Genomic DNA, 57,671 nt, shown 5'->3' on the forward strand with positions numbered 1-57,671 from the left:
GGAAGTGGCAGACCCGCGGGTCCTTGAAACCCCACAGCCGGTGCTCCGCGTTGCGGCGCTCGGCGATCTCGCGCAGCCGCCGCCAGCGGACCTCTCCGACCACCGGGAGCAACGGCCCGGCGACCTGCCAGGTGAGATCGTTGTCGCCGAGGATCTGCTGGTGCAGATCGACGACCTCCCGGTCCTCGAAGTGGCCGTAAGGGTTCGAAGGGTTGGCTTCGAGCATCTCGTAGCCCAGGAAGAGACCCGCCCGGTGCAGAAGCTGCGCCGTCAGCGAAGTCCCGCTGCGATGGAAGCCCGCGATGATCAGTTGTTTACTCAACGGCCCTTTTCTTTTCGATTTCCATCATTACGTACCCTAACAAAATCATGACGTTTTGATAATGTTCTTCCACTATGAATCAGCAAAACCTCGTTCTCGTCGGAGCACCGCGAAGCGGGACCACGCTGTGTTGCTGGCTTCTGAACCGGTTGCCCGGCGTACTCGCCCTGCACGAGCCGATACGTCCGGCACGTTTTCTATCTGAGGACGAGGGACCCGCCCTCGCGGCCCGTCGTCTGGAACACCTCTTCAAAAGATCACGCCGGACGGTCGACGAACGCGGCGTCGTCTTCACCAAGCAAAGCGCCGGGGCGATTCCGTCCGATCCCTACGAGCGAAGTATCCGGGAGGGAGGCGTCAGGCGACAGCTCTCCGGGGAAGAGTGGTCCGAGATCCCGGTGGACCGTGAAAGGCTCGGTGAAGGATATCATCTGGTCGTGAAGGATATAGGCACCCTGCCGGCGCTCCTGCCGCTGATCAGAAAAAGCTTTCCCTGTTACACCATCGTGCGCAACCCCCTGGCGACGCTCGCCTCCTGGAACAGCGTAAACCACCCGGTGCGTGAAGGGCACTCTTTCGGCGCCGAGCGCCATGACCCCCTCCTCGCTCAGAGGCTCTCCGGCATAGAAGATCGCCACGAGAGACAGGTGGTCCTTCTCGGGTGGTTCTTCAAACGGTTCGTCTCGTGTCTGCCGAAGGAGCACATCCTCCGCTACGAGGATCTGATTACTTCCGGGGGCGCGAGCTCTCCGGCCTGGTGCCGCAGGCAGAGACATTGCGAGAGGATCTCCAGATCAGAGGTTGCAATCACTACACACTGGCCCGCAAGGATGCACTCGAGCTGGGACGAATGCTGCTCGACCTCGAAGATGCTCCGTTCTGGTGTTTTTACAGCACGCGGGAGGTCAGGGATCTTCTCACCCGTCTGCAGGAAGACCCCTGGACCCGAGGGTACCGTGACGCCCGGTCGGGCAGGCCGGCACGCAGCCTCGTGGACGTGAAGTTCGAGGAAGAGGCAGCCGTCAGAGAGGAGACAGAGTACACCTCGGGCTACGCGTCAGCGCTCACGAACGACTACAATCACCCCTTTTCCATCTACGCGGCGGGCTTAGCAGGATCTCACCCAACAAAAAGCTGACCAAAGGCAGGAAGGAGCAGGCTCCACAACCATCGCTCACGCTTATTCATCAAACGACCATACTCCGCGGGCACACCTTCGGACGTGCCAGCCGGGTTCGCGTCAAGATCTCAGCGCGAGTTTACCCGACGTGCCGATCACCCGCCCGGATCCATCCAGAGCCTGCAAGGAGATGTAATGCTCTCCGGTATCGACGGCAATCTTGGTCTCGAAACCGCTACGCCGGACGAAACCAATGGGTCTCAACCCGGACGGCCCAGGGCCGGCCAGCACCCGCCATCCGGCCAGTTCGGTCGCCCCATTCCAGCTCGCGTAGACCACCTTTTCGCCTCCAGATGAAGGCCTGACCACTACAGAAGGAGCTTCCTTCGGCCGCCCCTTCCAGGGAAACCGGAAGGCCCTGTAGGAGTCGTCCCCGGGAGGCAGCGTGGCATCCAGGAACATCTTTCCTTTTCGGGTGTATTCGGAGAACATCCGCTCGCTTCCCCACCCGATGAACACGTTGCCATCAGGGAGTACCTGCAGGTTTCCCTGGTTGGCAGCGAGCAGCCTCTTTCCGGGATGAGTGTATTCGCGTACCAGCTCTGCTCTCATCTTCTGTTCGTCCAATCCCAGAACGATCCCGCGTGACATGGCGTGCACCTTCGGATTCGCTCCGTTGTCGAAGATGGTGAGCGTTCCATCCGGCTGACGCCTGGCATCATGCTGGTAGGCGGTCCTGGTGCCGGCTCCCATCTCGAAGTCGCTCTTCTTTCCCCCCAGGCGCCACATGATCTCTCCGCTGTTACGGTCCACCTTGTAGACGGTCCAAGTGTTGCGGGCAGAGATCAGAAGATTACCGTCCTGGTCTACGTCTATGGAGTTGATATGAAAGTAGTCGTAGGGGACAGAGAAACTCCGGGAGGGTCGCAGGTAAGATTCCTCGAGGCCGACATGATCGAGGCTGTGCCACTCGAAGATTACCTCGCCGCTCTGGATGTCCACCTCCTGGGCGATCCCATCCAGTACCGTCCCCCGAGCCGAACCGCCGACCGCAGAGAGATCCGCATGAACCGGGCCATATATGGTAAACAATGCGGTATCCTGCGGCGTTATGAGAAATTCGTGTAAATCCCCCTCGTAGCCGTTACCCGCCCTGACCCTCTTTACCTGCTGGTAGTTATCGTCGAGGATTACGTACTCGCCCGCACCATTATGAAAGACCAACCGCCCCTCCCACCAGGTAAGGACGGGTCTGCCACGATACTCCTGGACCTTGAAGTCCGTGGCATACTCCTTCTCGCCTTTCAGAGGACAAAACCATATTAGCTCCCCACGATCGTCGACGATCATGGGACCGTACTGCCCGGGTCCCTTCTTCGGGGCGATGAATATGTAACCCTCCGAATCATCGTCTGCATCGAGCGACACTTCGATGGAAGGAGGAGCAAAATCCGGACGCGATAGGAACCTGCGCACGGCGGAACCTTCTCGCACATCGTGTCCCGCGGACCGTACACTACCGGCAACAGAGGTGCGCCCGCGTCTCGTCCTGCCGCCATGCAGCCGTGCATCATCGGTCCCACACCCGGAGAGCCACAGAAACGACATCCCCGCGATTCCCGCACCAACCGCCCCGATAAACCTGCGTCTACTGTACCTCTTCGCGTTCAAGATCTCCCCCTCCCCGGGCCCATCAGATGAGCCCTATAGCCAATCCTGATCTCCCGGGCTCAGGGCCCGGATTGCTGGTATCCCGGGGTAGTGTTTCGTCCCCGGTAGATCCGCTCGAGCACCTCGCGCGCCCTGGCGTCGAGCCCCGGCTGCGCCTTTTCGGGGACGAGCACGATCCCTTGAGGAAACTTCGAAGTTATCCTCCGTTCGTACCCCGGTCCACGGTCCCGCTCGCATCGTACGAGCCCCAGGATCGTCCTCGCCCCCATCCAGGTCGGAACGGGCCTCGGAGGGTCACCGGTGCGCTCCAGCAACGCAAAACCAGCGTTTCCCTGATCCCTTCCTTCCTGGTGTAGCCTCACGAAGAGCCGGCTCTCCACCAGCCCGTCAGAAGACACCATAAGCCCGGTAAGTCTGGGATCGCCGGCAACCATCAGATAGCGGGCGTTTTCCCTCCTCAACTGAGACATTATGTGTGGTATGGAATAAGAGAGCACCGTGCAGTTCGATTCATCACTGCTCATCATCACCCAGAGGGCCCGCGGCGGGGTCTGGTAGATGGTGCCGGTATCCACGTCCTCGGAGTATCCCTTGGCAGCCGTGGGGTTGGTGATCGGAGGGGATTGATCGAGCCCCAGAGTCGTCCAGCGGTGGCGCCCGCCGTCCTTGAAAACGAGGTACGACGCATGAAACGGCATGGTGACCACCATGCTCCCCGGAGGCACCTCCCTCTCCATCCAGCGCACCATGTTCGTGGCCTCCACGACGGTCCTGCCGCCTCCGGAGGGCCTGACGGGGTGATCGTAGAGCAGGTTGTGGACTTCTTCCGTGGCGACCACCAGCGGGTATACACCCAGGATCAACGCCGAGACGGCGGCGATCCAATCAGGGAAACGCCTCACCTTCACATCTCGTGCCACGATGGCGAAGACGTCCGTCACGAGTACGGCGAGCGCGCAGAGCAAGAGGGTCTGCGGGATGAGAAACTGCCTCTGGTTCCATCCTTCCAGGGTCACGAACAGGACTATGGGAGCCTGGAACAACAGAGAGATGGAGAACACGCGCCACATCTGGCCCCCCTTCACGGCCCTCCAGACGGCGTAGCCAGCCGCCACCGGCATGAGAGGCCACAGCGCGATGTAGGGCGCGAGGTGACTCGCGAAATAATCTCTCAGGGCGGCGAGCGATGCTTCCGGAAACACCGAGCCCCCGGTCTTCGACAGCAGCAAGAAGACGACCACGGGCCACACAGCGAGAATGCTCCAGCCGGTCCAGGATCGCCTGCGACCGCCGGCGAGAAACCGGTCGAAGGCACCGGAAAAAACGGATACCCCGACGAGCACGACGACCGCCGCCGCCGCGCCCAGGGCCATCGGGCGCTGCAGATCGGGAGAGAGCCGCCCCACCAGGTATATCTGGCCGCTGGCGGCGCAAACCCAGGCCCACCACGGCAGGCAGGTCAGAACCACCCCGAGGTAGTGCAGGAAGGCCCTTCGCAACCCCCAGCCGAAGAAAAGCACCGCCAGCAGCGCCAGAGGAAGGTTTACGAGCGCGGTCTCTTTGACGAGTATGGCGGCGCCGAGCGCCACCCCGGACAGGAAAGCCGACAGACGGGTGTTCCGCCGGAGGGCGTACATCAACGCCAGCAAAGAAAGGAGGTAGGCGGTCAGGAGCACCGCGTCTATGTTGAGGGCCTGCGTGTTCATCGCGGTGTACCCGAGGAGCGTGACGGCCGCGGCGGCGACGAGCGCGGCGATGGGGGACGCGAGCCGCCTGACCAGCAGATAGGCGAGGAGGGGGTTGAGCAGCGCCAGGAGACGCACGGTGAGCGCCAGGGTTCCGGTATCCCGTCCCAGGAACGTCATCAGCCCGCCCAGCAGGCCCGGGAACAGGGGGCCTCTCTTGATGAAGGGTGCCCCGTTGATGAGGGTGTAGCCCCGGCCGGAGACCAGATGCCACCCGGCGAGGAGATATTGTTCCGCATCCTGGGTCAGAACCCACTCGTACCTGAACCATACGAGGGGAGGGGTCGAGAGGAACAAGACGATGGGCAGGAGCGCGAGATCGGTCCACCCGAACCGGCGTGTGACCTTTCCTGATAGAGCTTTTGCCGAAAGCTTCCCGTCCGTACGCCTCATCCCCCCGGCCCGGATCAGAGCGGCGATCTCCTCGGATTATCGGGAAGTATAGAAAAGAGCCGTGCGAGGCATCAATGCCTCTCAGAACCGCTCGTAGCCGGGTCCGAGGTGAGAACTACCTATCGTGGACCACCGGCATATTTTGTGGCACAATGTGGCCACACTCTGGTCAGATCTTCCCCATGCGAGGAGTTTAGTGAGAGAAGTAGGAGTGAGAGAGTTCAGGGATCACGCCTCCAGCTACCTGTCCAGTGGCGAGCCTCTGGCCGTACGGAGGCACGGCCGCGTAATTGGTTTCTACTTCCCGGTGAAGCAGAAGAACGATACGGAGGAGCTGCGCGCTGCTCTGCGCGACCTGAGCGAAAGTCTGGCAGAACTGCGGCGCGAGAGCGGCCTCTCGGAAGAAGAACTCGTTCGGGAGCTGGTGCCCCGCGAGCATGAAAGCCCGGGCAGTTAGGGCAGCTTGCGCCTGGTCATAGACGCCAGCACGCTCGTCGCGGAGCTGCTTCGAGAACGAGGACTGGAACTACTCGCCAACTCCAATCTCGATCTGTACGTACCCACCCGGATGTGGGAGGAGACCCGGCATGAGGTATCCAGGCGGCTCGAAGTCCGGGTATCCCGGGGGCTTCCCGCTCCGGTTGCCGCGCGCTTTTGGGACGCTGCCCTGCGTGTTAAGGAACACAGCGTCACGGAGGTACCAGAAGAGGTCTACGAAGGTTCGAAGGGCGAAGCGCTGTCCAGGTTACCACGGGATGAGAAAGACTGGCAGGTGGTCGCGCTCGCTCTTTCACTCGAAGCAGCCATCCTCACCGAGGATAGAGATTTCTTCGGCTGCGGGGTTGCAACGTGGACGGCAGACACCATGATCACCTGGCTGCAACGCCATGGTTTATCTTAGCCCGAGGATTCCTGCTTTTCTCACGCAGGACCGGGACCATGAACCCGGCAAGTAGTCGGCTTACCCGGCTCATCAGCTACTGTTTCGCTCGTAGCCGAGCCGGGCGAGGGTCTCGCCGGCCGTCTCCTCGAAGATCTCACGATCCTTCGTAGTGAAGAGCCTCCGCCAGTCGCCCGCCACGCCCTTGCGGAAGAACGAGGAGGCATCCTCCTCGCCGCGCCCGCGACCGCCGGAGAGACGCTCGAAGCTCTGCGAGCGGACGCACCCGGCGACTGTCTCTTCGTCGGAGACGGCACCGAGGAAGGAGAAGATGTTTCGCATGTGCCGTTCGGGGTCTGCGACGAGGTCCTCGTAGCGCACCTCCATGTAGCGGTCCCCGAGCAGGGCTGGACCATCCTGCGCCGCGCCGCCCGTGTAGGAGGACCAGTCGGAGGCGAGGGTTCGGAGCTGGTCCCCGGTGAAGATGCTCCTGCCGGAGCGGACGAAGCCCTCCGGGTCGGCGCGGTAGGCGGCGCGCTTTTCGGCGATCTCCGTCCCCTCCTTCACGTTGCCGAAGTTCCAGAGGTGGAAGGCGGCTGAGACGGCGACGTCGCGTCCGTCCCTGATTATGTGGATCACCCGCGCCTCGGGGTAGATGCGCGAGATCTCACGCACCATCCGGTCGTTGAGGAGCGGGGACTTGTCGCCGACGAGGCGCTTGCCGCTCTTCAAGAGCTCCCGCGTCATGAAGTAGCCCGCGGCCATGCGGGTCATGGCTTCGATGTGTTCCCGCGGATCTCCGTCGCGGCTCCAGACGGAACGTTCGACCCAGAGCCTCAGGTACTCCGCGTCGAGCAGAGCCTCGTAGAGCGAGCTCGCCGGGCGGTCGACGTCGTTCTTCTTCAAGGCTTTGCGCTTCCATCCCGCGCCGAAGATGCGCCCCTCGCCCCGGCAGAGGACCTCGGGGTGGGCGTCGAGCATCCGCATCAGCCAGGTCGTCCCCGAGCGCATGAACCCGACGACGAAGAAGACGGGCGAGGCAGCCTCCGGCGGCCGCAGCCCGCATCTCCGCAGCTCCTCCTCGAGCGCAGCGATGCGGGCGTCGCGGGTCGAGATCTCCCGGCGAGCCCGCGCCCCCGGAACGAGACCGCGCACGAAGCCGGCCGGGTCCCTCAGCGCCCGTCTGGCCAGCCTTTCCAACCTCTCGTACGTGTCCGGAGCCATCCTCCGCGGCGAGCGATACGGCATGCGGGTATTCTAAGCCAGGACGGCCGGGTTTCCCCGCCTCACGAGCGGCGGGCTTCAATCATCTCCTTGGGCTCTCTCCAGCTTATAGTCTGCACGGCGCTCTCGAAGCGCACCTCGAGCCCCCGGCGCGTCAGGCGGACTTCGCTTCTCCCGCGGTCGAGCCAGCGGTTGCTCAGCGGCCCCTCCGCGAGAACGGCCCGGTGGGCCCTGCGCCACCCGAAGCGCCGCAGATTGTACTCCAGGTCCCGGTAGCGATCCATCGAGCAGACAAGCGATGGCCCCGGGTCTCCGGGGCCACCGGGATAGAGGTCTTACTTTCCGCTGCTTCCGGCGGTATCAGGAGCACTCTGGTCACCCTGCTGGAGCTGCTGCCCGGGTCCCTGCTGCAGGTTGTCCCTGTCGGGCCCCTTCACCTCACCGGATCCGGCCTTCTCCCCGGCATGCTCTATCCCATCCGGAGCGCTCTGGTCACCCTGCTGCACGTTGTCGGGGTCGGTCTTGGTGTTCTCCTGGTGAGCCTGCTGCTGGGCCGCGGAGACCTGGCCGCTGGAAGCGGCGCTGGTGTTGTGGGTGGCCTGGGCGAGGGCGGTGCCCCCACCGAGCGCCAGTACCGCCGGTACGGCCATCGCCGCAAGGAGCTTCTTTCTGTCCACTGTTCGTTACCCTCCTTGTATTCCTGGTGGTTCTCAGGGTTTCGTGCCGTGTACCGCTTCTGAACATCCTCTTTACATCTTCCTCTCCTTTCTCTGCTGTCGTGTACGCTCAAGTATTCGCCCGGGGGATGAGAGGGTGCTGAGCAGAGGGTGAGAGCTGGATGAATAGTCCGTAAGAATCTTTCGAGACTAACGTCTCAGAGAAGATCGGCCCGCGTTCCGCCACCTGAAGGGAGGTTTTTGGGGAGCAGGAGGGTGAAGGTGGAGCCTTCGCCGACCCGGCTCTCCACCTCTATGGTGCCGCCGTGGGTCTCGGCGATCTGCCGGGCTATGGAGAGGCCGAGCCCGGCCCCTCCGGCGCCGCGCGAGGGGTCCACCCGGTGGAAGCGCTCGAAGATCATGGGCAGCTCGTCCTCGGGGATGCCGATGCCGGTATCCGTGACGGAGAGGAAGGGGGATCCACCCAGGCAGCCCACCTCCACGGAGATCCGGCCGCCTTTCGGGGTGTACTTGACCGCGTTGTCGAGCAGGATGGAGGCGGCCTGCAGGATAAGCTCCCGGTCGCAGTTCGCCTCGACCGGTCCCTGCGGGGGACGAAACTCGACCTCCACCTTGCCCTGCGCCGAGGCGCGGGCGGCGTCGGCGGCTTCGGAGGCGATGGAGGCGAGGTCGTGCCGCCCGAGGTTGAGTGGAGCACCCTCGTCGCCGCGGGTGAGGGCGAGCAGCGACTCGACGAGCGAGCGCATCCTGCCGGACTCCTCGCGGATCGCGCGCACCGCCTCCCGCGCGGTCTCGGGGTCCTTGAGCGCCCACTCGTCGAGCATCCGGGCGTAGCCGCTTATGGAGGTGAGGGGAGTCCTGAGCTCGTGGCTCGCGTCGGCGGCGAAGCGCCGCTGGCGGGCGAGGGCCTCTTCCCGGCGGGCGAACGCGGCCTCCAGCCGGGCGAGCAGGGCGTTTATCGTGGTGGTGAGACGCCCTATCTCGTCCTTGGGGTTCGCCACCGGCAGCCTCTTGGCGAGATCCCCCTCCCCCATCTCGCGGGCGGCGACCACGACCCTGTCGACCGGCTTGAGCGCGGCGCGGGCCAGGATGTACGCGCCGGCGATCGAGAGCAGGAAGGCCGCCCCGATCCCGGCGGCGAGCACCGCGGAGAAGTCCTCCAGCGTCTCCTGCGCACCCTGGTAGGGCTTGCCCGCCTCGACGATGCGCAGAGCACCGCTGCCCTTCAGCCGCACCGGGACGGCGTAGACGTAGTCCGGGGCCTGGTTGGAGAGGTTCGCGGTGCCCGAGGCCGGGTTCCCGCTCCTCGCCGCCCGGCGCCAGACGCCATCCTGCGCGCCTCCCTGGACACCGACCCGGAGCGTCTCGCCGACCACCCTGCCCTGTCCGTCGCGCACCACGACGAAGACCCCCTCCAGGGTGAGCCTCTCGCGGTTGCTCTCCTCCAGGGTGCCTCCCGAGCGGATGGTCTCCGCCACCGAGACCGCCGCCTGCCGGACCGTATTCTCGGTGTTGGAGAGCAGCGTGTCGCGCACCAGGACGTACAAGCCGAAGCCGAGCACGAGCAGGATCACACCGATCGCCAGCGCGTTGAAGAGCGTCAGACGCCACCGGATCGGCAAGGCCTACTCCTCCCGCAGCGCGTACCCCACGCCCCTTATGGTGTGGATCAGCTTCTTCTCCCCCTCCACGTCTACCTTCCGCCTCAGATATCCCACGTACACGTCGACCACATTCGTCGAGAGCGCGAAGTCCTGCTCCCACACCCGCGAGAGCAGCAGATCCCGCGAGAGTACCCGCCTCGGGTTCTGCGCCATGAACTCGAGCAGCTCGTACTCCCGCGCCGTGAGGTCTATCTTCCTCTCCCCCCGCCTCACCTCCCGCGTGGAGCGGTTTATCTCGAGGTCTCCTACCCGCAAGACCTCCTCACCTTCCACCCGCCTCAACAAAGCCCGCATCCTCGCCAGCAGCTCCTCCACCTCGAAGGGTTTCGTCAGGTAGTCGTCCGCCCCGTAATCGAGGCTGTGCACCTTGTCCTGGGTGCTGTCGCGGGCGGTGAGCATGATGACGGGCAGCTTCTCCCCGCGCTCCCTGATGCGCTTCAAGACACCCACCCCGTCGAGGCCGGGCAGCATGATGTCCAGCACTACGATCTCGGGCCGGAAGCCCTCCAGCGCCTCGAGCGCCGAGGGCCCGTCGTAGACACACCTCACCGAGAACCCCCGGTGCTCGAGCTCCAGCTCCAGGAAGCGGGAGATGGAGCGGTCGTCCTCGACTATGAGTATCCTGGTGCCGGGTTTCATCGCATGACCTCCTCGCCTCGCCGAGTGCGATTCTATATTCTCGCGACGCCGGCTGAGGAGAAGATGAGAGGTCGCCGCGGGCGGTTCTTGCGGGCGATGCAACGAGGTGTGAACATGCTTCCCCGGGAATCGTTCCGCGGCAAAGGAGAAGCTATGGAGGCAGGAAAGGTAGTGCTCGACACACCATCCCTCGACTACCCCTTCCCACCCAGGATGAACGAACATGCCAGCGTCGCCCAGCACGGTACTTCGGGGTGGGTGAGGACGTTCGGGCTGCTGCCGGACGAGAAATCTCTGGCTCTCTTCGACGCCACCGGGCTCGGATACCTCGCCGCCCGCAACCATCCCGACCTCTCCGCCGAGGATCTCCGGTTCATCTCCGACTGGTACGCCTGGCTCTTCCTGCGCGACGACAAGGGGGACGCCTCGCCCGCAGGCCGGGATCCGCGCGGCCTTTCGGCGGCGGACGGCCGGTTGCTCGACGTGCTCGAAGGCGTCGAGCCCGGAGAGGAAGACGAGCCGCTCGCCCACGCCCTGCGCGACCTGCGAGAGAGAACCCTCGGCTACCTGCGCGCCAATTCCCTGCCCGGCGTCTGGATGCGGCGGCTGGTCCGGGCCGTGAGGGAGCATCTCGAGGCGACGCTCTGGGAGGCGTCGAACCGGGCCAGGGGAACAGCTCCCTCCCTCGAGGCGTACGTCAGGATGCGCCCGCTCACCGGCGGGCTCTCGATCGTCACAGAGCTCGTCGAGATCGTCCGCGGCCTCCATCTCCCTTCAGAGGTGCGCGAGCACGCGGCGGTGAGGCGGCTCACCTCGGCCTCGCACAACGTCACCTGCTGGGCCAACGATATCATCTCCCTGAAGAAGGAGCTCGCCGCCGGCGAGGTCAACAACCTGATCCCGGTGCTCTGCGCCGAGCGGCGCCTCTCACTGCAGCAGGCTCTATGGGAGGCGGCCCGGATGCACGACGCGGAGGTGGCATCCTTCGTCGAGACCTCGCGCACCCTGCCCACCTTCGGCCCGGCGGTAGACGAGATCCTCGGACACTACGTACTCTCGCTCGAGGCCCGCATGCGCGGCGTCCTCGACTGGTCGCTCGGCTCCGAGCGCTACCGCAGCGAGGAGGCTATGATCTCCCCGGCATCCCGGGCATCAACCGGCCTGGAGAACAAGAATCCCTGAGCGTAGTCGCAGCCGGCCCGGCGTAGCCTCTCCAGCTGCTCGTCGGTCTCGACCCCCTCCGCGATCACGTCCATCCCCAGACTGTGCGCGAGCGTGGTCACGGTCTGCACGATCTGCGCACCGTCAGCCGAGCACACGTTCTCCACGAAGGCCCGGTCTATCTTCAGCGCGTCGGCCGGAAGGCGCTGCAGCACCCCGAGCGAGGAATACCCGGTGCCGAAATCGTCTATGTGGATCCTGATCCCCAGCTCGCGCAGGGCGCGCGTGGCAGGCTCGGCGCCGAGCATTATAGCGCTCTCGGTCACCTCCAGACGCAGGTGTCGCCCCTCCAGCCCGCTCTCGGCGAGAGCCTCCGCCACCTGGTCGGCGAGGGAGGGCTGCGAGAGCTGCACGGGGGAGAGATTCACGCTCACGGTGAGCGGCCTGTGCTCCGGAAACCTCTCCTGCCAAACCTTCGCACTCCGGCACGCCTCCCGCAGCACGCGCCGGTTGATCCTGGAGATGAGTCCGGTTTCCTCCGCGAGCGGGATGAACTTTGCCGGGGGGATCTCCCCTCGGTCGGGGTGCTCCCACCTGGCGAGCGCTTCGAAGCCGACCACCGCACCGCTCCTGAGCGAGACTATCGGCTGGTAGCGGACGTAGAACTCCCCCCTCTCCACCGCCCGCCTGAGGTCGTTCTCGAGCCGGAGGGTCTCGAGCACGCGCCGGCGCATCTCCCCCGTGAAGACCTCGTAGCGGGCCCGTCCCTCCCTCTTCGCCTGATACATCGCCGTGTCCGCATCGCGCAGCAGGTCCTCCGGCCTTTCGTAACCCCGCGAATCCGGGATGATCCCGATACTCGCCGAGGTGTAGAGTTCGTGCCCTCGCACGTAGAAGGGGGAGGCCAGCGCCCGCTGCAATCTCTCCGCCACCTCGAGAACCTCCCCGAGATCTCCGGCGCTCGCGAGCAGCACGGTGAACTCGTCCCCGCCGAGCCGGGCGACGGTGTCCTCCACGCGAACACAGGCCCTGAGCCTCTTCGCTATCTCGACGAGCATTCCGTCACCCACCACGTGCCCGAGTGAGTCGTTGACGTTCTTGAAGCGGTCGAGATCGAGGAAGAGCACCGCGAACGGTCTCCCTCCGGCCTCGCGCGCCCGCTCGAGCGCCTGCCTGAGCCTCTCCATGAACAGAGCCCGGTTGGGCAGGCCGGTGAGTGAATCGTGCGTGGCGTCGTAGAGCGCCCTCTCCTCGGCCAGCCGGGCCTGCACCAGCGCCCCGACCAGCCGGCTCCTGAACTGCCAGAGCAAAAGCAACACGACCGCGACCGCGGCGGCGAGGCATGCCACGTGGAAAGGCGCGGCGTACCATCCGGGGAGCCGGGAATCTGAGGGTGAGATCTCGCTCAGGACGGCGATGATCACCGCCACCAGCCATGCTACTACGAGCAGACGGCGCAGCATCTTTCCGCTCGCATAGGGTAACGCCACACCGACGGCGAGCAGCGGGGCGAGGATGATGACGGTTATGAGGAAGGGCTGCGCGAGGGCGACTACGATGCAGGCCAGGAGAAACCCGCAGCAGATGATCGCGATGGCGGCGTTGGCCCGTTCCATCCTCCCGGACCACCGGCGGGCGACCTCGAGCGAGGCGCCGTAGGCGAACAGGGTGAGACCGGCGACGCCGGAACCGGGATCCCGGAAGGCGGCGGAGGCCCCGGCCTCCAGCAGACCGAACCCGAGGACGAGCGGCATGAGCCACTTGAGGAACTGCCCCATCTGGTGTCTCTGACCGGGGATTTCCTCCAGCCATACGTCCGGGGATTTCACCCCGGCTCCCCGGCGCGGCTCCTTCCTGTTCGTAGAACTGGCCGTGATCACCATAGAGTTATCGGTGGGAGGAGCGTTCCTCTTTAGTCCGCGACCTCGTGACCACACTCGTTGCATCCCCACCCCCCGCAGGAAATCCGGGCGCGGCCCCACGCCCCCCCGCCTCCCGAACATCTCCCCTGGCCTATCTCAGGCGTCGAGCACGACGTCGGAGAGGGGGCTGCCGATGCAGATCAGACGATATCCCTCCGCAAGCTCCTCGTCGGAGATCGCAAACGCAAGATCCTGGTCTATCTCTCCCTCGAGGCACATCTGCATGCAGGTGGTGCAGGTACCGCTGCGGCAGTCGTAGGGGAGGTCTAACCCGTTCTCCTCGGCCTTCTCGAGGATGTACTCATCCTCGGAGCACTCTATGGTGATGCCGCTCTTCTTGAAGGTTACCCTGTGCGTCTTCGCCATCGCGCTTCTTCCTCACACGGAAGCCCCGGCCCGAATCGGAGAGCAAGACCGGGGCTCCCGCCTACAGATCTGAAAACCGTCTTCAGCTCTTCTCTTCGAAGTCCTCCGGCGGCGCGCCGCAGACCGGGCACTCCTCGGGCGGCGCGACACCCTCCATCTCCTCGCCGCAGACGGTGCAGACCATGGTCACGGTCGCGACCGGGTGCGGCGCTCCGCCGTCCGGAGCCTCTATCTTCTCGCCGGTGTCGCGGGCGAGCTCGGCGATGGAGATCTTGCCCGTGATCACGTCCTCCATCGTGTTCCGGGCCCCGGAGAGCGCGTCCTCGACCAGCGCGAGGTCTATGTGGTTCGTGCCGCGTTCGCGGGCGAGCTTCTCGGTCATGTTGCGCGAAATGTTGCGCATGAAGCCCTTAGGCGCCCGCTCCAGGCGCTCGACGGCCTCTTCGGTCCAGGTGAACTCCTTCGAGCCGCCCTCCGGGACCAGCTTCCCGGCCTCCTTGAAGGCCCGGTGGTCGATCGGACACTTCCCGCCGCTCTCGCGCTCGACCTTCTCCCTGGCGTGGTGCACCGGGCAGCCGCTCGCCTTCAGCTCGGGTGCCTCGCGCCCGGTCTCCTCCCGGTAGCACTGCTCGGCGTACTCGCGGGTTACCGTGGTGTAGCCCTTCTTGAGCGCGCTCTTCTCCACCCGGGCCTTGACCCGGCGCTTCTCCTGCCACTCCTCCAGAGAATCGAGGAAGGCCTTGGCGTCGTCGGTCCAGTGCAGCTCGCGCCCGTCGTAGACCCCGGAGCGGTTGAGGTTCTCACCCTCCGCGGCCCGCGCGATCTCGGCGTCGACCGGGTGGAAGTGGGTCGGATCGGACCCGCAGACCGGGCAGCGGGCGGGCTTGCCCTTCGCGATGTAGTGGCAAACGTCGCACTCGTAGCGGTCCTTGCCCTGCGCGGCCCGCCGGATCTCCTCCTGTACCTCCTCGGAGACCCCGACGAGGTCCCCCTGATCCTCGGCCTTGCCGAAGCCGCCGCGGCCGGAGGAGAGGATCTCCTCCTTCTCGGAGGAGCCGTTCTTCCCGTGACCGTTCGAGGAGGAGCCGTTCTGCTTCGTGCGCTCGTCGAAGTCCTGGAAGAGGGAGTCTATCGGGGCCTCCTCGCCCGCGGCCTCTCGCTCGCGGATCTGGTCGCCGATGGCGTGCATGCTCTCCATCGCCCCCGGCGGGAGGATGTTCTCTATCACCTCGTCTATGACGCTCTCGGTGATGACCGTGTAGCCCTTCTCGATCGCGTAGCGCAGGACGGCGCCGGTCGCCATCCCGACGACGAAGCCCGGCACCCGGTCCATCCGGGCCAGCGCCTCTTTGGTCCAGGTCATGTGCTCGGCGGCGGTGTAGAGGTCCGGCGCCTGGTACTCGTAGTTGCCCACCAGCACGTTGGTCGGCAGGTAGCGCATCATGTTCTCCGAGTTGGACCCGATATCCATGTCCTCGTCGGAGTGGTAGCCGATGCGCCCCATCACGACCAGCGTCGGGTTGACTTCCTTGACGTACTTGAGCGTCTGCTCGAAGGGCTTGCCCGCAAGGAGCGTCGTCTTGAGGTCCACGCCCTCGTCGGCGGCTATCTTGCGGGCGACCTCCAGATGGGCCGTGTAGATCTTGGCGAGCCCGGAGTCGATGATCTCCTCGTGCAGTTTCTCCTGCTCCTTGAAGCGGAAGACCTTCTGCGCCTTGGTCGAGAGCACACCCGCGATGGAGTGGAACATCGCGTAGTGGAAGTAGGGGTCGAATACGGCTATCGCCTCGACCTCCCCGTCGAAGGCCCGCGCCAGGTCTATCGCTCTCTTGAGGCCCCCGAGCGACTTCGCCGAGCCGTCTATCGTGACCACGATGTGCTCGAAGGGGTTGCGGTCGAGGTCCTTGACGATCAGACAATCCGCCTTCTTCAGACGCCTGACCACCCGCTCGGTCACCGAACCGAGGACGGTGTCCTTGACGGCGGCCATGCCCATCGCGCCCATCACCACCAGGTCGTAGTCGCCGGAGTTGACGTCCTCGACGATGACCTTGAAGTTCTTGCCCTCCAGCGAGCGCCGCACGAGCTCCACCCCGTACCGCTCGCACAAAGGCTCCAGCACGTCGATGTAGGAGTCGGTTATGATCTCCAGCCCCTTGGTGATGAGCTGATCGTGGATCTTGCGCTGGCGCTTCATCTCGTCCTCGTCGCGGAACTCCTCCGGGAGCCCGCTCTCCATCTGCCTGAAGCGCACGTCGTGCATCCTGGCGGCGTAGGCGTGGCAGCCGGCGACCCGCCCGCCGAAACGGCGCGCCACCTCCACCCCGATGACGCACGCCTGGTTGGAGTAGTCCGAGTTGTCTACCGGAATGTAGATCTCCTTGTACATAGAACCCCTGCTCCCTAGCTTTCCAGGACGCGAGAACCGACGTCGATCACGCCAAGGCGGCTTTCCTCTCTACATCCCCGCAATCTATCCCTTACACCCCGCCCTCGCAAATGAAAGCGTTCACAACACGCCAGTAGCAATCCCTGACATCGTCCTGCGGTGACATCTTCCATCCTCCCGATTCTACCCGCGCACTGGCGGAATATCACGCGCCGGGTGAGGGGTCCATCACCGCCTCACTCCATCTCCCGAAGAGTCCGGGAGGCGAGCACGAGGAGAGCGACGCCGTAGCCGATCAGGATGGCGAGGTTGGTCCACACGTCCCCCAGCTCTCCGCCGGGTTTTATCACCTCCTGGATGACCTCGTTGGCGTAGAGCATCGGGAAGGCGTGCCCGAGCCACTCCGCCCACTCCGGCAACCTGTCCACGTCCACCAGAAAGCCCGAGAGGAAGACGGAGGGCAGTATGATAAGGGGCACGAACGGGAAGACCTGTCCCTCCCTGCGGGCGAAGGTGGAGACGAAGATACCGAGCATGATGGACGCTATCGCGAGCAGCCAAACGACCGCGAACAGCGACGCCAGCACGCCGGCGTCGTAGTCGAGCTTGAAGAGCCACAGCACCTCCGCGAGCGCGACGGCGGCCTGCAACGTCGCGAGCCCCAGGTACCCGAGCACATACCCGCCGATGATCTCGGCACGCCTGAAACCGTTCACGAACATACGCTCCATCGTGCCCGCCGTCCGCTCCTGCACGAGCGCGATGGCGCACAGCAGAAAAGCCATGAAGTGGACGATGAAGGCCGCCGCCGGGACGGCGTAGCGATCGGTGTCGAAGCCCTCCGGGAAGGTATCGAAGAAGATCTTGAGGAAGTACACGATGACGAGCGGCGCGACGATGGAGAGGCCGAGGAAGCGGGTGTTGCGCAAAAGCTGCCTGACGACCCGCCCGCCGACGGCGAGGGTGCGTCTCATCTCTCCTCCTCCCCGATGATCGAGAGCACGACCGTCTCGAGCGAGTCGGCCTCCACGCTGAGGGCGCTTATCTCCCGCGCGAGCCCGTAGGCCTTCAGCGCCTGCGCGAGATCCTCGGGCCGCCCGCCGATGAGGCGCTCTTCTCTTCTTCCGTCCCACTCGACGACGAGGCGGGTCTTCCCCCGCTGGAGGAGTCGCCGCGGGCTGTCGGCGGCGATGACGCACCCCTGGTGCAGGATCGCGATGCGGTCGCAGAGCACGGCCTCCTCCATGAGATGAGTGCTGATGAACAGCGTGGCTCCGCCCCCGGCGAGCTGCCGGAACTGCTCCCAGAACCGGCTTCTGAGCTGCGGGTCCACCCCGGCGGTGGGCTCGTCCAGGAAGAGCATCTCGGGCTCGTGGACGAGCGCACACGCGAGCGAGACCCGGTTCTTCATGCCGCCGGAGAGGGTGTGCACGGGATCCTTCGCCCGCTCCTCCAGCTCGACGAACCGGAGCGCCTCCCGCGCCCGCTCCCGCAGGCCCGAAATACAGTGGGCCGCACCGAAGAACTCGACGTTCTCCTGGGCCGGCAGATCGTCGTAGAGCACGGGGGCCTGCGGCATGTACCCGATTCTGCGCCTCAACTCTCCTCTTTCCTCCAGCGGGTCGAGCCCGAGCACCCGCGCCCGGCCCCCGCTGGGGCGCAGCGCCCCCACCAGCGTCTTTATGAGAGTGGTCTTCCCGGCCCCGTTCGACCCAACGAGCCCGAAGACCTCCCCTTTACGCACCGAGAGGTCCACACCCCGCAGCGCCTCCACCTTTCCGTAGCGTTTCTCGAGCCTCTCTACCTCTAGGCTTCCATCTCTACCTCCCCTCCAGCCTCAGCCCTTCCAGAAAGATGCCGACCATGTCCTGGAGATAGTCTTCGTCGGGCGGCGCGCCCTCCAGCAGCTGCGGTACGATCGCCTTGCCCATCATCTGTACGAAGAGCATCCCGACGAAGGCCCGGGCGCCAGATCTGGCATCGTGCGGGCGGAGCCTGCCGAGCTCCGCCTGACGTTCGAGGTAGAGCTCCAGAAACCGCAGCGCCCGCCCCAGACCACTCTGGAAGAACAGCTCCGCAACCTTCGGGTGGTGGGTGGACTCCCCGATCATCAGCCGCAAGAGCTGCCTGCTGGAGGTGGCGTCGGCCGTGGAGAAGAAGGCCCTCCCGACCTCCGCCAGCACCTCCTCCGGCGGCCGGTCCAGCAGAGCCTCAGGATCGCGTATCGTTTGCAGCAGGGGGACACGCGACCTGATCGCCTCCCGGAAGAGCGCCTCCTTGTCCTCGAAATACCAGTAGATCAGGGCCGGAGACTGCAGCCCCGCCGCCTCCGCAATGCCCTTTATCGTCGCCCCCCGAAACCCCCTCTCCGAGAACTCTCCAAACGCCGCCTCGAGGATCTGCTCCCGTCGATCCCGTCCCTCACCCAAAAGTACCTCCTGATTGATCGTTCAATCGTCAGTCCCAGTATATTCTTTATAGAACGATCAATCAAGTATCGTTGGGAGAAGGGCGGTGGTCGGGATCGAGCCGGTGTGGTGCTGGTAACATAGCGCCACCATGTCCGGACGAGAAGAGCTGCTTTCGCTTGAGAGCGCGATCACGGCGATAGAAGAGGCTGTTCAGGCGGTCTCGCGCGAGGTCGAGCGCGGCCGTCTGAGCGACGCGTCGATCGCCCGGCTCTCGCGGGTCGAGGCCGAGCTCAACCGCAGTCGGCTGACGCTGGAGAAGATCCTGCGGGAGGAGGCCTCCCGCGGGTAGTCACCGGGTGCAGGAGCCGGTACTCACGGGCTTCGTGCGTCCTGCAGCGAGGGAGAGGTAGCGCTCGACGACCTGGGTCGGTATGCCGTATCCGGCACGGTTGGAGTCGGCGCGGCTGGCGAAGATGGTGGCGACCACCCTGCCGCCGCCGTCCACGGCCGGGCCGCCGGAGTTACCGGGTCGGACGAAGACGCGGAAGCTGGTGACGGTGCGCTCCACCGGCCCGCGGTTGTAGGCGTTCGTCGAGATCACCTGCTGGGTCTCGCCGGTGCGGCCGGGCTGGACGTCGAGGGGGCCGTTGTCCGGGAAACCTATCACGGCGACCGGCTCGCCCGGTTCTGGCACCCCGAGGGATAGCGGGCGCATCCCCAGGTGGTGCACCTTCAGGATCGCGATGTCGTTCTTCGGGTTGAAGAAGACGACCCGGGCGGCCCGCATCGGCCCCACGCCACCCGGCTGCACCCGGGTGAAGCTCTCGCCGGCGACGACGTGGGCGTTGGTGACCACGGTGTTGGGAGCTGCAACCCAGCCTGTACCCTCCACGCCGTAGCCACAGGCCACGCCGGTCACCCGCACCACGCTCGAGCGTGCGTCAAGCACATCGGGGTCCTCGAGTATCCTGCGGGTCGGCGTCGGGACGTCGGCGCTGGGACCCTGTATCTGTGGGAGCGGGTCCAGCCGGGCCACCGCCCGGGTGATGAACCCGGCCGGCATCCTGTGGTCGAGCGCCTGCAGGATCCTGGAATCCCTGGCGAGGGAGCCCAGCCCGGTGAAGGAGGGGGCCTTAAGCGCAAAGCTGCCCACCACCCAGATCAGGACGAGCGCCAGGGCGAGTCCGAGCGCCGCCCCTCCGAACCAGTCCAGAATACCGGGTATCGGGCCCCTGAGACGTGATCTGAGGGCGTTGCCGAAGGCCCGGGCGACCACGTCGCCGAGGATCGCGAACGCCACGATGCCCACCAGGGTGATCGCCACCCCGGAGATGGGGTTCTCGCCCTGAGGCAGGAGGAGCGGAGCGATCCGGGATCCGACCGAAGCGCCGAGCACCATGCCGGCCAGAGAGAGGGCCCCGGCGAGAAAGCCGGTGCGGGCCCCCCGGAGCGCGACCAGGAGGGCGAAGAACACTATAAAGAAGTCGAGGATGCCCATGCGCACCAGAATTCTACAGCCGGAGAGCGCACTTTACCCTGGGAAAATCCCGGTTACAATCGTCTCATGCTGGCTCGCGAACTCCTCCCGGACGTACAGGAAGTCCTCGAGACCCGCCGGGAGCCCCCCTACCGGCTCTCGCAGGCTTACCGGGCGCTCTGCGTCTCCTTCGTGCGCGACTGGGAGGAGTGCACCGTCCTGCCGAAAGGCCTGCGCGACGAACTCAACGAGAAGGCCCCGGCGGCCACGCTCGAGCTGCTCAGGATCGCGCGCTCGAAGGACGGAACCCGCAAGTACCTGTTTCAGACCCGTGATGGACACCGTATCGAGACGGTCATGATCCCGGAGAAGGACCGCCGCACGGTGTGCATCTCGACCCAGATCGGCTGTCCGATGGGCTGCGCGTTCTGCGCCACGGGGCTCCTGGGGATAGAGCGCAACCTGAAGGCGCGCGAGATAGCCGAGCAGGTCTTCGTCGTAGCCCGGGACATCGCCCCCGAGCGCGTCTCGAACGTGGTGGTGATGGGCATGGGCGAGCCGTTCCTCAACTACCGCCAGATGATCCTGGCCCTGAGGGTCCTCAACGATCCGGACGGCTTCAACCTCTCGGCACGCCACATCGCAGCCTCCACCAGCGGGCTCGTGGACAGGATCCGACGCTTCGCCGACGAGCCGGAGCAGTTCCACCTGGCGATCTCGCTGCACACACCCTTCGAGGAGGAGCGCCGCCGGCTCATGCCGGTCGCCTCGCGGCATTCGATCTCCGAGGTGATGTCCGCGGCCCGCTACTACGTCGAGAGGAGCCACCGCAAGCTCTTCTTCGAGTACACCCTGCTCGCCGGCGTCAACGACCAGCCCCGCCACGCCGAGGCACTCGCCACTCTGCTCGACCATCCGCTATATCACCTGAATCTCATTCGTTTCAACTGGACGGATACGGGCTTCAGCGCGACCTCCCGCAAAGGCGCCCGCGAGTTCCTCGAGATGGTGCGTGAGCTCGGGCTCTCGGCCACCCTCCGGCCGAGCCGCGGGGCGGACATCGACGCGGCCTGCGGTCAGCTGGCGGCGAAAGACCTCAGGGGACGGCCGGTCGCCACCACGGGCTGAGCGAGGCACCAACCTGCACGCCGAGCCCACACACGAGCTCGATCCCCGCTCGAGAACCCTCTGGCGTATCAGCGGGGCCCTGATCTCACTCCTCCCGTTGGCCGGGGGTGTGGTTGCGAGCTGGGCCCTGATCGCGCGGGCGGATGTCGTTGCCTGGGTCGCCGCTCTGCCGGTGGTGGCCGTCTGTGGGTTCGCCTTCCTCTCCGTCGCCGTGGTACCGGAACTCCGGTGGAGGAGGTGGAGATATGAGCTCCGCGAGGAAGAGATCGACCTCAAGCGAGGCATCCTGTGGCAGAGACGTACGCTCGTCCCGCTCTCGCGCGTCCAGCACGTGGACACGAAAAGCGGCCCGCTGCAGCGCCGCTTCGGTCTCGCGACCGTGGAGGTCTACACGGCCGCCGGTCCGGAGGAAATCCCGGAGCTCGCCCTGCCGGTGGCCATGGAGGTGCGCGACCGTATCTCCGAGCTGTCCCGCACCGCGGAGAGACTCTGAGAACATGCACCACCTCCACCCGTCAGCCATGCTCTTCGAAGCAGCGCGCCACGTACGGAACTGGATCGGGGTGCTGTTCGGAGGCGGTACGGCGGCGCTGGCAGGTGGGCACCTGCCGGCGCACGTGGTTCTCACCGCCGGGACGCTGGTGCTGCTCTCGGGCTCTGTCGCCTGGGGGTTCCTCTCCTGGAGGGCGACCACCTACGAGGTCTCGGGAGACTCATTCCTGCTGCGCAGGGGGGTGCTGAGCAAAAACGAGATGACCATCCCACTGCAACGGATACAGTCCGTCGACGTGGTGCAGGGCGTGCCGCAGAGGATCCTCGGCGTCGTGGAGGTGCGCGTGGAGACCGCCGGAGGGGGCTCACGCTCCCCCGAAGCCGTCCTTCCGGCTCTGAGCCGGGACGCGGCCGAAGCGCTGCGCAGGGAACTCGAAGGCCCCGGGACGGCGGACGAAGGCAGGCCCCCGGCCAGGATTCTCGCGCGGCTTTCCACCAGAGAGCTGCTGCTGGCCGGGGCCACCTCCGGTCAGATCGGGGTGGCCCTCTCCCTGATCGGTGTGGTCTGGCAGGCTGCGGACAACTTCCTCCCGCAAGACCTGACGCTCCGTCTGGCCGAGAGGTTCGCCCCTCACTCGGCGGTGGGCTGGGCATCGCTGGCACTCGCAGCCGGGCTGCTCGCCTGGCTGCTCTCCATCGGGGGCACGGTCCTGGCCTACACGGGCTTCACCCTCTCAAGGGAGGGTGAGATCCTGCGCATCCGGCGCGGTCTGCTGGAGAGGAACGAGGCGGCGCTCCCCGTCTCCCGCATACAGGCCGTCCGCATCGTCGAGGGCGTCCTGCGCCAGCCCCTCGGCCTGGCGACGCTGCGTGTGGAGAGCGCGGGCTACGGCAAGGACGCGGGCGTCTCGACGACTTTGTTCCCTCTGCTCCCGCGCAGCCGCGCCCACGAGGTGCTCCTCGCCGCCGTACCCGAGTTCGCCGCCGACCCCGCCCTGCGCCGTCCCCCCGACCGGGCGCGGCGCCGCTACGCGATCCGCTCCGCCCTCCCGGCCGCCGCGCTCGCCGCCGCCCTGATCTTCCTGTTCACCACCCTCGCCGACGCCGGGCCCCCGGGCTTCCTCCCGGTGCTCGTCGTCCCGCCGGCCCTCCTCTACGGCCTGCTAAGCCACCGCGACACGGGCTGGGCCATCTCCGGGGACCGGCTCGTCCTGCGTACCCGCCGGCTCTCCCGGACGACCACCATCATCCCCCTGCGCTGCCTGCAGTCGCGCAGCGTGGTACAGAACCCTCTCCAGCGCCGGGCCCGCCTCGCCGGCTTCCGGGTCTCGATCGCCTCCGGCAGGGGCCGGGTGCACACGACCATAACCGACCTCGACGCCGCAAGCGCGCACACCCTGCTGGTGCGAACCGGGAGCCCCGCCTGAGCGACCTCCGGGGTCACGCGGGGATCACGGCCGCCCGGGAACGTCCGCACCGGAGTACACGGAGGCCGGGCGGGGGAGCTCAACGCGCTGGACGGTGCTCTTGTTCTCTTCGTCCTCGCTCACGAGCCAGAGCTCGTCCAGCAGGGCCGACTCCTGTATGTCCCCCACGTGGGAGATGATGAAGACCTGCCCGAAGGTGCGCTTCAGACGATCGAGCGCCAAAAGCACGTTGTTGCGCCGCTCGCCGTCGAGGGATCCGAAGACCTCGTCGAGGACGATGAACCCCGGCGCGTACCCCGAGCTGCGGGCGGAGATCATCTTCGAGAGCGCCACGCGCGCCGCCAGGCTCACTATGTCCGCCTCCCCGCCCGAGAACCTCTCTATCTCGTAGGCGTCCGAGAGCCCGTCGAAGAGCAGGATGCCGTAGTCCTCGTCGAACTCGACCCGCTCGTAGCGCCCGTCGGTGAGCGTGCGGACCATCTCGCTGGTCTCGGCCTGCAGGGCGGGCCGGGCCCGGCCGCCGAGCCGGGCGTAGAAATCCTTGAAGAGCTCGTTCATCCGCCTGAGACGGGCGGCGAGCGCGGCCTGCTCGTCGGCCTCCTTCCGATCTCTCTCGTATCGGGAGATCTCACGCTCCGCCGCCTCGAGCGCGTTCTCCAGGCGCATCCACTCCCGTTCGAGCTCCTGCGCCCTACCCCTCTCCTCCTCGAGGCGCGCCTCGGCGAGCCTCAGCTTCCGCCCGGCGGCGACGTAGGCCTCCTCGTCGAAGCCGAGCTCCTCGATCCGACCCCGCAGCTCTCGCGCCCTCCCCTCGGACTCCTCCACGGCCGCGCGCGCCTCTTCGAGCCTCCGTTCCAGCTCCTCGCGTTCGGCGATGCGCCGCCGCATCGCAACGACGGTCCCCCGGATCTCCTCGAGCCTCGCCCTCTCGCGGGCGAGCCGGTCGCGCTCGGCGGGCTTGTAGGAGACCCCGGCGAGCCCTTCGAGTTCCGACTCGATCCGTTCCGCCTCCGCCCGGTACTCGAGGAAGCGCTCAAGGAGGCCCTCGAGGAGGGCTCGGGAGCCGCGGAAGCGCTCGAGCCACGACACGCGCTCCTCCGCACGTCGAACCTCCCCGGCATCGGGCGGGGGACCGGTGAGCAGGGCGCGCCGTTCCTCGAGCTCGGTGCTCCGGCGTGAGATCTCTTCGAGCCTGCGCTCCAGGGCGGCCGAGAGCTTGAGGTGATCTTCCCGCAGCGAGCGCCAGCGCGCGAGACGCCCCTCGAGCTCCTCCAGCCTCCGGTCACACTCCTGTGCCCTCTCCCTCAGCTCCCCGGCCCGCGCCAGGGTCTCACGAGCCCTCCTCAGGAAGTCCTCCGCCTCGTCCTCCAGCGTGCCGAGCACCTCCTCGTACTCGTCCTCCCCCTCGAAGCCCCGGTGGCAGGTCGGGCACTCTCCCTCCGCCCCGGCCTCCTCGACGATCTCCGCCGCCCGCTTCAGGTTGCGAGCCTGCCGCTCGTCGGCCCGCGCCGAGCCCTCGAGAGAAGAGGCCTCCCGTTCGAGCGCCCCCCGCTCCTCCCGCAGCCTCCCGACGGCCGCCTCCAGATCCTCACCACCGGAGACCTCGCGCAGGCGCTCCTCGAGGGCCGCGAGGCGGGCCCGCTCCTCCGCGGCCGCCGCTTCCATCCCGCGCAGCTCCGCGGCGGCCTCCTCGACCGCGGCGTGCCCATCCGTGAGCTCCTCGAGGTTCCTCAGGTGCTCCGCCGCCGAGCGTGCGGCCTCGGGGACCTCCCGCCGCAGGAGGTCCAGCGCCACCTCGGCCTGCCGGGACGCCTCGGACATCTCCACGAGCTCTCGCCAGCCGGGAACGGGTTCGCCGGGCACGTCGAGGTCTTCGATCAGGGCCGAGATCCGATCGAGGGCCTCCGCGGCCCGCCGGCGGGCGCGGGCGAGATCGCCCCGCAGCTGCTCGCGTCTCTCGGCCTTCCTGCGCGCCTCTTCGAGCCGCGCGAGGTCCTGCTCCACCTCCGGCAGCCGCCCCAGCTCCGGCTCGAGCCGGCGGACCTCGCGCTCCTCCTCCGCGAGCCTGGCCAGCCGGCCCTCCAGGTCCCGCCCCCTCTCCCCGGCCGACTCCCGCTCCGAGAGGGCCGCCTGCAGCGCCGAGGAGAGGCGGGTATGCTCCCGGTAGAGCCCCTCGAGCCGCTCCCGCTCCGAACGGGCGGAGTCGAGCTCTTCCCTGCATCCCTCGAGGCGTCTCGCGGCCCCTTCGCGTGCCTCTTCGAGCTCCTCGCGGCGACGCAGGAGCTCCTCGCGCCGGGAGACGAGCTCCCGGTACGCCCCCTCGTCCAGGCGTCCGGCGAGCACCTCGGCCCGCTGCCGGGCGGCCTTCAAGTCCTCGTTGAGCAGCTCCCGGGCCCGCTCCACCCGGCTTATCCCGAGCAGCCTCGCCACCTCCCGCTGCCGGGCGACGCCGGTGATCCCGGAGAAGAACTCGAGCTCCTTCTGGCGGGCGAAGAAGGTGGCCTCGAAGGCCGGAAGGTCCATCCCGAGCAGGTTCTCCCTCACCCATCGGGTGACCTCCTCCGGTCCCCCGACGAGCTCCTCCCCCGAGGTACCGAGGACGTGGGCTTCCGCCCTTCCGCTCCTCAGCGACCGCTCGACGGTGAACGTGTCGCCGTCGGCGTCCAGCGTCACCCGCACGACGCTCCTGTCCCGCGTGGACCCACCGCTCCAGGGGATGAGCTCGTTCCTGAACCGGTCCCGGCCCGCCCTCGGGCCGAAGAAAGCCCAGAGGATGGCCTCGAAGATCGTGGTCTTCCCCGCGCCGTTGGCCCCGACGACGCCGATGGCCCCCTCGGGAGGCTCGAGTTCGAGCGGCTCGCGGAACTGCTTGTAGTTCTCCAGGTAGAGCCTCTGCAGGATCACGCCGCTCCCCCCCTCTCTTCCTCCCCGGCCCGCTGCAGATACCCGAGCCCACGGCGCAGGAAGTCCTGCGCGAAGCCTTCGTCCATCTCCCCGTTCTCACGCCGGGCGCGCACGAAGCCCTCGAACTCCTCCTCGAGCGGCCCGAAGGTCGCGGAGGCGGGCGCCTCCTCTGCTCCCCCGGCGCCCGGCTCCGCCCCGCTCACCTCGAGGCTGAAGTTCAGGCAGCGCCCCCGCAGCTCGCGCAGGAGGGCCCGGTCCACCTCGCCGCCTATCCCGGACGCGGCTCCGGTCACCTTCAGGCGGACGATCGCCCCGTCCAGCTCCTCCCGCGAGACCCGCTCCCGGATCGCCTCCGTGAGGGCCGCGCCGTCCATCCCGCGGGCGTCTATCGCGGGCAGGTCGATCATGGGGCGGGCCGCGATCGGGACGTGTTCGATCTCGAGCCCGTCCCCGGAGATCTCCACGAGCGCGAAGCCCGGCTCGAAGTCCACCTCGGCGAAGCTGAAGCGCTCGGTCGCCCCGGCGTAGCAGGAGACCTTCCCGTGCCGGCCGAAGCCGTGGTAGTGGCCGAGCGCGACGTAGTCGAAGCCCAAGTCGAGCACGCCCTCCGGCAGGTCGACCTGGCCGAGCTCGTGCCCCTGGATCTCGAGCCCGGGCACGGTGCCGTGGGTGACCAGGATGTTCAGGTCGGCCTCCCCGTCGGGGTTCACCACGAGGTCGCGGTCGGCGACCGCCCCGTGCGGGAGCAGGGTCACGCAGACCGTGGCCCCCCCGGCCTCGAGCCGGACTTTATCCGGCTCGAAGCCGTAGGCGAAGTCCGCCCCGAGCAGGTTGGCGTAGGCCAGCGCCGCCGTCGTCGAGCGCAGGCGGGGGGTCTCGTGGTTGCCGGCGATCCCGACGTAGGGTATGTCCTCCCTCAGGATGCGGTGCGACTCCCGGAGGAAGTCCACGATGACGTGCGTCGCGGGCCGGATGGTGTCGAAGACGTCCCCGGAGTGGACGACGAGGTCCACGTCCCGCTCCAGGATCGCGTCGACGGCCCGGCGGTAGGCGTCGCTGGCGTCGACCTCCCGCTGGTTGCGGTGGGTCTTGGGGCAGAGCTTCGCGTAGCGGCTGTACCCCAGGTGGGTGTCCGAGACGTGGGCTATGCGCACCAGGGTTCAGCCCTCCAGACGGTCTATCCCGCGCAGGATGCGCGAGCCCCTCCCGTCGTATCTGCGGGCCCCGCCCCCGAGCTCCCTCTTCAGGACCCGGTACGGGTCCCCCCGCATCCCGTTGCGAAAAGACGCCCTCACCCTGTTCAGCTCCTCGATCACCTTCTCCTTCGGCACCCCCTCCACCAGCGCCCGCACCTCCGGCAGGGAGGGCGGGGTGTGCCCGAGGCTGCGGATCGTGGCCTGCACCTCCTCGGCTATGTCGAGGTTCCGGGAGCCGAAGATGTCCGTCCCCTGCCGGCCCATCAGAACCGGCGGGCGCGGGAAACGCCCGAAGACGGGAACGGCGTAGTGGGCGTGGCGCAGCAGCAGGCGCCCCTTCTCGAGCGAGAGCAGCTCCTCGCGGGTCGTCTGGGAGAACGAGCGGTAGCTGGCGTTCGTGATCTCCTCGTCCCCGATCCTGCCGTAGAGGCTCGTCGCGGCGTTGCCGACGACCTCGTCGTCGACCTTGCTGCGAAACTGCTGCGCCCCGAAGAGCGTCAGGTTCAGGTGCCGCCCGCGGGCCGAGATATCCACGAGCGTCTCCTTGAGCGGGGAGCTCTTCGCGCCGGAGGGCGCGTACTTGTTGAGCTCGTCGACGAAGATGATCAGCTTGTCCACCCCCAGCTTCCCCTGCTCGGCCATCTCCCAGATACGCCCGATGACGCTGGTGACGATCAGATCCTGCGGCACCCCGGAGAGCTGGGAGATGTCCACCACCCGCATCTCCCTGTCCTCGAAGGGGTCCTCCACCCGCGGCAGCCCGCCGTAGTCGACCCTCCCGTGCACCAGGAGCCCCGCGCACTTGCTCGGCAGGCCGCTGAAACGGTTGTACGCCTTGCGGATCGTCGCGACGTGGTGTCCGTGCCAGGTCGAGACGGTCTTGCCCTCGTCCTCGGCGTCCTGGAAGTAGTCTTCTATCTCGCGCATGAGGCCCTCGTAGTCCGCCATGGTCCTTATATCGCGGGCTTTGAGCTCCTCGACGAAGCCGCGGAACTTGTCGTCGTAATCTGCGGGGTCGAAGATCCTGCCGGCGTAGGGCAGGACGTCCCCGAGCTCCCAGACGATCGGGTAGACGCACCCGCTCTCCGCCGGGGTGTTGCGCAGCGTGTTGAGCTCGCCGGCGGAGACGGAGGCGGCGTCCAGGGTTCCCACCCCACCACGGACCCCGTAGCGCAGCGGGGCGAAGACCCTGAAATTCTCGAAGGGCCTCTCCTCGAGCCCGAGCGCCCGGTACATCCGGCGCTCTTCCTCGCTCAGACCCCCCTGACCGGCCCGCTCGTAGCGGGCGGCGAGGTCCGGGGCGTCCTGCGGGGGCTCGACCGGCTTGTCCAGGAACAGCAGGTCCGCGCCTTTGACGTTGAACATCAGGGCGGCGACCTTCTTGTCGGGGACGTTCTGGAAGATGCTCGCGATGGTGAAGAGGGCGTGGCTGGTCTTGGTGGAAAGCCCGCTCATGCCGGTAATGTTGAGGTGGCCGGCTTCGGGCCCGAGCAGGTAGTCCTCGTCGACGTAGAGGGGGGTGCGCTGCGGGCCCCCGTCGACCTCGTTGCCGTTCTCGTGCAAAAGCAGCGGGATCCTCCTGCCGGAGAAATCCTCCACCCCCAGGGCGAACTCTATCGCCCGGCGGGTGGCGAAGTAGACCGGGCCGCTCCTGACCGGCCGACGGCTCTTCCGGTCCGGATCGCGGTGGCAGGTGTCGAGGACGCGGGCGCACCACACCAGGATCTCGACCCGCTCGGAGAGCGCCTCCAGCGCCGGGTCGCCGTCGTAGGCGTAGAAGTCGTCGAGGAAACTCTCGAGGTCCGAGTAGCGCCGGGGGTCGTCGAGGACGGCGATGGCCGTGGCGTCCTCGCTCTCGGCCGCGACGATGTGCCCGATGTCCAGACGGCGGGCCGCCTCGGTCTCGGCCGTCCAGAAGTAGAACTCGTGGGCCGTGGCCGGGTACTCCTCGCTGGTCACCACGCGACCCACCGGGCCGGATCTCTGGTCTATGAACTCCGGGTGTATCATCCTCGTCCTCCCTCGAGAGCCGCGATCTCGCGTTCGAGCCTGTACCGGGCGCGCCTGCCCTCCTCGAGCAGGGGCTTGAGCAACCGCTCGACGTGGGCGATCGGGTAGATCATCGAGTGCCAGCGGGGGTCGGGTTTTGCGAGCGGGGCCCGCTCGGCGAGCAGCCAGCGGCTCACCTCGTCGAAGACGGCGGTGCTCTTCTCCCCGGAGGGGCTCGGTACGACCGTCTCGACCCGTACCAGCCCGGCGGTGGCGTCCGCCCCCTCCCCGGAGGCGTAGGCCGGGTGCAGCCTGACGTACCAGGAGGCCCGCTCCTCCTCCTCCCTCCCGGCCTCGACCCTCTCCTTCCGCCAGGGGGGTACGAAGGCCGTCGTCCTCATCCCTTCCTCCAGCTCGAGGAGCATCCGCGCCTCCTCCCCGCCGAAGAAGAGCCTCCTGGCCCCCTTGACCAGCCCGGCGGCGTTCGCCACCGGGAGCGGCAGCTGTCCGTCGACCGCGATCCAGCCGTCACCCGTCTCTATCTCGGCCCACCGGCGCAGGAGCTCGGCCTCGAGCGCCCCGCGCAGCGCGTTCGCCCTGCGGTAGGCCCGGCCCTTGAGCGCCGGATAGTCGGCCGGGTCCGTCTCACCGTGCAGCACGGAGTCCACGAGGAGCATCTCCTCCCCCGAGGAGATCGCCCCGGCGTCGGAGTCGACGAGCGGGAGCCCGCTCTCCCGAAGGGTCTCGCCGAGCACCTGGATCCTCTCGTCCCCGCCGCTCACGGGCAGGATCACGGCCCGCAAAACCCGGGGTACGCCCTCCACCGGGAAGCTTCTCAGCCTCCGGCCCTCGCGGCGCGCGATCCCGGCCGCCACCGTGGTCACGACGACCGGCACCGTACCGACCCGCCCGATCTCCTCGGTCCTCTGCACGCCGTCGAGGAAGTACTCGAACCTGCTCGTTTGAGCGGGCTCTCCGGGATAGCGGGCGACGACGGGATCGTGCTCGAAGGCGTCGAGCGCGCGGCTTCCACCTCCTCCGTCGTGCTCCTCCTCGAGACGGAAGCTTTCCCACTCGAGGTTCGCACCTCCGGCGTGGAAGTGCAGCCCGCCCTGCGAAGCCTGCCTGAATGCCTCCCCCAGCAGCCGCGCGAACTTTCCGGCCCCGCTCTCCGCCTGCATGCCCCCAAGTATACGCGGGCCCGGGGCGCGGGACTATCCCTCCACGCCGGGTTCCGGCACGGGGAGTTCGAAGTTGCGGCTCGCGAGCGCGAGCGCCCGGCGGAAACTCCGGCGCTCTTCGGGGATGGCGGAGAGGTGCTCGCGGGCCATTCCGAGCACCTTTTTCGCCTCCGCGCGCCGCTCGTCGTCGTTGGGGATCACCTTCGAGAACTCGTACTCCAGATCCCCCCCGCGGGCGGCGTAGAAGTGGAACGGAAGCTCCCGCTGGCGACCGAGACCCGAGAGCGCCGCATCCCCCGAAACCCGCAGGATGTCGAGGACGGTCGCCGCGGAGAGCACCTCCGCGGCGTCGTGGTAGATGCTGAAGGCTAGCCTCACCACTGGACCGAAGGACGTTCTGTAGAGCTCCAGGCGGCGCACGATGCGCGCCGGCCCCCGGGCCGACTCGATCTGCCCCTCCCCGGCGGCGACGACGACGTGCGCCCGCGGCGGGCGCATCGAGCCGCGGGCGCGGGCACCCACCAGGCGTGCCTGCGGCGCCTCCGCTGCCGCTGCAGCCAGGGTCCGGCGCAGTCGCTCCGGAAGCTCCAGACCCGTCGAAGCCGACGTCCTATCGCTCATCGGCGAAGCGTCGGAAGAAGCGGGTGAAGTACGCCACGGTCTCGAAGTAGTCCTCGAGCCTGACGCACTCGTTGGGGGAGTGGATGCGGCTGCCGGCGAACGCCACGTTGCCGGTCATGACCGTCGGGATGCCGAGCTCGGTGGCGATGAGCGAGGTCGGGCCGCTGCCCCCGATGGTCGGGTAGACGACGGCGTCGTCGCGGCCGCAGTCCTCCCAGGCGGCGACCGAGGTCTTCACGACCGGGGAGTCGACCGGGGTCTTGGCCGGCTCCACGCCGTGCATCTCGACGACCTCCACGTCGTCGAAGCCGTGCTCGTGGAGGTGGCGGCGCAGAAGCTCGACCACGGCCTTCGGGCTCTGTCCGGAGACGAGGCGGAAGTCCATCTTCACGAAGGCCTCTGCGGGGACGATCGTCTTCGAGCCGGGGCCGGTGTAGCCGGACTGGATGCCGGCGATGTTCGCCGTCGGGCGCAGCAGGTACTCCTCGAGCACCTCCCGTCCAGAGAGGTTCCGGTCGAAGGCGGAGACCCCCCAGGACTCCATGAGCGCCCCGCCGTCGAAGGGGATCTTCGCTATCGCCTCACGGTCTTCTTCGGTGGGCTCGTCGGCCATCTCCAGGAAGCCTTCGAGCGTGATCTCGCCGCGCTCGTCCTTTATCGTGCGCAGCACCTGAACCAGCCGCCAGACCGGGTTCGGCGCGATCCCGCCGTACATGCTGTGCAGGTCGTGGGAGGCTCCGCGCGTCCTGAGCTCGACGTAGGCGAGCCCCTTGGTGCCGCAGCAGACGACGGGCCTCCCCCCTTCGTCCTTCGCCCCGCCCTCCCACAGGCAGGCGTCGGCCGAAAGCCTCTGCGCGTTCGACCTCACGAAGCCCCCGAGGTTGGGGCTCCCGACCTCCTCCTCGCCCTCGACCAGGAACTTCACCCGGAAGGGGAGCTCGCCGTAGAGCCTGCGGTAGAGCCTTATGGCCTGGATGCGCGAGAGCACGTCCCCCTTGTCGTCGGCAACCCCGCGGGCGTAGAGGACTCCGTCGCGCACGACCGGGTCGAAGGGGTCGCTCTCCCAGAGCTCCAGCGGCTCCGGCGGCTGCACGTCGTAGTGCCCGTAGGAGAGGAGCGTCCTCTCTCCCTCCCCGAGCTCCGCGTAGACCACGGGGTGACCTCCGGTCTCGAATATCTCCGCTTCCGCCCCGAGGTCCTCCAGCTTCCGCCGGACCCACCCGGCACACTCCCGGAAGCGCTCGCCACCCTGGGCGGAGATCGAAGGTATCCGCAGGAACTCGACCAGCTCCTCGAGGAACCCGTCCCTGGCGTCATCCAGCAGCCGGTTCAGATCGTCCGCCGCCATGCGACCTCCCTCTCGTCGACTCCCCCGAGAGATTAGCACTTCCACCCGGAGGTGCGGTGGTCCGGCAGCATGGTTACTGATATATTTTGAGCGTACAGGATCGTTCTTTTTCGTACCGGAGAGAGGATGCCCCGACACATCGTACACGACCCGAAACGGCCCCACCACCGGGACCCGGACGAGTTCCTCGGCCTCGACCTGGAGAACATGAGCCCGAAAGCCCAGGCCATAACCGGCACGGTGGTCGGCGGTGCCATCCTCGCCGGGGTGGGGTTCTTCCTCGTCTTCCACCCCCAGTTCTTCTGGCTGATCTTCGTCTTCGGGTGGCTCATCTTTCCGGCCATCAGGCTCTTCGCGAGGGGGGTGGCGGGGCTCGCGGACGTCCGGGAGATGCCCTCGGCCAAAGCCGGCAAGGAGAGAGAGCTGCTGCGGGCACTCCAGGCACACGGGGAGCTCACCCCGGCCCAGGCGGCCCTTGAGACCTCGCTCTCCGTCTCAGAGGCGGACAGAATGCTGAAAGAGCTCGCGGAGGGCGGGCACCTGGACGTCCGGGTGCGCGGCGGGGCGCTCTACTACTCGCTCTGGAGCGGGCAAGGGGAGCACCGCGAGGAGGAGATCGAACGCGGCTGAAGGAGCCCGGGGGTGGTTATCGTGGTATCATTCTGGTGCTTGCAAGAGGGGGTTTAACCCGTACCAGAGCGGGGGACAAACAGGCTAGGCTCTATGGAAGAGAGAAAGATTCCGGAAACTCTCGAAGAAGCCTACAGGCTTCGGGACGAAGCCGAGGATCTGGAGACGCGCGAGTTCTACCAGGAGCACGTCTACCGGTTGCGGCGTGAGGAGTACCGCGCGCGGGGGATACGCACCGAGATCTCGTCCCGCCGCCGCGAGCGACAGAGCGCCATCGAGTTCTCGCGCGAGATGTTCTTCATGGAGGTCTCCGAACTTGCAAGCAGACAGGGCCCACAGGTCCAGCATGAGGCGCGTCGCTACGCCTCCAGGCTCGACACCCACGCGTTCCTGAAGCAGCTCGCCTCCCCGAGCTCCAGGGCCGTCGACCTCTATCGCCGCAACTACCTGGAGCTCTTGAAGATGGGCAAACCCCCGGCGGAAGCCTACTACCTCTCCAGGATCATCGGGCTCGCCGGTAACGCGGAGTTTCGGCAGGCGATCGACTCCATTCGCCAGACAGGCTACCCGCGCGGCCGCTTCACCTACGCGCTGGAGCGGGCGGCGATCCAGATCCGGGACCTGCCGGGGGGCATGATCCTGATCCTGCTGACGTTCTTCGCCTCCCTGTTCGCCTTCGTCTGGGCGACGGGCGCGTGGGGTAAGGCGAGCCCGGGGACGATTTTCTTCGTCTCTTTAGGGCTCATCGCAGCCGGGGCGCTGATGCTCGTCTCCGCGGTGTTCATAGTCACCTTCATAAGATCCATAAACAAATGAACTAGCCGCAAACGAGCTCTGGGAGGAAACCGTCCCCGGCATCCTGTAACATACCCTCTGGATTCCGCGGTTTGGAGGGGGGTTCTCCATGGCTGGACGTCCGGCTCTCGCATTCGGTGCGGCATCGGTTCTCGTGCTCATCACCTTCACCTGTTGCGGCCTATCCGCCCACGCAAAGGCGTCCGGAAGTCAGCCCGCTGGGGGATACGTGACCCGGTGCGGCGGCGGCAAGATCTTCCTGAAAGCGAGTGAAATGCGCACCTTCGTGCTCCACAACCGGATCCGACGTCGCCACCACCTCAGACCATTCTGCCTCAACCCGAAACTCGAACGGGCCGCCCGGGCTCATTCCCGAGCCATGATAAGACGCGACTTCTTCGCCCACGGCGACGTCGGCCGGAGGCTGCACCGCTTCGGATACCGCTGGTCCCGCTGTGCGGAGAACATCGCCTGGGGCCAGAAATCCCTGGGATCACCGCACAACATCATGCGCTCATGGATGCACAGCCCACCTCATCGCCAAAACATCCTCGATTCCTACCTGCACGAGGTGGGCGTAGGCACCAGCTCCGGAACCTACAAAAATCACCACCACGTGACGATGTATACCGTGGACTTCGGTACGAGATCACCCCGCCGGTAAAACCCTGAAGCCGCCCGCTCACAACAGGAGGTCATCCCTCCCCGCCCAACCACATAATATTGAGTAATGTTAAGAAAAGCTAAGCTGATGTTCTGTTTATGGTTGACAGGCTGAGTTCAGCGTGAAAAAATTCATTTCTGTCAGGGAAGGTCCTCGAGACAGGAGGTAGAGGATTTGAAGAAGGTAATGCTGTTGGCCGCGATGCTGGCGATGGTGCTGGCTGTGGCCGCCCCGGCCTTCGCGCAGGCTGTCGGGGCGAACACCCAGAGCGGCGGCGCCACCGGCGTGCAGAGCGGCAACAACGACGTGCAGTGCGTGCAGAACGCCGTGCAGCAGGAGGCTGGCAAGGCGCAGTACAACCAGTACGGCAACAACTACAACATCCAGCAGATAGCGCAGACGTGTGACATAAGCGTCACTCAGGTACAGAGCATCATAAGCTCTGTGAGCAGCTCTGCTCCTGCCAGCAGCACGCCGGCCAGCTCCCAGTACTCCAGCAGCAGCGGGGCTTCCTCCTCTGCTGCGGCTGCGACCAGCGTGCTTCCGAACACCGGTGGTGCTTCGGTGGTTGCGCTCGGTGCTGGTGCGCTCCTGGTTGGTGGTGGTCTCGTCGCCCGCAGGATGCTGAGGTAGCAGCCGGCGGCGTAGAGATCGACTTCTCTCTGATGAAGGCGGGCCCTGCGAGGGCCCGTCTTCTTGTATTTGTTCTTGTATTTGGGCAATGGGATGGATATCCTCTGTGCGGTGAGAGCGTTTGAGCCGAGTGATTCTGAGAGTCTCTGCCGGGATCCTGGTGGGCGTGCTGTTCGTGCTCGCCATCTTGATAAGGCTCTCCGACCACTACATAAGCGAGGAGCAGCGCCTGGTTGCCGCGGGGGATCACCGGGGGGCCGAGCAGAGCATAAGGAAGGCTGCCCTGCTCGACCCCTTCAGTCCGGAGCCGATGGAGCTGCAGGCTTACCTCGAGCAGTCACGGGGCGACAATCAGGCCGCCGCGCAGGCGTTGAGAGAGGCCATAGCGCGCGACCCCAACAACTTCGTGCCCTATCTCCTGCTCGGTAACCTGCAGGCATCGAGGCTCAACGATCTCCGGGACGCGGAGAGGTCGTACAGGGAGGCGCTCAGGCTCAACCCGCACGCCACGGTAGCGAGCAACGCGCTAGCACAGGTGCTGCTGCGGGAGAACAGGCTCAAGGCCGCCGGTCGGATCTACCAGCGGCTCGCTGACGACCACAAGATCACCATCGAAGGTCTCTACGACCTCGGCAGGATCTACGTGCGTACCGGGAAGCCGGAAGAGGGTCTGAAGTATATACGCCAGGCCGGCTACCGGCTGAAGAACGCCATGAAGGGCACCCGGGGAACCGAGAGAGCCCAGCTCGAGGAGCTCCGAAAGTCGATGGAGCTGGCGATGGCCGACGCGCTCGTGGTCGAGGGCAGGTTCGGCAGAGCCAGGCATCTGCTGCAGTACAGCAGCGCAGACCAGGCACCGGCCATACTGCGGCTGCTCAACACAGACCCCGAAGGATACCGCAAGCAGGTGGAGAACAGTGCCATCTACTGAGTCACCGGCGCGTGCCTCGGGCGCCTCCTCACCCGGGCCGGGAGCAAGGGTCCTGTTTCAGGGGCGTGGTGCTCGTGGCAGAGTCCCCACTCTTCACTATCGCCGGTACCGTGTACGGTCTGCTGAGGGGTGTGGGACACATGGCGGCGTTGATACGGGTGAGCCCCAGAGCGGGTACCGGGGAGAAGGAGAGCTCCCGCGCCTTCCTGCAGGAGGTGATCGGGGCCGTGGGCAAGGACCGCATCCTTCGACTCGCACGCGTGAGAGCCGGGGAGATTTCGAAGCTGGGCTGGGGGAAGCCGGTTGGCACCCCCCAGGCCCCGGGGTCCGCGTCGTACGCCAGCCCGGTACGCCCTCCGGTGGTCCGGGGAAGAGGGCTTTCGGGTGGACATCCAGAGGCGCCGTCTCCAGGCTTGCCACCAGCGCGGCGAAGCTCCCGGTCTGGCGCCGTCGGGGTGGTGGGAGGACGGAGTGGGCGATCGAGACGCCTTCGGGGCGCCGGCCCTGGGTATGCACCGGGGTATCCGGAGGGACGGAAGATCGGGCGATGACGCACTGCGGGGACCCGGCTCCATCTGGCCGCGGGGCGTCTCTTCGTTGCCCGCACACTACGAACGCGCCGTCGATGGATTTCTGCCAGAGAAGAGAGGGGGTCGGGTGGTAGCCGTGACGGCCCTGGAGAGGAGGGCCGGGAGGTCCACCACCTGTCTCGGGCTGGCGCAGGCCGCCTGCATACTGGGGGGCAGGCCTGAGGTGGTGGACTGCCACTTTGAGCGCCCACACCTGCACCTGATGCTCGAAGAACCCAACTTCGTCCGGCTCTCCACCGGGCCGCACAGACAGGCCCCGCCACAGGAATACGGGTGTGAGATCTCACCGGGACTGTTCGCCACGCCGGCAGAAACGAGAATCGAGGATGGGAAAGGGGCAGGTCGGGCGCGGGCATTCGGGCCAGCCGTACGCGCGCTGCATGGGTCATACCCCCCAGTGCTGCTCGACGCCCCGCTCGCCGATAGTCTCCGCCACCGCGAGACGCTCCACGTGTCCTCCGACGGCGCCCTGATCGCGGCCCGACACCACCGGTCCTCGCAACGGGAGCTGACAGATGCGGTGCAAGCCCCGGGCGAGTCCGGAATCGAGATGCCCGGGATCACCTTCAACCGATGTCCCGCCGGGCTGGAGGAGGGATGAGCAGGGATCACACGGTGCAGGAGGGCTACCCGACACCCACCAAGGACAAGGGAGCCGGGCGTTCCCTCGCCGCCTACAGGGCGTTCATACTCGACGTTCTGCTCGCGGTGACCTGCTACGGCATGATAAGGGAAGGCCTCTACACCGAGCAGCTCTGGCTGCCGGTTGCGGCGGGCATCTTCGCGCTACTGTTCGTGACGCTCTTCGTGGGGCGCTACCTCGAGGGGATAACCGGTCCCGGGTGGGTCCTCACAGCCCTTCTGGCGGTGCTGGCGGGTGTCAAGGGAGTCTCGCTGCTGTGGACGGCCAGCGACATACTGACGGTCGAGGAGACGATGCGTTCCTCGATGTACCTGGCAACCTTCCTGCTCTCGTCGGGCGCGCTCTGTCGCCGCTGGCAGCCCGGCATCTTCACGGACCTCGTGGTGCTTGCGGTGCTCCCCGTCTGCATCTACGGGCTCCTGCAGAAGGCCGAGCCGATAAGATACCCTGTAACCTCGATCGGCGGCGTCCGGGTGGACTCCACGCTCGGCTACGCCAACACCACCGCCATCGTGATGGCGATGGCGGTGCTGCTCATCCTGGCCCGGATGAGCCAGGTGAGAAACGCGCTGTTGCGTGGTCTGTACGCGGTCTTCGCCCTGGCCTATCTCACCACGCTCTACCTCACCGTCTCGCGCGGTGGGCTGGGTTCGATGGTGATAGGGGTGGTGGTGCTGCTGGCACTCACCGGCCGCAGGCTCGGCACGCTGGTCAACCTGGTGCTCCTGGCGGTCCCGGGGCTGTGGCTAGTCCGGCAGATCAACCACACCCGGGGACTCATGGAGAACGTCCCGGACCCGCAGAAGCTCGCCGCGGCCGGGGCGTTCCGCACCGACCTCGCGCTGGCGCTCGTCGCGGCGTTCGTGCTGCAGCTGCTGTATGCGCTCCTGGCGAACCGATACTCGCCCGGCGCCAGGGTTCGGCGCCTCATCGGGGCGGCGGTGGTCTGCTGCGCCCTGCTTGGGCTCCTGGTCGGGGCGGGGGTGCTGGTCGAGCAGCATGGCGGCCCGGTGGCCACCTACCAGGCCCTCGTCAACAACCCCGACTCGACCAGGAACGTCAGCGACCGGCTGACCTCGGCGAGCATAGGGTTCAGGAAGGACTACTGGGAGGTTGCCTGGCAGGAGTGGAAGGCTCACCCGCTTACGGGATCGGGGGCCGGCACCTTCCAGTACACCTGGCTCAAACACCGCCCGGACTACCAGGGGGTCAAACAGGTGCACAACCTCTACCTGGAGCAGGGGACGGAGACCGGGCTCTTCGCCTTCCTCGCGATCGTGGGCTTCGCGGTGTACCTCGTCTTCCACACGGTGCGGCAGACGCTGCGGGCGGACCCGGCGGGCGAGCGGAGGCTGCTCCTGGCCGGGATGTCCTCCGCGATCGTCGCCTACCTGGTCTCTTCGGCGTTCGAGTGGCACTGGTACATCCCCTCCTCCACCCTGCTCTTCTTCACGCTGGCCGGGGTGGCGGTGAAGCTGGCCTCCATGCGTGAGTGGGACCCCGGTGAGGAAGAACCCTGAGGAAAGAGGCCTGGTGCGGGCCGCCCGGCTGGCAGAACGGGCTCTCTCCGGACTCTACGTCGACGTGGGAGGCGGCGAGGAAGACTCCGTCTTCCTCGCCGGGAGCGGACGCAGCGGCACAACCTGGCTCGCGGAGGCGCTGTGCGCCCGCGGCGGCTGCAGGCTCGTCTTCGAGCCCTTCTTCCCCGGGCGGGTCGGGATCGTCCACCATTTCTCGAGCAGGCAGTACCTGCGCCCCGGCGACATCCGACCGGAGTACCTGGAGCCCGCGCGGGCCATCGTCACAGGAGGCGTCCGCGACCGGTGGATCGACCGATTCCACAAGAGCTTTGTCGCCCGCCGCCGCGTGATAAAGGATATCCGGGCGAATCTGCTCTTGGGCTGGCTGCACCACAACTTTCCGGAGATGCCGCTCATCCTCGTCATCCGCCACCCCTGTGCGGTTGCTGCCTCGCGGCTCTCCCTGGGCTGGCGCGCCAATCTCGAAGAGGTGCTCTCGCAGCAAGAGCTGCTGGAGGACTTCCTCTGGCCGTTCGAGCGTGAGATACGCCGCGCCGGGACTCCCTTCGAGCGGCATGTCTTCCTCTGGTGCGTAGACAACTACGTACCGCTCGTGCAGTTCGGCCCGGACGAGCTGCAGGTGGTCTTCTACGAGGAGCTCCTCTCCGACCCTGAGAACGCCCTCGCGCGCCTCTTCCGCGCGCTGGGGGAGGAGCGGCCCCCCGACAGAGTATTGCGGAGTCTGCGGAGGCCCTCGGCGACGAGATTCCCGGTGGGGGCAGGAAAGGTGAGGGTGAGTGCGGCGGAGTTCGGGCGGGCCGCGCGTATACTCTCGCTCTTCGGGCTCGCGGGCATCTACGACGAGGCCGGCAGGCCCGACAGGGCCGAACTGGTACGTTTCATGCAGGGCGAGGTGACCTTCCGCCGTGCAGGGGCGAAATAGGAAAAACGAGGGCGGAGGGGGTCTCCCGGGCGTGGTCCTGCTCGCGGGAGTCCGGTGGGACTTCCTCTGGCAACGCCATCATGAGCTCGCCGTTCGCTTCGCCCGGGCCGGCTACCGGACGGTCTTCGTCGAGACGACGGGCTTCTCGCGCCCGCGCCCGGACGCCCGGGCACTCGCGAGGAGGTTTCTCGGTCTCAGGAGAGGATCATCCAAAGAACCCGCCCTCACCGTACACGCTCCGCGCACCCTCCCGCCGACGAACCCCATCTTCAGGGCCGCCGACCGGCTCCTCCTCGCCCCCCGGCTCGCGGAGAACCTGCGCGCCGTGTCCGGCCCCTCCCCTATCGTCATCGCCTACCTGCCGACCTGGACCACGCTGTACCTCGCCTCGAGACTCTCTCCCGGGCTTCTGGTATACGACCTCTGCGACGACTACGCGGCCTTCCCCGGGACCCCTCCAGGGGTCGAAGAGAGCGAGCGGGAGCTGCTCGGGCGCTCGGATCTCGTGCTGTGCACCTCCGAAGTTCTGCTGCAGAAGGCGCGGAGGGTGAGGCCGGATGCCGTCCTCTGCGGCCCGGCGGTCGACTGCGGACGCTTCGCGTCCCTGAGGAGGGCGGAGCCCGTCCGTCGGGTGCGCACCGTATGCTTCTTCGGGGACATCGCCGCCCACCGGCTGGATCTGGGGGTGCTGGAGGAAGTCGTGAGGTCTGGGTTCGTCTTCAGGCTCATCGGCAGGATGGACCGGTGCTCTCGACGCCTGCTGCGAATCCCCGGCATCGACTACCGGGGAGAGGTCTCCTACGAGGAGCTTCCCAGGGTCCTGCGGGGGGTGGACGCCTTCGTCCTGCCCTACCGTTCGGGGAGGCTCACCCGTGCCATCTTTCCGGCCAAGACCTACGAGTGCCTGGCCACCGGGCTCCCCGTCGTCGCCTCCCCGCTGCCCGCCTTCGCGGGCCTGGAAGACGCCGTCTATCTAGCGCGCGATCCCCGGGAGTTCATCGGGACGCTGCGCAGCCTCGGCAGCCTGGAGACGCTCCAGAAAGCACGGAGGAGAATATCTCTCGCCGAAGAGAACTCCTGGGAGGCGCGATTCTCCCAGATCGAGGGGTTGCTGTGGGAGCAGATACGAAGGAGAGGGTAGACATACTCGGCGTAGGCGTCGACCCACTCGAGGTCGGCGAGCTGCACAGAAGGCTCGCGCGTGCCGTCCGTCGGGGAGAGCACGCGCTCTTTCTCAACGTCAACGCCCACGCTTTGAACCTGCTCTATGAGGATGAGGAGCTCAGGAGTTTCTTCGGCCGGGCGCAGGTAGTCTTCTGCGACGGGGCCGGGGTGATGCTCGCGGCCCGCCTCCTCGGGAGGCGCATACCGGAGAGGATCACCTACGCCGATTGGATCTGGCGTCTCGCCTCCCTCGCCACCGCCGAGGGGTTCACACTCTACTTCCTCGGAGGACGGCCCGGGGTCGCCGACGAAGCCGCCCGCAACCTGCGCCGCCTGAACCCGGGCCTCGAGGTCCGCGGCACCCATCACGGCCACTTCGACCACCGCAGCGGCAGCCCGCAGAACGAAGCCGTGATAAAGCAGATAAACGCCGCATCCCCGGACATCCTGCTCGTCGGGATGGGGATGCCGCTGCAGGAGCGCTGGCTGATGGAGAACTGGGAACGCATCGACGCCCGGGTCGCCCTCACCGGCGGGGCGGTCTTCGACTACGCCTCCGGGCGGCTGCGTCGGGGGCCGAGGCTGCTGACGGACAACGGCCTCGAGTGGCTCGCCCGGCTCTTCATCGAGCCCCGCCGCCTCTGGCGGCGTTACCTGATCGGCAACCCCCTCTTCCTCTGGCGGGTGCTCGGCCAGAGGTGGCGTGGACACACGCACGGGGGATAGTGTAGACTTGTTGCATGAGGGGGGAGGTGAACCATGGCAGCCTCAAGGCGGGTTTGCTCGTCTTGCTCTCCGTCGTGGCGTTGCTGATCTGCGGGGCCACGGCCCGGGCGGACACCCGCCCGTACATACATTTCGACCGCTTCGACACCCACCGCACCCTCTCAGCGGGCAAACGGGACGAGATCGTGATCTCCAGGAACACCGGTGGCGTCCCGGAACTCCGGCTCGGCGCCCACCCGCACCGGGGCACGGACAGGGACGGCACGTACAACGGCGGCACTTTCTACTGGGGCTCGATCCTCTCCCCCGTCCATCAGCCCGGCATCGCCTTCGACACCCTCAACCCCTCGTGGAACGCTTCGACACCCCAGGGCACCTGGATCGAACTCGACGTACGGGTGCGCTCGGGAGGGGGCTGGACGCGCTGGTTCGACCTCGGCATCTGGGCGAAGGACACCGGCACGATAGAGCGCCACAGCGTCGACGGGCAGAAGACCGCCCGCTGGCAGGTGGCGACCGACACCCTGCAGAGCCGCGGGCGCGTCTTCGCCGGAGCCTACCAGTACCGCCTGAAGCTCTTCACCGCGAAGAAAGGGCTCTCGCCGAGGGTACGCGCGCTGTTTTTCACCGCCTCGAACTCGTACCACAACGGTGAACCGCTCGGCGTGGGTCCCGACCGGAGCATATGGGGGAAGAACCTTGCCGTTCCGCCCCGCTCGCAGATGGTCTACCCAGACGGTGGCGAGGTGTGGTGCTCCCCGACCTCGCTCTCGATGGTGATGGCATACTGGGCGAGGAAGACCGGCAGGGAGGCGCTCGACCAGCCGGTCCCGAGGGTAGCCCGCGGCACCTACGACCACGTCTACGGCGGCACCGGCAACTGGCCGTTCAACACCGCCTACGCCGCCGCCTACGGGCTCGTGGGCTCGGTCAACCGCTTCTCCTCGCTCGGCCAGGCGGAGCGCTTCATCAGCGCGGGGATCCCGCTCGTCGCTAGCGTCGCCTGGCACAGGGGCGAACTCGACGGCGCCCCCATCCCCTCGACGGAGGGTCACCTGCTCGTGATCCGGGGCTTCACCCGCTCCGGGGACGTCATCGTCAACGACCCGGCGGCGAAGAGCGACGCGGGAGTGGAGCGGGTCTACAAGAGGGACCAGTTCCGCAAGGTGTGGTTCGAGACCGGCTCGGGTGGGATAGCCTACCTGGTCTATCCCAGGGGCTACAAACTCCCCCCTCGTATCTACGCCCGGGGTAGCTGGTAGCCCGCCGAGTCCCTCTTCCCGAGGGGTTATACTCCGGAGGGGTGCGATGAGAAAGGCGATCGGGAACCTGCTGAGCCTCGGGATGCTGCGACGTCCGGCCAGCGTCTTGGTGCTGATCCTGATCGACGCCGGGTCCCTGTGCGCCGGCCTCTTCCTCGCCTCGGACTCGCTGCACCTCGCCCCGGTACTTCTGAGCGTGCTCATCCCGATCTTCTCCTGCTGCGGGATGTACGGTCGCGCCGCCAGGAGGCGTAGCCCCGGTGCGCTCGGGGGGGCGCCCCTCCTCTGGGGTGTCCTTGTGGTCGCCGGGGCACGCTTCTACCCGGAGAGCGGGCTCTCGGGAGAGGCTGCTGCGGCGGTGGTGATCCTGTTCGCCCTGTTCTGCATCCCGCTGCGCCTCTCCTACGAGCGAGGCCTCGACATGATCTATCGCCGCGGTATAGGTCTCATCCCGACTCTCATAGTCGGAGACGAGAACGGTCGCGAGAGGTTGCGTCGCCTGCTCGATTTCGCCCCCGGAGCCTACACCCCCGTCGGCGAGGCGGGTCTCACGCCTCAGGGACGTGTGGACATCGACGAGCTGCGCCGCGCCCTGGAGGAGAGCGGGGCGAAGCTCGTACTCCTGGCAGGCGCCGAACGCCTGCCGGACGACAACCTGCTCGACACCCTGAGATCGGTAAGGCTGCGCGGAGTCCAGATGAGGGTGGTTCCGGGAGCATTGGGTCTGATGCGCCTGCGGCCCTTGGTCTCCCAGAGCATGGGCGTACCGGTGTTCGACGTGCGCTACCCTCAGCTGGACAACTTCCAGCGGACGCTCAAGCGCACGCTGGACCTTACGCTCTCCGCCACCGGGCTGATCGTGCTTCTGCCCCTCTTCGCTCTCATCGCGCTAGCCATCAAGCTGGACTCTCCCGGCCCGGTCCTTTTCCGACAGGAGAGGGTCGGAGCAGACGAGAAGATCTTCACATGCTACATGTTCCGATCAATGTACGAAGGTGCCGAAGAGCAGCAGGAGGAGCTCGAGGAGGCCAACGAAGCCGACGGCATCCTCTTCAAGATAAGGGACGACCCCCGGGTCACCCGCGTGGGCCGGTTCCTGCGGCGCTGGAGCATAGACGAGCTGCCGCAGCTCTGGAACGTCCTCAAGGGAGAGATGAGCCTGGTCGGCCCCCGGCCCCTGCCCCTCAGGGACCACGGACGTACACGAGAGGCGCACAAAAAACGCCTCGCGGTCATGCCCGGGATGACCGGATACTGGCAGATAAACGGCCGCGAGAGCCTCTCTTTCGAAGAGATGGTCCGCCTCGATCTCCACTACATAGAGAACTGGTCCCTCTCGTTCGACATCAAGATCATCATACTCACCATCGGGGCCGTGCTCCGTCGCAAGGGCGCCTACTAGCTCCCGAAGCGGAGAGCGTTATCGTGCTCGGATATTGTCCTCCATGCAGGTTAATATATTTACTATAGAATACGCTGCGGCCTCTGAGAGCTGGTTTTGCACGAAGAGGAAGGGATCTTGGACCGTACGATCACCCGCAAGAGCTTTCTCAAGGCCGCCGGGGCCGGTGCGGCGGGGGCTGCGCTCTTCGGCAGCTCGGTTGCTGCCGGCGCCAGGTACAAAAGCTATCTTCCGGAGGGCGGCTCCAGGATGAACGTCATCCTCGTGATAATAGACAGCCTCCGGCGCGACCACGTGGGGGCCTACGGCAACCGCTGGATAAAGACCCCCAACCTCGACGCGCTGGCGAAGGAGAGCCTGGTCTTCAGCCGTCCCTACCCGGAGTCTCTTCCGACTATCTGCGCGAGGCGGGCGATACACACCGGCACGCGCACCTGGCCCTTCCGCGACTGGCACCCGGTCAGGGGCGAGGGGTACATGCCGTGGGGCTGGGAGCCCATCCCCGACGGGCAGACAACCCTCGCTGAAGTACTCAAGCAGAACGGGTTCGTGAACGCCCTGATCTCGGACACCGACCACCTCTTCAAGCCCTTCTACAACTTCCACCAGGGCTTCGACGTCTTCGAGTGGGTGCGGGGTCAGGAGAAGGATCGCTACAAGCCCGCCTGGACGGTCTCCAGACAGGAGATGAGCAAGTACCTGCTAAAAGGGAACAAGTTCCGGGTCCACGACACCATCCAGCAATTTCTGGCAAACACCGCCGCCCACCGGGACGAGACCGATTGGTTTGCGGCCAAGGTGTTCGGCGGGGCGGCGGACCTGCTCGAGGGCCTGCGGGAGAAGCAGCCCTTCTTCCTCGTCGTGGACAACTACGACCCGCACGAACCCTGGGCGCCGCCGAAGGAGTACGTCGATCTCTACGACGACTCCTACCATGGCCCGGAGCCAATAGAACCGGACTACGCCCCAAGCGACTATCTGACCGAGGCGGAGCTCAAGAGGATGCGCGCACTCTACTCCGGTGAGACCAGCCACGTAGACAGGTGGCTCGGACACTTCCTGAACAAGGCGGACGATCTCGGGGTGCTCGACAACTCGCTCCTGATCCTGCTCTCCGATCACGGGCACTGCCTGGGGGAGCATGGTTACGTCGGCAAACCCTACAACGCCCTCTATCCTGAGCTCACCGATACCGTCTTCCTGATCCGCCACCCCGAAGGCAGGGGAAGGGGCAGGAAGAGCGACTACTACGCTTCGACCCACGACGTCGCCCCCACCATCCTCTCGGCGGTTGACGTGGCGGTTCCGGGGCAGATGCAGGGCACAGACCTCTCACCCATCCTCGAGGGCAGGGAGCCCAAACAGAAGCGAGACCACTTCACGCTCGGCTACGACGCCTACGTCTGGGCCCGCGATGAGCGGTACCTGATCCATGGCCGCTACGACGGTACCCAGATGCAGCTCTACGACGTGAAAGAAGACCCGGAGCAGAGGCACAACCTGGCGGGCAGACACCCGGACATCGTCCGCCGCATGTTCCATGACTACGTGCTCAAAGACGCCGGTGGCCCCCTGCCACATTACGCCTAGAATGGTGGCGACATCCCGGGCGAGCCGGCGTGGAAAGGAGGAGCATTTGGCCGGGAAATCTATATCCTCTGTGCTGCGTACGCTCTCCGTAGCCTGTCTCGTCGGCGGAATCCTCTGGGCACTCTCCCCCCTGGGCGTCCATCTCTCGGAGATCAAGTTCAAGAGCCCGAACTTCTTCTGGAAGCTATTCCCTTCGGCCCCGCTGATGCTCGCCTTGGGACTCGTGGGGCTTCACTTCTGGCAGCGGGGACGCGGCGGCTGGCTGGAGCGGTTCGCCCTGCTATTAGCCCTGTCAGGCATCGTGCTCGTCGTCGCGGGGAACGTGGTCCAGTTCTGGCTGGGGCTGGACAACGTCTATCTCACGGCCGCCCCCGGCTACCGCACTTTCCGGGTGGGGCTGTTCGCACTGGCCGCAGGCACCATCCTCTTCGGGTTCGTCTCGGCTTCGGCGAGGAAGCTACCTCTGTGGGGAGCTCTCCCCCTCACCATAGGTTCGTGGGCCGGGCTGATCGCTTTTTCTGAGAACCTGGGGGGGCTCGGAGCCGCGCTCTGGATCCTCTTCGGTATGGGCTGGGCGTGGATGGGGTTCGCCGCCTTCTGTGAGATGGTGGCCGATCTGTGGCGTGGAAGGACGAGACAGAGCGGCCGGAAATCTCCCTCTCCCGGCGGAGAATCTCTATAATCTCGCGCTAATGGACTCTCGCAGACAAAACGGGACCGAAAACGAAGCCAGCTCTCCCACGGAGGGTGGGATGGCACCCGGGGTCACCCCCACCGGCAAGGACGACACCTACATTGCGCGGGTCGCGCGGGGCGCCGGGATCAGCACGCTCGGACAGGGTGTGGGACGCCTGCTCGGGTTCGTCACCCAGATCGCCATCTCCAGGCTCTTCGGCGCCGAGATCTACGGCTTCTACTCCTCCGGGGTGGCGGTGGTGACCGGTGCCCAGACCGTCTCCCGCTTCGGCATGGAGAACAGCGTGGTGCGCTACGTCGCCCACCATCGGGCCAAGGGGGACAGGGAGCGGGTGAAGGGCACGATCGTGCAGACGATATTCATCACGCTGATCATAAGCCTGCTGCTCGGGGCGGCTCTGTTCTTCACGGCGGACTTCGTCGCCACCCACCTCCCGAACAGCAGCCCGAAGATGGCCACGGTCCTGCGAGCGTTCGCGTTCGTGTTGCCGTTTTTCGTGTTCATGAGCATGGTCGTCTGGGCCACCCAGGGTTTCCAGACTGTCACCTACGCCGCCTACATCCAGCAGTTCATAAGGCCTGCGCTCTTCCTGGTGCTGCTCGGGTTCTTCTACCTGTTCGGGAAAAGCGTGACCAGTGTCATAGCCGCCTACGGCACCGCGATGCTGCTGGCCGGTCTAGTCGGGATGTACTTCCTGCGGCGGCTCTTCCCGCCGCTCTTCGATCGCCGCGTGCCATCGAAGATGGAGACCCGTGAGCTCTTCAAGGTCTCGATCCCGCTAAGCATTGCCAACGGTGCACGCTATCTGGACAACCAGTCGGCCGTTCTGATCCTCACAGCTTTCGCCGCCGGCGCCCCGGTCGGTATCTTCAACGCCGCCGCCCGAACCGCCACCCTCTCGACGATCGTGCGCTTCGCCTTTTCAGGCATCTTCTCTCCGATCATCTCCAGCTTCTACGCAAGAGGCGAGCTCGATCAGCTCGGCCGGCTCTACAAGGACGTATCGCGCTGGATCTTCATCGGGGCCTTCCCCATCTTCCTGGTCATCGCGGTGCTCGGGCACGACATCCTCGCGGTCTTCGGCAGGGACTTCGTCAGGGGGGAGAGCGCGCTCTGGATCGTCGCTGTGGCCCAGCTCTTCAGCGCCTCGGTCGGGACAACGCCGCGCATGCTCGCGATGACCGGGCGCCAGAACATCGAGATGATCGCGACCACCTCCGCCGCCATCCTCGGCGTGATCGTGAGCCTGCTGCTCGTCCCGCACTTCGGGATAATCGGGGCGGCCATCGGAATGGCGGCGGCGATCGTCGCGGAGAACGCGGGGACGATGGGTGCGGTCAAGTGGAAGATAGGCTTCTGGCCTTACAGCCCGGAGTGGATAAAGCCGCTCGTTGCGGGCGTGGTGGCGGCGCTCGCGACCTACTTACTCGGCCTCTTCTTCCCGGTTCACACCCCGATCGTGCGGGTGGCCGCCCTGGGCGTCTTCCTGGGGCTGGTCTTCCTCGCCGTCCTGCTTCTCCTCGGCCTCTCGGAGACAGACCGCGAGTTCCTGCGCACCTTCTGGAACGTCGCCCGCAGGTACCTCCCGCGGAGGCTGGGGCGTGGTTAAGGTCCTCTACGTCGTAGGCCTCGGGCGCAGCGGGAGCACGATCCTCTCGAACTCCCTGGGGCAGATCGAGGGGTTCTTCTCGGCTGGCGAGCTGAACTTCCTCTGGCGGCACAACGTGCTGGAGAACCGCCTGTGCGGCTGCGGGAGGCCGTTCCACGAATGCGCCACCTGGCAGGAGATCATGCGGCGCGCCTTCGGCAGCCCGGACGAAGACTTCGCCCGCGAGATGATCCGGCTACAGCGGGCCGGCACCCGCACCCGCCACATCCCGCTCATGCTGGCCCCCGGAGGGTGGAGGCAGATGGAAGGCCGCATCGGGAAGCTACTCGTCTCCTACGGCAGGCTCTACGCGGCCATCGGCAAAGTCACCGGCAGCCGGGTGGTCGTGGACTCATCGAAGGAGCCCGCACACGGTTACGCTATGTCCCACGCCCCGGGCGTCGAGTTCTACACGCTGCACCTCGTCCGCGACCCCAGGGCCGCCGCCTACTCCTGGCAGAAGAAGAAGCGCCAGCCCGACACTGAGAACCGGGAGTACATGTTCAGCTCCCCTCCGGCACGCAGCGCCGTCATGTGGAACGCCTGGAACGCCGCCGCAGAAGCCCTCTGGCGGAAGACCCCGGATAGATACCTCCGCCTGCGCTACGAGGACTTCGTCTCGAACCCGCGTGTGAGCTTCGAGCGCATCCTGAAGCTGGTGGGCGAGGAGGACGCCCGCATCCCGCTGACCGGAGAGCGCGGGGTCGAGCTCGGTGTGAGCCACACCGTCTCTGGCAACCCCAACCGCTTCGAGACAGGAACGGTCGAGCTGCGGGAGGACCGCCGCTGGCAGAAGGAGATGTCCCCCCGCGACCGCGCGCTCGTCACCGCGCTCACCGCGCCGCTGCTTTCGCGCTACGGCTACGCTCTGAGTCCCTCTACTCGGGCTCTCTGAGCACGCTCCTCGCGCCGAAGGCTGCTACGCTCGCGGTGCCGGCGATTCCTACCACGACCGCAACGCCAGCTACGATACCGATGTCGTGCCAGGGCATCGGGACCCCGGAGAAGAAGCCTATGATCAGGGCGCAGATCAGGAGCCCGACGCCGAAGCTCAGGGCGACGACCGCAGCGTAGGGTGCGGCGAAGAGCCAAGCCTCTATCGCCGTGAGCCTGCCCGGCACGACGCCCAGATTCAAGAGGAGGCGGTGGTGCCTGCGCGCGGCCAGGAGGCGATCCACGAGTGAGATCAGGCACCCGACGGTCAGGACGATAGCTGCGGCTACGACACCACCGACGACCCACGGGACGAGCGGGGACTGGCTCATCTGGGTCGATAGTGCGCTGTACACGAAAGGTGCAGGAAGCGTCCGCATGGCAGCGGTCCGCACGCGTTCTTCGAGAACCTTCAGCGGAGCGTCACCGAGCACGAGGGCACTCCCGCTATCTGCGATCTCATCCTGGGGCGCTAGCCGCACCCTCATGTAGACTCCACCCAACGCCTCTTTGACCCTCTGTCTCATCCCAACTGGCAGCCGGTACGGCACTTTGGGATCGCAAGGCGGAGCATCGGCAAAGTAACGAACAACATCGCGGCAGGTAGCACCGATGGTAAGCGTGGAGTCACTCGTGCGCGCGGGAACTACGAGTCCGGTTCCTAAAGCGTCTGCGAACCGGTTGAGGTCATCCGGATGGGGATCCAACCAGCTAACGGTTACGGCTTGTGGACCTGCTGCTAGCGGACCGGGAGATGGCTCGACGTAGCGGACCAGCGCGAGGTACCCGCTACCGACGAGCGCGAGGACGATGAGGACCGTCACCCCGGCGAACGGCCGCGAGGTTCGGACCGGGTCCCATTGGAGACTCCGGCCAGCGAGCTGCGCTGATACCGATCCGAGTCTACCCAGCGCTCCACCGGCAGCGCGCAGCACACCCGGCAGCACGAGCGGCACTCCGGCAGCCGCCGCAACAATCCCAGCGAGAGTCAAGGTTCCTCCGATTACCGGGATGATCTGTCCAAGTACAAACGCAACGAGCGCGAAGACGAGCGGAGCCGCCCGGAGCGGTGTAATAGCCGCCCTCCCCGATGACGGTCGGGGACGGGTGGCACCGCGACGGCCACGCACCCCGGCCACCAGAGTTGCGACGAGAGCGGTCACCACAATGCCCGAGAGAAGCTCCACGGCGAGCAGCCACCCCGGCAGCCCGAGGTCACCCTGCACCGCTTCGTATCCGACCAACGGCACTCGCGCCAGATGCGGCGAGAGTATCCTCCAGAGTATTGTGGCCAGGACGAGACCGGGTACAGCCAGGAGCAGCGTCTCCAGCACACCGAGCATGACCAGTGTCTTACCCGGCGTACCGATTGCACGCAGCACCGCGAAACGTTTGTCGCGTACCTCGCTCGCCGCCGCAAGACCCACAGACAGGACGAGCAAAGCCGGCACAACGAGGAATCCTAGCACTCCTTCGGCGACAGGCACCGTAATCTCCTGCAGCGCCTCGTCAAGCGTCAGCGGCCAGAATCGGCCGCCCCCGGCCGGCGGGCCGAAGGCATGGACCCGCATCGCGTCCCTGCTCCCGGCGAGAGTCCGTCCCTCCGGCACCCGGATGTAGGCGAAGAGCTCGTCCCCGCTCTGGATGCCCTGTGAGCCGAGAACGAGACGGTCCGGGTAGCGCTTCGCGAGCTCAGGGTGCTGAGAGGCAAGCCTGTCGAGTGCCGGCGAGACGACCGCCTGTCCCGGCCTGGGTAGCTTCTCCATCCCCGGTGGTAATACCGGCCTGGCTTCGCCGGTTGGCTGGATCCAGACCACCGCGAACTGCCGGCCGTTCCACACATCGTCGCCCTCGACCACGAAGAGGTCGGTCGGAGACGGCTTCGACGCCAGAAGCGCCGTCCGCTGCGCCACCCGCTCCCCTCCGCGGTGCACCATCACCACGATGCTGGTTGCAGCGAGCACCAGCAGCATGAAGATCAGGGCAGAGACCGGTACCGCCACCCGCCGCCACCGGTGCTCGGGCGCGGGGTTGCACGCTAGCCCCCAAGCTATTCGGAAGACCATCACGGCCGGACTTCTTTTGTGCTATCCGAACTGTCGGCAGGCACCAGCCGTCCCTCGCGCAGCCTTAGCACGCGACTGGCTTTGGAGGCGACCAGCGGGTCGTGCGTCACCAGGATCACGGTTATACCGAGCTCTCCGGCCGTACCCGCGAGCAGAGCGGCTATGCGACCGGTGTTCTCCTCGTCGAGCGCTCCTGTGGGCTCGTCGGCGAGCACCAGCTTCGGCTCATGCACCAGCGCCCGCGCTATCCCCACCCGCTGGAGCTCTCCCCCAGAGAGGGTATCCGGGTGCGCCCCGCCGCGCTCGCCGAGCCCGAGCTTCTCCAGCCACTTCGCCGCCCGCCGCTCGGCCTCCCGCCGCGAGACGCCCATCAGCCGCAGCGGCAGCGCAACGTTCTCAAGCGCGGAAAGCTCGGGCAGAAGCTCTCCGAACTGGAACACCATGCCGATGTTACGCAGCCTGAAGGCGGCCCGCCTGGACGGTCCCAGGCTGCTCAGCTCCGCGCCTTCGATCCACACCGAGCCCGCCGTAGGCTTCGCGATGCCGCACAGGCAATTCAACAGCGAGGTCTTGCCCGCGCCCGAGGGGCCCACCACGGCGAGGCACTCGCCCGCCCCGGCCTCGAAGCTAACCCCGTCCAGCAGCCGGCGCCCCGGTACATCAAGCGACAGTTCGCTCACCTCAAGGAGTTGTACCAACCCTTCTCCTCCCGATCGGATGGTGGATGGCAGCCGCGGCTGCCATCCACCATCCCCTGGTCAGCATTAATGTAACAATACTGGCCGATTTAGACGGCGATTCCTATCCTCACATTGCTACCGGCGGACGTAACGCGAGCAAACATCAGGTAACCCCGGACGGTCTTCGCACGTGTTGTGGCGGTATATGCCACTCCTTTGATAGGCACTTACGTAGCAGTATCCGTAAGCTCCATCTCCATCCTGGATACGTCCTGCATATCCGCTATAAGTATTGTACTTAGAGTAGGCTTGGGCCCCGTCTCTCTCCTCATCGCAGACCTCAACGCGCTTGTTGTGCTTGATGGTGAGAGAAAAATCATCCCCCTGGTAAACTCTGCTGGCGAATGCCGTGCTGGATAGCAGAGTTAAAATGAAGACCAAAGCTAACGCCAACTCTGTTACGCGTTTCAGGTTATGCACACCTACCATCCCCTACACAGATGGATATGCCCGTCTGGCTTCCGTTAGACGATACACTTGTTCTTTCCACAACCTATTTTGCGCTCCGTATTCACAGGCTATTCCCTCCCCTTATACAGCTCGACCAACACTGTGAGGGACAGCTTTCTCTATCCCGGTGCCGGATACATCATCCTGAAAGGGCTATTTTCTCTGACCTTCTTGGTGCTATACAAGCCGTTACGAGCCTGCGGCTTCAGTCTTCGAAGATCTCCCGCCTGTAGCGGTATTCGAGCTTGCGCAGCAGGCTGCGGACGTGATTCTTGACGGTGTGTGAGCTGAGGTGCAGGACCTCGGCTATCTGCTCGTCCTTCCCGCCCCTGAGCACGAGGGACAGCACCTTCTTCTCCGCCGGGGACAGGCGCCAGACCCTGGAGGCAGCCAGGAGCCTCCTCTTGGCCTCTGCGGGCTCGAGGCCCAGGCGCCAGGGGTGATCTCCCGCCGCAGCGTCTTTCACATCATCGGTGAGTTGCTCCAGCGGGGTGGCCTTGTGGATATACCCATCGGCTCCGGCCAGCACCAGCGCCATCAGGTCCGCGGTGGTGTTGAAGGAAGAGTAGAAGACCACGACCGGCGGGCCGGGCAGACTCTTCAGCTCCCGCACGAGGTCGAGCTCGGGGACTTCGCCGTCACGCAAAGGGACCGGCGCCTCAGCCTGGAAGCTCGGGTCCAGGACGATGAGATCCGGGAGCAGCTCCTCCGCCAGGCTCAGGGTCTCCTCCGAACCCGTGGCTCCGCCCACGACCACTACTTCCGGCAGAGAAGCGAGGGCCTCCTTCAGGCCCTGCACCACGGCCGGACACTCGTCCGCCACGAGGATCCTGGTGTCTCTATGCAATCCCAAGTCTCGTCTCTGCACGGTCCCCCTACCCTACGGAGCGCGCAGGGAGCATAATAGCATGCTCATGCTATCTGCTGCTATATAGCTCCTTTGGGAGAGCCCGGAGGAGACGCGCTCTAGAAGCTGAAGCTGTAGCGCTGCTCGCGCCAGGGGTCGCCGTAGTTGTGGTAGCCGTTCTCCTCCCAGAAGCCGGGCCTGTCCTCGGCGAGGAGTTCGATGCCGCGCACCCACTTCGCGCTCTTCCAGCCGTAGAGGCGCGGGACGACGAGCCTCAAGGGGTACCCGTGCCCCGGTGAGAGCGGCTCGCCGTCGTGGTGGGTGGCGAAGAGGACGTCCTCCTCGTACAGCTCTCCGAGCGGGACGTTGGTCGTGTAGCCGCCGTTGCAGAACACCGAGACGAACTCCGCCTCAGGCTCGGGCTTCGCGAGCTCCAGGATGTACTTCGCCTGCACGCCCATCCACAGGTTGTCGAGCCGGCTCCACGAGGTTACGCAGTGCATGTCCGCCCTCACCTCGACCTTCGGGAGCCTGCCCCACTCCTCCCAGGTGAACCTCAGGGGATTCTCGACGAGCCCCTCGACCCGGAAGTCCCAGCTCTCGGGGTCGAACCCAGGGGTCGGACCGGCGGTCAAAACCGGCCACCTCTCTCCCACCAGGTACTGCCCGGGCGGCACCCGCTCGCGGCCCCGCGCGGTGTCTATCTCGATACGCTTCATCTACTCCGCCGGGGCCTTCTCTCTCTTTTCCGGCTTGCGGCCTATCCGGACCATCTCCGGCTTCACGCCGCCTGCGGGACCGTCGCCGAGGGCCTCATCCCTGTACTGGTAGACGCCGCGGCAGGTCTGCCCTCCGGTGGTCCTCTTCTCGGTGTAGGAGAGCTTCACGTTGGGGTTTATCGCCTTGACGAGCGCCTTCTCGTAGGTAGAGAAGGCGGCGCAGGGCTTGACGTCCCAGCCGGGGACCCCTTCCTTGCCCATCCCGCCGAACCACGGGCAGCGGTCGGCGTTTATGACGTACTGCCCCTCCTTCTGCTCGGTCAGCGTGATCTCGATGTCGAAGAAGCGGTTGGCGAGCATGACCACGTCGACGGTGTCCTTCATCGTCCTCACGCCGAGCTGCTCGCGCAGGTCCCGCCCCTGCTTCTCCCCGATGCGGCTCATCGCGAGCTGCGCTATCTTTTGCCCGTTGTAGCCGAGGTCGTCGGCCGCCCGGATCATCTCGTCCAGGATCACACCGGTCCCGCTCGACGCGGCCTTCCACTTGTACCATGATGGGCCGGGCAACCCGAGCCGCATCGCGATCCGGGCGAGAAACAGGGGCAACCTCGGAAGACCGTAGACCTTGAGCCACTTCATGGAGATCGAACCGAACCCTTCCTTCGCCTGCAGGCTACGGACCATTATAACCGCCACGCGGGGAGGCCTGACGTGTTATCATGGTTACAGGTTGTTGGCCTCTGGGTAGGAGGGAAGGGTCCGATGGACAGCTGAACCCGACAACCTTCCGGGAACCATGAGGTGCCCGGACCGGGCTGGCGGTTGCACGTCCGTGTAGCGGTGGGGGTGCTCCGTCGGCCCGGATATTTTTCTGTCAACTCCAGGTCTGGGCCTGAAGGTCTCTGGCTCTCTGGATCACCGGCAGCCCCATGGCCCTGGCGATGATGTCGTGGACGTCGGTGTTTTCGAGTTTGCCCGTTAGGTTTCGCGCGCCCGGTCCCAGGGCAGTCAGCGGGACGTCGACGCCGGTGTGGGAGGTGGTGGTCCAGTCCATGAAGAACTCGTAGCCAGCATCCGCCACCCTGAAGGGTCCATCCTCCGGGGATATGCCAGATCCGGATTCGTCACCAGGATCCGGCCCCTCGACGGTGAGTCCACCGCACTCGTGGTCGGCGGTGACGATGAGCAGGGTATCACCGGAGGTTGCCGCGTGGTAACGGGCCACGGCGACCGCGCGGTCGAGTTGCCCACCGCTCTTCAGAACCAGGCGGGCGTTGTTATTGTGACTCATCTCGTCTATCGCCTCCTCTTCGACGAAGAGGAAGTACCCCCTGGGATTCCGGGAGAGCACGCTTATCGCCTTGGCAGTCATCTGATGCAGCGTGGGCATGGGCTCGTAGACGTCTCCCTGGCCTTCGGGACGCTGCTGGAACATCTCCTCGTTGGCGAACAGGCCTAGTATCCTGGGTCCCCGCGCGGAATCGAGCTGCTTCGCGTCGGTCACGTACTCGTAGCCGAGCCCCCTGGCTCTCCTTACCAGGTTGCCATGATCGGAGCGGCTGTGCTCCTCTGGATCCTGCGGCGGGTTGTCGGGGAAGGCTCCCTCCTCTCCCTCTGGATACCACCAGTCTTCTCCACCGCCGAGTATCACGTCGACGCCCACCTCTTCGATATACTGGCGGGCGATCTCGCTCTGCTCATCCCGGTTCTTCACGCTCGCTCCACCGAATGCCGCCGGAGAGGCATCGGTCACCTGACTGGTCGTGACGAGCCCGATGGATTTTCCTGCGGCCTTCGCCTGGCGCGCCAAGGCGACGAGCCTGTTACCCCTGGCATCGACGTTTGTCGCACCGTTGTAGGTCCTGACCCCGCTGGCATAAGCCGTAGCCGCGGCGGCCGAGTCGGTGATGAAGGTTTCGGGATCTGCGGAGTCCGTGCCTACCACCCCTGCGTAGGGGAGCTGGTCCATGACGAGCTTCCCGTAAGGCCCCACCTCAGCGAGCTGTATGGCGCTGCGGTGTGCCGGTCCCATCCCATCTCCCAGCACGAAGATTACGCTCCGAGCCCTCCCGGATCTGCTCCCAGCTTTCTCACTCCCCGCAGCAGTCCCCCCCAGGGCGAGCGAAGCAACCCCGGCCCCGCAGAGCGCCACGAGCTCGCGGCGGCTGAGACCCCGCCGGCCCCGTTTCCCATCGACGTCCATACACCCTCCTGGCGCCGCCTCCGAAAACAGCCAGGAGAAGGTAACACGCGTGGAGAGCCCCCTGGTTTCCGCGGCGTTAAAGGCCGCTTAAAGCTTCGCTAAAACGACGCCCCCGGCCTTCAATATCCCCGCGACGAAGAGGTGGTGCCGGGTTACCCGGCACCACCTCTCCTTCCAGAAGAAGGTCCTTTTATTCCCCGGCACTCTCCGGGCCCTCTATCTGGATCCGCCTCGGAGCCCGCACGACGGCCGCCCCCTCCAAAACCACCTCGAGCACGCCATCCTCGAACTTCGCGTGGATCCTGCTCTCGTCGACACCCTCGGGCAGCGTCATGCTCCTGCGGAAAGATCCGTAGCGCCTCTCGCGTACCAGATAGCTCCCCTCACCCTCCTCACGCTCTTCCTTACGCTCCCCGGAGATCGTCAACACCCCGTTCTCGACCGTTATGTCCACATCCTCCCTCCTGACCCCCGGAAGCTCCGCCTTTATCACCATGTCCCCGTCGCGGTTGTAGACATCCAGCACGGGTACCCAACCCCCGGAGGAGGCGGCCCGCTGACCGCCGAACACCCTCGGGAACCCCTCGAACATCTCGTCGAAAAGCCGGTTCATCTCGCTCCTGAGATCGTAGAACCCTCCGCCACCAAAAGGACTCAGGCTCATCCCTTACCTCCTGCTCTGCAACTTTTTACTGCACCCAACCCCGATATACCCTTTGAAAGTATTTTCCAAACATAAATTTTACAGTTTGCACTACAAAAACAGCTTTACAAAACAGGTATGTTATACTTAGCGCGTAAGCGAAGGCGTAAGAGCACAGATGGAGAGGAACGGGAGCATAGGAGAAAGGCTGGCCGAGATCCGGCGTCTGAAGATGTGGACTCAGGGTAGGCTCGCCGAGGAGGCGGGGGTAAGTCCCACCACGGTCTCTGGGATCGAGACCGGCAGGATCTCGAATCCGCACTTCGGGACGGTACGCAAGCTTGCACGGGCGCTCGGGGTCGATCCCAGGGAGCTGCTCTCGCCCCGGGGCGAGCAGGGTTCGGTCATGCAGCCGGAGGCGTCGCTGGAGTGGGCGCTGTCGGCTGGGGAAGAGGAATTCGAGCGGACGCTCGAGACGTTCCCGCTTACTGATCTCGAGCGATTGTTGCGGGAGCTCTACGATGAGCGCCGCAGGCTACAGGAACTCTACGGTGAGTTCCCGGTCAGGAGCAACCAGCGTTGGTTCATAAAGCGTCAGATCCGTGAAGTCTCTGCCCGTTCCGGCTCGATAAAGACGACGATCATGTTCCACCACGAGGCGCGCGGCGGGCGCGTTTCGGGACGAACGGATAACGAAGGATAGCCGTAGGGTTTTATTTGAAGCGGTACTGGCGGTAGGAGCGGGCGCTCTCGTCCACGTCCGCTTCGGTCACGCGGTCACGGCCGCGGCTCGCGACGCGCTCCTCGATGCGCTTGCGGATGTAGCGGCGCATGAAGAAGGGGCTGCGCTTGATCCTGCGCTCGGCTTCGGGGTCCCAGGTGATG

At 66.2% G+C, this 57,671-nt stretch carries 54 protein-coding genes (2 of these 54 only partly in view); 25 read left to right on the forward strand and 29 right to left on the reverse strand.

What is annotated here, in order from left to right:
- Window positions 1–322, reverse strand: the start of a protein-coding gene (locus PJB24_RS07325) for a sulfotransferase (protein ID WP_273844302.1). Its footprint begins 488 nt before the window's first position; only the first 322 of its 810 coding nucleotides appear in the window; its start codon is at window positions 320–322; its stop codon lies off the left edge, out of view.
- Window positions 323–396: 74 nt separating this feature from the next.
- Here PJB24_RS07325 and PJB24_RS07330 point away from each other — a divergent pair, with 74 nt between their 5' ends.
- Window positions 397–1,323 carry a hypothetical protein gene (locus PJB24_RS07330; RefSeq protein ID WP_273844304.1) on the forward strand — a complete coding sequence of 309 codons (927 nt, stop codon included), beginning with the start codon at window positions 397–399 and terminating at the stop codon, window positions 1,321–1,323.
- Between the two features lie 239 nt (window positions 1,324–1,562).
- On the opposite strand, the gene PJB24_RS07335 is transcribed toward PJB24_RS07330, so the two are convergent.
- Entirely contained in the window at window positions 1,563–2,918 is a 1,356-nt protein-coding gene (locus tag PJB24_RS07335; protein ID WP_273844306.1) for an arylsulfotransferase family protein, read from the reverse strand.
- Window positions 2,919–3,172: 254 nt separating this feature from the next.
- Window positions 3,173–5,251, reverse strand: a complete 2,079-nt coding sequence (locus PJB24_RS07340; RefSeq protein WP_273844308.1) for a glycosyltransferase family 39 protein — start codon at window positions 5,249–5,251, stop codon at window positions 3,173–3,175.
- Window positions 5,252–5,462: 211 nt separating this feature from the next.
- On the opposite strand from PJB24_RS07340, the gene PJB24_RS07345 reads away from it, so the two are divergent.
- Window positions 5,463–5,708, forward strand: a complete 246-nt coding sequence (locus tag PJB24_RS07345; RefSeq protein ID WP_273844310.1) for a hypothetical protein — start codon at window positions 5,463–5,465, stop codon at window positions 5,706–5,708.
- Between the two features lie 6 nt (window positions 5,709–5,714).
- On the forward strand, window positions 5,715–6,152 hold the full coding sequence (locus tag PJB24_RS07350; RefSeq protein WP_273844312.1) for a PIN domain-containing protein: 438 nt from the start codon (window positions 5,715–5,717) through the stop codon (window positions 6,150–6,152).
- A 72-nt stretch (window positions 6,153–6,224) separates the two neighbouring features.
- Here the strand turns inward: PJB24_RS07350 and PJB24_RS07355 are convergent, their stop codons facing one another.
- The 5 genes from PJB24_RS07355 to PJB24_RS07375 form a co-directional block, all read right to left on the reverse strand.
- The gene (locus tag PJB24_RS07355; RefSeq protein WP_273844313.1) at window positions 6,225–7,355 is read right to left on the reverse strand and encodes a sulfotransferase family protein; all 1,131 of its coding nucleotides are present in this window, start codon (window positions 7,353–7,355) and stop codon (window positions 6,225–6,227) included.
- Between the two features lie 62 nt (window positions 7,356–7,417).
- Window positions 7,418–7,639, reverse strand: a complete 222-nt coding sequence (locus PJB24_RS07360) for a hypothetical protein (RefSeq protein WP_273844316.1) — start codon at window positions 7,637–7,639, stop codon at window positions 7,418–7,420.
- Between the two features lie 51 nt (window positions 7,640–7,690).
- Window positions 7,691–8,032 carry a hypothetical protein gene (locus PJB24_RS07365; RefSeq protein ID WP_273844319.1) on the reverse strand — a complete coding sequence of 114 codons (342 nt, stop codon included), beginning with the start codon at window positions 8,030–8,032 and terminating at the stop codon, window positions 7,691–7,693.
- A 197-nt stretch (window positions 8,033–8,229) separates the two neighbouring features.
- Window positions 8,230–9,654: a sensor histidine kinase gene (locus PJB24_RS07370; RefSeq protein ID WP_273844322.1), complete on the reverse strand. Its 1,425-nt coding sequence runs from the start codon at window positions 9,652–9,654 to the stop codon at window positions 8,230–8,232.
- A 3-nt stretch (window positions 9,655–9,657) separates the two neighbouring features.
- Complete coding sequence (locus PJB24_RS07375; protein WP_273844324.1) at window positions 9,658–10,335, reverse strand: response regulator transcription factor; 678 nt, start codon at window positions 10,333–10,335, stop codon at window positions 9,658–9,660.
- Window positions 10,336–10,488: 153 nt separating this feature from the next.
- Here PJB24_RS07375 and PJB24_RS07380 point away from each other — a divergent pair, with 153 nt between their 5' ends.
- Window positions 10,489–11,517 carry a terpene synthase family protein gene (locus PJB24_RS07380; RefSeq protein WP_273844326.1) on the forward strand — a complete coding sequence of 343 codons (1,029 nt, stop codon included), beginning with the start codon at window positions 10,489–10,491 and terminating at the stop codon, window positions 11,515–11,517.
- Here PJB24_RS07380 and PJB24_RS07385 read toward each other — a convergent pair.
- From PJB24_RS07385 to PJB24_RS07410, 6 genes are all read right to left on the reverse strand, one after another.
- The gene (locus PJB24_RS07385) at window positions 11,445–13,379 is read right to left on the reverse strand and encodes a putative bifunctional diguanylate cyclase/phosphodiesterase (protein WP_273844327.1); all 1,935 of its coding nucleotides are present in this window, start codon (window positions 13,377–13,379) and stop codon (window positions 11,445–11,447) included. The genes PJB24_RS07380 and PJB24_RS07385 overlap by 73 nt on opposite strands.
- A 135-nt stretch (window positions 13,380–13,514) precedes the next feature.
- Window positions 13,515–13,784: a 2Fe-2S iron-sulfur cluster-binding protein gene (locus tag PJB24_RS07390; protein ID WP_273842796.1), complete on the reverse strand. Its 270-nt coding sequence runs from the start codon at window positions 13,782–13,784 to the stop codon at window positions 13,515–13,517.
- Between the two features lie 82 nt (window positions 13,785–13,866).
- Window positions 13,867–16,173: a universal stress protein gene (locus PJB24_RS07395; RefSeq protein WP_273844330.1), complete on the reverse strand. Its 2,307-nt coding sequence runs from the start codon at window positions 16,171–16,173 to the stop codon at window positions 13,867–13,869.
- Window positions 16,174–16,409: 236 nt separating this feature from the next.
- A complete protein-coding gene (locus PJB24_RS07400) occupies window positions 16,410–17,147 on the reverse strand; it encodes an ABC transporter permease (RefSeq protein WP_273844331.1) in 738 nt (245 codons plus the stop codon).
- Window positions 17,144–17,947: an ABC transporter ATP-binding protein gene (locus PJB24_RS07405; protein WP_273844333.1), complete on the reverse strand. Its 804-nt coding sequence runs from the start codon at window positions 17,945–17,947 to the stop codon at window positions 17,144–17,146. The genes PJB24_RS07400 and PJB24_RS07405 overlap by 4 nt, the downstream gene beginning before the upstream one ends.
- 46 nt (window positions 17,948–17,993) lie before the next feature.
- Window positions 17,994–18,602 (reverse strand): TetR/AcrR family transcriptional regulator, encoded by a 609-nt coding sequence (locus PJB24_RS07410; RefSeq protein ID WP_273844335.1) that lies wholly within the window; start codon window positions 18,600–18,602, stop codon window positions 17,994–17,996.
- A gap of 130 nt (window positions 18,603–18,732) precedes the next feature.
- On the opposite strand from PJB24_RS07410, the gene PJB24_RS07415 reads away from it, so the two are divergent.
- Complete coding sequence (locus PJB24_RS07415; protein ID WP_273844338.1) at window positions 18,733–18,933, forward strand: hypothetical protein; 201 nt, start codon at window positions 18,733–18,735, stop codon at window positions 18,931–18,933.
- Here PJB24_RS07415 and PJB24_RS07420 read toward each other — a convergent pair whose 3' ends face one another.
- Window positions 18,934–20,082, reverse strand: a complete 1,149-nt coding sequence (locus PJB24_RS07420) for a MarP family serine protease (RefSeq protein ID WP_273844501.1) — start codon at window positions 20,080–20,082, stop codon at window positions 18,934–18,936. It lies immediately after the preceding gene.
- 66 nt (window positions 20,083–20,148) lie between these two features.
- Between PJB24_RS07420 and rlmN the strand changes: the two genes are divergently transcribed.
- The 3 genes from rlmN (at window position 20,149) to PJB24_RS07435 (ending at window position 23,108) form a co-directional block, all read left to right on the forward strand.
- Window positions 20,149–21,189 carry a dual-specificity RNA methyltransferase RlmN gene (rlmN, locus tag PJB24_RS07425; RefSeq protein ID WP_273844339.1) on the forward strand — a complete coding sequence of 347 codons (1,041 nt, stop codon included), beginning with the start codon at window positions 20,149–20,151 and terminating at the stop codon, window positions 21,187–21,189.
- A 97-nt stretch (window positions 21,190–21,286) separates the two neighbouring features.
- Window positions 21,287–21,682, forward strand: a complete 396-nt coding sequence (locus PJB24_RS07430) for a PH domain-containing protein (protein ID WP_273844343.1) — start codon at window positions 21,287–21,289, stop codon at window positions 21,680–21,682.
- A gap of 4 nt (window positions 21,683–21,686) precedes the next feature.
- Window positions 21,687–23,108 (forward strand): PH domain-containing protein, encoded by a 1,422-nt coding sequence (locus tag PJB24_RS07435; RefSeq protein WP_273844345.1) that lies wholly within the window; start codon window positions 21,687–21,689, stop codon window positions 23,106–23,108.
- 24 nt (window positions 23,109–23,132) lie between these two features.
- On the opposite strand, the gene PJB24_RS07440 is transcribed toward PJB24_RS07435, so the two are convergent.
- Genes PJB24_RS07440 through PJB24_RS07465 form a run of 6 tightly spaced genes read right to left on the reverse strand, consistent with a single transcriptional unit; the run spans window position 23,133 to window position 32,347 of the window.
- The gene (locus PJB24_RS07440) at window positions 23,133–26,012 is read right to left on the reverse strand and encodes an AAA family ATPase (RefSeq protein WP_273844347.1); all 2,880 of its coding nucleotides are present in this window, start codon (window positions 26,010–26,012) and stop codon (window positions 23,133–23,135) included.
- On the reverse strand, window positions 26,009–27,166 hold the full coding sequence (locus tag PJB24_RS07445) for a metallophosphoesterase family protein (RefSeq protein ID WP_273844349.1): 1,158 nt from the start codon (window positions 27,164–27,166) through the stop codon (window positions 26,009–26,011). Before PJB24_RS07445 ends, PJB24_RS07440 begins: the two co-directional genes overlap by 4 nt.
- Window positions 27,167–27,172: 6 nt before the next feature.
- The gene (locus PJB24_RS07450) at window positions 27,173–29,218 is read right to left on the reverse strand and encodes an ATP-binding protein (RefSeq protein ID WP_273844351.1); all 2,046 of its coding nucleotides are present in this window, start codon (window positions 29,216–29,218) and stop codon (window positions 27,173–27,175) included.
- On the reverse strand, window positions 29,215–30,378 hold the full coding sequence (locus PJB24_RS07455; protein WP_273844353.1) for a hypothetical protein: 1,164 nt from the start codon (window positions 30,376–30,378) through the stop codon (window positions 29,215–29,217). The genes PJB24_RS07450 and PJB24_RS07455 overlap by 4 nt, the downstream gene beginning before the upstream one ends.
- Window positions 30,379–30,411: 33 nt before the next feature.
- Complete coding sequence (locus PJB24_RS07460; protein ID WP_273844356.1) at window positions 30,412–30,999, reverse strand: hypothetical protein; 588 nt, start codon at window positions 30,997–30,999, stop codon at window positions 30,412–30,414.
- Entirely contained in the window at window positions 30,989–32,347 is a 1,359-nt protein-coding gene (locus PJB24_RS07465) for a M20/M25/M40 family metallo-hydrolase (protein WP_273844358.1), read from the reverse strand. The genes PJB24_RS07460 and PJB24_RS07465 overlap by 11 nt, the downstream gene beginning before the upstream one ends.
- A gap of 126 nt (window positions 32,348–32,473) precedes the next feature.
- Between PJB24_RS07465 and PJB24_RS07470 the strand changes: the two genes are divergently transcribed.
- From PJB24_RS07470 to PJB24_RS07545, 16 genes are all read left to right on the forward strand, one after another.
- Window positions 32,474–32,977 carry a hypothetical protein gene (locus PJB24_RS07470; protein WP_273844361.1) on the forward strand — a complete coding sequence of 168 codons (504 nt, stop codon included), beginning with the start codon at window positions 32,474–32,476 and terminating at the stop codon, window positions 32,975–32,977.
- Window positions 32,978–33,070: 93 nt separating this feature from the next.
- Window positions 33,071–33,793 (forward strand): hypothetical protein, encoded by a 723-nt coding sequence (locus tag PJB24_RS07475; RefSeq protein WP_273844363.1) that lies wholly within the window; start codon window positions 33,071–33,073, stop codon window positions 33,791–33,793.
- An 88-nt stretch (window positions 33,794–33,881) separates the two neighbouring features.
- Window positions 33,882–34,436, forward strand: coding sequence for a CAP domain-containing protein (locus tag PJB24_RS07480; protein ID WP_273844365.1), 555 nt, complete (start codon window positions 33,882–33,884; stop codon window positions 34,434–34,436).
- Between the two features lie 174 nt (window positions 34,437–34,610).
- On the forward strand, window positions 34,611–35,069 hold the full coding sequence (locus PJB24_RS07485) for an LPXTG cell wall anchor domain-containing protein (RefSeq protein ID WP_273844367.1): 459 nt from the start codon (window positions 34,611–34,613) through the stop codon (window positions 35,067–35,069).
- Window positions 35,070–35,199: 130 nt separating this feature from the next.
- Window positions 35,200–36,000 carry a tetratricopeptide repeat protein gene (locus PJB24_RS07490; protein ID WP_273844503.1) on the forward strand — a complete coding sequence of 267 codons (801 nt, stop codon included), beginning with the start codon at window positions 35,200–35,202 and terminating at the stop codon, window positions 35,998–36,000.
- A 471-nt stretch (window positions 36,001–36,471) separates the two neighbouring features.
- A complete protein-coding gene (locus PJB24_RS07495) occupies window positions 36,472–37,191 on the forward strand; it encodes a P-loop NTPase family protein (RefSeq protein WP_273844369.1) in 720 nt (239 codons plus the stop codon).
- The gene (locus tag PJB24_RS07500) at window positions 37,188–38,753 is read left to right on the forward strand and encodes an O-antigen ligase family protein (protein ID WP_273844371.1); all 1,566 of its coding nucleotides are present in this window, start codon (window positions 37,188–37,190) and stop codon (window positions 38,751–38,753) included. The genes PJB24_RS07495 and PJB24_RS07500 overlap by 4 nt, the downstream gene beginning before the upstream one ends.
- Window positions 38,754–38,766: 13 nt before the next feature.
- On the forward strand, window positions 38,767–39,696 hold the full coding sequence (locus PJB24_RS07505; RefSeq protein WP_273844373.1) for a sulfotransferase: 930 nt from the start codon (window positions 38,767–38,769) through the stop codon (window positions 39,694–39,696).
- Between the two features lie 31 nt (window positions 39,697–39,727).
- Window positions 39,728–40,837 (forward strand): glycosyltransferase, encoded by a 1,110-nt coding sequence (locus PJB24_RS07510; RefSeq protein ID WP_273844374.1) that lies wholly within the window; start codon window positions 39,728–39,730, stop codon window positions 40,835–40,837.
- The gene (locus tag PJB24_RS07515) at window positions 40,810–41,586 is read left to right on the forward strand and encodes a WecB/TagA/CpsF family glycosyltransferase (protein ID WP_273844376.1); all 777 of its coding nucleotides are present in this window, start codon (window positions 40,810–40,812) and stop codon (window positions 41,584–41,586) included. The genes PJB24_RS07510 and PJB24_RS07515 overlap by 28 nt, the downstream gene beginning before the upstream one ends.
- 26 nt (window positions 41,587–41,612) lie before the next feature.
- Window positions 41,613–42,848: a peptidase C39 family protein gene (locus PJB24_RS07520; protein WP_273844378.1), complete on the forward strand. Its 1,236-nt coding sequence runs from the start codon at window positions 41,613–41,615 to the stop codon at window positions 42,846–42,848.
- A 46-nt stretch (window positions 42,849–42,894) separates the two neighbouring features.
- Entirely contained in the window at window positions 42,895–44,250 is a 1,356-nt protein-coding gene (locus PJB24_RS07525) for a sugar transferase (protein ID WP_273844379.1), read from the forward strand.
- A 117-nt stretch (window positions 44,251–44,367) separates the two neighbouring features.
- Window positions 44,368–45,840 carry a sulfatase family protein gene (locus PJB24_RS07530; RefSeq protein WP_273844381.1) on the forward strand — a complete coding sequence of 491 codons (1,473 nt, stop codon included), beginning with the start codon at window positions 44,368–44,370 and terminating at the stop codon, window positions 45,838–45,840.
- A 46-nt stretch (window positions 45,841–45,886) separates the two neighbouring features.
- Window positions 45,887–46,522, forward strand: a complete 636-nt coding sequence (locus PJB24_RS07535; protein WP_273844384.1) for a hypothetical protein — start codon at window positions 45,887–45,889, stop codon at window positions 46,520–46,522.
- Window positions 46,523–46,592: 70 nt separating this feature from the next.
- A complete protein-coding gene (locus tag PJB24_RS07540) occupies window positions 46,593–48,146 on the forward strand; it encodes an oligosaccharide flippase family protein (protein ID WP_273844386.1) in 1,554 nt (517 codons plus the stop codon).
- A complete protein-coding gene (locus PJB24_RS07545) occupies window positions 48,139–49,080 on the forward strand; it encodes a sulfotransferase (protein WP_273844388.1) in 942 nt (313 codons plus the stop codon). The genes PJB24_RS07540 and PJB24_RS07545 overlap by 8 nt, the downstream gene beginning before the upstream one ends.
- Here the strand turns inward: PJB24_RS07545 and PJB24_RS07550 are convergent.
- The 7 genes from PJB24_RS07550 to PJB24_RS07580 form a co-directional block, all read right to left on the reverse strand.
- Window positions 49,064–51,187 carry a hypothetical protein gene (locus PJB24_RS07550; protein WP_273844391.1) on the reverse strand — a complete coding sequence of 708 codons (2,124 nt, stop codon included), beginning with the start codon at window positions 51,185–51,187 and terminating at the stop codon, window positions 49,064–49,066. The two genes, PJB24_RS07545 and PJB24_RS07550, sit on opposite strands and share 17 nt — an antisense overlap.
- Entirely contained in the window at window positions 51,184–51,882 is a 699-nt protein-coding gene (locus PJB24_RS07555; RefSeq protein ID WP_273844393.1) for an ABC transporter ATP-binding protein, read from the reverse strand. Before PJB24_RS07555 ends, PJB24_RS07550 begins: the two co-directional genes overlap by 4 nt.
- A gap of 697 nt (window positions 51,883–52,579) precedes the next feature.
- Complete coding sequence (locus tag PJB24_RS07560) at window positions 52,580–53,227, reverse strand: LuxR C-terminal-related transcriptional regulator (RefSeq protein WP_273844395.1); 648 nt, start codon at window positions 53,225–53,227, stop codon at window positions 52,580–52,582.
- Between the two features lie 113 nt (window positions 53,228–53,340).
- Complete coding sequence (locus PJB24_RS07565) at window positions 53,341–53,940, reverse strand: sulfite oxidase-like oxidoreductase (RefSeq protein ID WP_273844398.1); 600 nt, start codon at window positions 53,938–53,940, stop codon at window positions 53,341–53,343.
- Window positions 53,941–54,624: an L-2-amino-thiazoline-4-carboxylic acid hydrolase gene (locus tag PJB24_RS07570; RefSeq protein ID WP_273844400.1), complete on the reverse strand. Its 684-nt coding sequence runs from the start codon at window positions 54,622–54,624 to the stop codon at window positions 53,941–53,943.
- A gap of 190 nt (window positions 54,625–54,814) precedes the next feature.
- A complete protein-coding gene (locus PJB24_RS07575; RefSeq protein ID WP_273844402.1) occupies window positions 54,815–56,143 on the reverse strand; it encodes an alkaline phosphatase in 1,329 nt (442 codons plus the stop codon).
- Window positions 56,144–56,333: 190 nt separating this feature from the next.
- Window positions 56,334–56,807: an Hsp20/alpha crystallin family protein gene (locus PJB24_RS07580; RefSeq protein WP_273844404.1), complete on the reverse strand. Its 474-nt coding sequence runs from the start codon at window positions 56,805–56,807 to the stop codon at window positions 56,334–56,336.
- A 157-nt stretch (window positions 56,808–56,964) separates the two neighbouring features.
- Between PJB24_RS07580 and PJB24_RS07585 the strand changes: the two genes are divergently transcribed.
- Window positions 56,965–57,489 carry a helix-turn-helix domain-containing protein gene (locus PJB24_RS07585; protein ID WP_273844407.1) on the forward strand — a complete coding sequence of 175 codons (525 nt, stop codon included), beginning with the start codon at window positions 56,965–56,967 and terminating at the stop codon, window positions 57,487–57,489.
- A gap of 10 nt (window positions 57,490–57,499) precedes the next feature.
- On the opposite strand, the gene PJB24_RS07590 is transcribed toward PJB24_RS07585, so the two are convergent.
- Window positions 57,500–57,671, reverse strand: partial view of a PCP reductase family protein gene (locus tag PJB24_RS07590; protein WP_273844410.1) — the 3' portion only. Its footprint extends 17 nt past the window's final position; only the last 172 of its 189 coding nucleotides appear in the window; its start codon lies off the right edge, out of view; its stop codon occupies window positions 57,500–57,502.

The sequence above is a fragment of the Rubrobacter calidifluminis genome (genome assembly GCF_028617075.1).
Taxonomy (GTDB): Bacteria; Actinomycetota; Rubrobacteria; order Rubrobacterales; family Rubrobacteraceae; genus Rubrobacter_E; species Rubrobacter_E calidifluminis.

Coding starts and splice junctions, on each gene's coding strand:
- PJB24_RS07330 (WP_273844304.1), top strand. CDS start 397: ATGAATCAGCAAAACCTCGTTCTCGTCGGAGCACCGCGAAGCGGGACC.
- PJB24_RS07340 (WP_273844308.1), bottom strand. CDS start 5,251: ATGAGGCGTACGGACGGGAAGCTTTCGGCAAAAGCTCTATCAGGAAAG.
- PJB24_RS07355 (WP_273844313.1), bottom strand. CDS start 7,355: ATGGCTCCGGACACGTACGAGAGGTTGGAAAGGCTGGCCAGACGGGCG.
- PJB24_RS07360 (WP_273844316.1), bottom strand. CDS start 7,639: ATGGATCGCTACCGGGACCTGGAGTACAATCTGCGGCGCTTCGGGTGG.
- PJB24_RS07375 (WP_273844324.1), bottom strand. CDS start 10,335: ATGAAACCCGGCACCAGGATACTCATAGTCGAGGACGACCGCTCCATC.
- PJB24_RS07380 (WP_273844326.1), top strand. CDS start 10,489: ATGGAGGCAGGAAAGGTAGTGCTCGACACACCATCCCTCGACTACCCC.
- PJB24_RS07385 (WP_273844327.1), bottom strand. CDS start 13,379: ATGGTGATCACGGCCAGTTCTACGAACAGGAAGGAGCCGCGCCGGGGA.
- PJB24_RS07390 (WP_273842796.1), bottom strand. CDS start 13,784: ATGGCGAAGACGCACAGGGTAACCTTCAAGAAGAGCGGCATCACCATA.
- PJB24_RS07395 (WP_273844330.1), bottom strand. CDS start 16,173: ATGTACAAGGAGATCTACATTCCGGTAGACAACTCGGACTACTCCAAC.
- PJB24_RS07400 (WP_273844331.1), bottom strand. CDS start 17,147: ATGAGACGCACCCTCGCCGTCGGCGGGCGGGTCGTCAGGCAGCTTTTG.
- PJB24_RS07415 (WP_273844338.1), top strand. CDS start 18,733: ATGTCCGGACGAGAAGAGCTGCTTTCGCTTGAGAGCGCGATCACGGCG.
- PJB24_RS07420 (WP_273844501.1), bottom strand. CDS start 20,082: ATGGGCATCCTCGACTTCTTTATAGTGTTCTTCGCCCTCCTGGTCGCG.
- rlmN (WP_273844339.1), top strand. CDS start 20,149: ATGCTGGCTCGCGAACTCCTCCCGGACGTACAGGAAGTCCTCGAGACC.
- PJB24_RS07435 (WP_273844345.1), top strand. CDS start 21,687: ATGCACCACCTCCACCCGTCAGCCATGCTCTTCGAAGCAGCGCGCCAC.
- PJB24_RS07450 (WP_273844351.1), bottom strand. CDS start 29,218: ATGATACACCCGGAGTTCATAGACCAGAGATCCGGCCCGGTGGGTCGC.
- PJB24_RS07455 (WP_273844353.1), bottom strand. CDS start 30,378: ATGCAGGCGGAGAGCGGGGCCGGAAAGTTCGCGCGGCTGCTGGGGGAG.
- PJB24_RS07460 (WP_273844356.1), bottom strand. CDS start 30,999: ATGAGCGATAGGACGTCGGCTTCGACGGGTCTGGAGCTTCCGGAGCGA.
- PJB24_RS07465 (WP_273844358.1), bottom strand. CDS start 32,347: ATGGCGGCGGACGATCTGAACCGGCTGCTGGATGACGCCAGGGACGGG.
- PJB24_RS07470 (WP_273844361.1), top strand. CDS start 32,474: ATGCCCCGACACATCGTACACGACCCGAAACGGCCCCACCACCGGGAC.
- PJB24_RS07475 (WP_273844363.1), top strand. CDS start 33,071: ATGGAAGAGAGAAAGATTCCGGAAACTCTCGAAGAAGCCTACAGGCTT.
- PJB24_RS07480 (WP_273844365.1), top strand. CDS start 33,882: ATGGCTGGACGTCCGGCTCTCGCATTCGGTGCGGCATCGGTTCTCGTG.
- PJB24_RS07500 (WP_273844371.1), top strand. CDS start 37,188: ATGAGCAGGGATCACACGGTGCAGGAGGGCTACCCGACACCCACCAAG.
- PJB24_RS07525 (WP_273844379.1), top strand. CDS start 42,895: ATGAGAAAGGCGATCGGGAACCTGCTGAGCCTCGGGATGCTGCGACGT.
- PJB24_RS07540 (WP_273844386.1), top strand. CDS start 46,593: ATGGCACCCGGGGTCACCCCCACCGGCAAGGACGACACCTACATTGCG.
- PJB24_RS07565 (WP_273844398.1), bottom strand. CDS start 53,940: ATGAAGCGTATCGAGATAGACACCGCGCGGGGCCGCGAGCGGGTGCCG.
- PJB24_RS07570 (WP_273844400.1), bottom strand. CDS start 54,624: ATGGTCCGTAGCCTGCAGGCGAAGGAAGGGTTCGGTTCGATCTCCATG.
- PJB24_RS07575 (WP_273844402.1), bottom strand. CDS start 56,143: ATGGACGTCGATGGGAAACGGGGCCGGCGGGGTCTCAGCCGCCGCGAG.
- PJB24_RS07580 (WP_273844404.1), bottom strand. CDS start 56,807: ATGAGCCTGAGTCCTTTTGGTGGCGGAGGGTTCTACGATCTCAGGAGC.
- PJB24_RS07585 (WP_273844407.1), top strand. CDS start 56,965: ATGGAGAGGAACGGGAGCATAGGAGAAAGGCTGGCCGAGATCCGGCGT.